The organism is Hymenobacter daeguensis (genome assembly GCF_054780555.1).
Map to the genome: position 1 here is coordinate 57,672 of NZ_BAAGWC010000016.1, position 47,274 is coordinate 104,945.

Sequence of the window (47,274 nt, forward strand, 5' to 3'; positions counted from 1 at the left end):
ACTCCGTCATCACCGCCCGCGACCGGGCCCGGGCCCAGCGCCGGGCCACCCGCCGCGCCGAGCGGGTGATTGCCGCCCCCGACCACAACCCCTCGCTGTTTTCCAACGGCACGCTGAGCGCCGTGCTGCGCGTAGAAGCCGATAAAGTGAGTTACGGCGCCATCAAGGGCAGTGATTTCCGCCTGGTGTCGCACCTGCTCGATGGCCAGGCCCGCCTCGACAACTGCACCGTGGATGCCCTGCAGGGCCACATCAGCCTGAGCGGCCGTATGCTCAGCACCGCCAACCGCGCCCACCACCCCACCCGCGTGCAGCTGCAGATGCAGGATGTGCAGCTGCCCGCCCTGTTTGCGGCCACGTCGGCCATGGGCCTCAACGTGCTGGGGGCCGACAACGTGCGCGGCAGCCTGCGCGGCGTGATGGACATCCGCACCGACCTCGACGCTACCTTTCTGCCGCGCCTGCCCCAAACCGTGGGCTACCTCAAAACCGATTTTCGCGACCTGGAGCTGCTGAACGTGGAAGTGCTGATGGAGGCCCTGAAATTCATGAAAGCCGACCGCACCAGCCACCTGTTCTTCGAGCCTTTCAGCAGCGAATTCGTGCTGAACCGTAACCAGTTATTAATTCCCAAGCTGCGCCTCAACAGCAACCTCAGCAACCTGGAGGTGAGCGGAACCTATGGCCTGGGGCCGGTGGGTGCCACCAACTTGTTTATCGGCCTCAAACCCCTGCAAGCCCTGTTCGGCAACAACGACAAGCGCGTCGAGCGCATCCAGAACGGCGAGCCGGTGAGCCATTCCTCCGGCAAGCTCACCTACGTAAACCTGCGCCGCGCCGCGCCCGGCGAAAAGTATAAGGTGCGGCTTTTTCAGAAAGAAGAGCAGCGCCAGGCCGAAGCCGGCCTGCGCCAGCAGATGCACAGCCTCTTTCTCACCCAGCGCCTCGATACCACGGTGCGGGTGCTGCGGTAAACGAATGTTGTGGGGAGCTGGCGCAACCTGCGCCCTACCGTGGCGCGTAAGCAGGGGAGTTGTCTCGTTTCACTTCCTCCACCCACACCCATGAAATCCACTTCCTTTCTGGCCGCCGCGCTGCTTGCGTTGGGCCTCAGCAGCACTGCTTTCGCCCAAACCACGCCGGCCAGTAACGCCCCGGCCGATAACAACACCAGCCCCACGGCCCCGTCTAACAACCAGCCCCGCGTGGGCACCATGATGGACGGCTCCAACATTGCCAACAACCGCGACCGGCTTTCGCCCGGCACCGGCACGCCGGCAGCCCCCGCCCGCACCGCCGCCGAGCGCCAGGCCCACCGCGACCAGAAAGCGGCCCGGAAGGCCGCGAAGGGCAAGATGAAATAAGCACTCGCCTCACGCTAAACAACGCGAAGGGCCTTACCGCGGCGGAACAAGTTGTTCCGCCGCGGTAAGGCCCTTCGCGTTGCGCAGCATGACGGAATCAGATAAGCGCCTGGAAAAAAGCGTCCGTGAAGTCCGGGGCGAAGTGCAGCACGTTGGGCAGGTGTGCGAATTCGGCCTCCTCGTGGGTGGTGGTGAGCACCACGGCCTTCATGCCGGCATTGCGGGCGGCTTCGGCCCCTTTGGGCACGTCTTCGAACACGATGCAGTCGGCGGGGGCGGTGCCGAGGGCTTCGGCGGCCTTGAGGAAGGTTTCGGGGTGGGGCTTGCTCAGCACCACGTCATCGGCGCTGACGATGGCCCGGAAGTAGTGCCGGATGCCCAGGTTATCGAGCACGAAATTGATGTTGAACGGGATGGCCGCCGAGCCGATGGCCATGGGAATGCCCGCCTGGTGGGCGCGCTCCAGAAACGCCGCCAGGCCGGGCAGCAGCGCCAGGTGCGGCAGAAACTCGGTCTGGTAGCGCTTCTCTTTTTCCAGCGAAAGCGCGTCCATCTCGGCCGGCGTGAAGCGCTCCGGGCCAAACATGCGGACCAGCACCTCCTGGTTTTTGCCGTACATCTGGGGCTTCACTTCTTCCCAGGTGAAGCTGCCGCCGAGGTCGTTGTTGAACAGGTATTGCCAGGCGCGGGTGTGGTATTCCATGTCGTGAATCATGGTCCCGTTCAGGTCGAAAATGAATGCTTTCATGCGGTGTTTGGGGGATTGGTTGGGAGTTATCTGTCATCCTGAGCGCAGCGAAGGACCTTCTCACGTCAGAACGATTTGCAGTAACTCCTACCTGCAAAGGTCGCAGTATTTCCGTCGGAGCAGGCGTGAGAAGGCCCTTCGCTGCGCTCAGGATGACAAATGTCCCTCGTAGTCAGCCTCCCGGTTACCAAAACAGCCGGAACGTGCTGCCCTCCCCTATTTCGCTTTCTACTTCGATGTGGCCGCCGTTGCCCTGCACGATGTGGTTGATGAGGTAGAGGCCCCGGTGCCCTCGGTGTGGGAGTGGAAGCGGCGGAATAGCTGGGCAGCAACCGAACAAATACGCCCTTGTTGGTATAAATGGCCTGGCCGCTTTGGGCAGCAACCACTGCATCGCGCTGGCACAGGATGAACTTGCCATCGGGGCTCCAGCATTCCACCAAAACCGCACGCGTGGAAGACGCCAGCTGAACCGCGCTGTCGCCGTTAGCTTTTACTTTCCATACCGCCCCGCCCCAGTCATATGCTATCCAGCCGGTGCGGCTCCAGTCCACGGCTTCGGAAGTTATTCCATCGACCAGCAGGGTGCGCTGGCCGCTGCGCAGGTCCAGCTTGTAGAGGCCGTAGCCGGGGTTCACGCGGGCGGGGTCGGGCAGGCTGGCCACCCCGGCGGCCTCGTCGGCATTCGTGGGGTTGTAACAGCCCGAGTACCAGATGCTGCCATCGGGAATGGAGTAGTCGTAGCCCGTTCAATTCGTCGAAGGCGGATTGACCGCGCACGGCAGCTCCGGCGTTTCGGCCGGGAGTGGCAATGATGCCTCCAGAGGCCCGCACCAACTAAAAAACGCCCCCGTCGCTGGGTAGCAACGGGGGCGTTTGGTTCTTACGCCGCTTGGCGCGCATGGCAGGCGGGGGCAAGCCCCGCCCCTACTAGTTCAGCTCGTCGCCGATGACGGCCACGGCTTCGGCCAGGGCGGGGTCTTTGCGCAGGGGCTTGAGGAAGCGGGCGAGGCGCTTGGCGGCCGTGGAGTCCGAAGCCGGCTTGGCATCGGCGGCCAGGGCCGATACGTCGAGGCTGGCCAGGGCATTCTGGGCGGCGGTCTGCTGCTTGTTGAGGGCGCGGGCCTGCACCTGCTGGGCGCGGTAGGCGGCCAGGTTCAGCGAGAGGTTGGTGTCTTTGCGGCGCTCGGTGGCGCGCTGCGTGGCCTCGGCAATGAGCTTGAAGCCGGGGCTGGCGGCCACGCGGGCGGCGCTGTTGGCCTTCAGCTTGTCGAGGCTGGCGGGCAGGGTGTTGGCGGGCGTGTAGGTGGCCGGCGCAATCTCATCCCAGGGCAGCGGGTACTCCGACTCCTGCTCGCCCTTGGCGTAGGAGGTCAGCGCATCGGGCAGGGTAATGTCGGGCGTCACGCCCTTAAACTGCGTCGAGCCCCCGCTGATGCGGTAGAACTTCTGGATGGTGAGCTTGAGCGAGCCCAGCGGCTTGAGGGCGTTGGCCTGTGCGTTCACGGCGTTGTCGAGGTCGAACACCTGCTGCACCGTGCCCTTGCCGTAGGTGGTGCTGCCCATCACAATGGCGCGGTGGTAGTCCTGCATGGCGGCGGCCAGAATCTCGGAGGCCGAGGCGCTGTACTTGTTCACGAGCACCACCAGCGGGCCGCTGTACTGCACGGCGGGGTCGGTATCGGCCACGGGCTGGGCCGCGCCCCGGCTGGTTTTCACCTGCACCATGGGGCCGCTGGGCACGAAGAGGCCGCCCATGTCCACGGCGTCGCGCAGCGAGCCGCCGCCGTTGTAGCGCAGGTCGAGCACCACGCCGGCCACGTTTTCCTTCGAGAGCTTGGCCAGCTCCGCCTTCACGTCGGCGGCGCTGCTGCGCCCCCCCTTCCCGCCAAAGTCGGCGTAGAAGCCGGGCAGGTGCAGGTAGCCGTAGGTGCGCCCGCCCTGCTTGATGAGGGCCGACTGCGCGTAGGTGTCCTCAATCACCACCACGTCGCGGATAATCGGAATCACCACCGTGGCGCCATCGGGCTTGCGCACCGTGAGGCGCACCTCCGTGCCCTTCGGCCCCCGGATGAGCTTCACGGCTTTGTCGAAGCGCATGCCTTCCACGCTCACGGGCTCGGCCGCGCCCTGGGCCACGCGCAGAATGATGTCGCCCACCTTCAGCTCGCCCTGCCGGAACGAGGCCGAGCCGGCCACGATGTCCACCACTTTCAGCTTGCCTTCGTCTTCCTGCAGCTGCGCGCCCGTGCCCTCCAGCCGGCCGCTCATGGCAATGTCGAAGTTGTCGCGGGCAATGGGCGCGAGGTAGTCGGTGTGGGGGTCGTAGGTGTTGGCAATGGCGTTGGCGAAGGCCGCCAGCCGGTCATTGGCATCGGTCTGAATGAGGTCGGCGAAGTAGTCGTCGTAGTATTTCAGCACGCTCTTGCGGGCTTCGGCCTCCATCTCGGCGGGAGTCCGCACCTTGTCGGACGTAGTGGCCGGCGAGGCACCCACCTTGGTGGCGGCCAGCGGCTTGTCCTTCTTCTTTGCCTCGTCGTCCATCATTTCCGACAGGCGGGCCAGGGTCTGGTACTTCAGCATCTTGCGCCACTGGTCGCGCTGCTCGGCGGTGTTGGCGGCGTAGGTAGCCTTGGCGGGGTCGGTTTCCCAGCTTTCCTGCACCGTAAAGTCGAAGGGCTTGGCCAGAATCTCGCGGTAGAGCTTCTGAATCTCCAGCGTGCGCCTGGTGAGCAGCGCGCTGGTCACGTCCAGAAACTCGTGGGTGCCGCCGCGCAGCTCGTCGTCAATCTGCGTTTTGAAGGGACTGAGCTGGGCCACTTCCTGGGCCAGCAGCAGCTGCTTGTTCACGTCGATGCGCTTGAGGTAGGTGTCGTACACGCGCTGCGAAAACTGGTCGTCGAGCTTTTCGGGCTGGTAGTGCGCCTGCGTCAGGCCCTGGAGCATCACGCCGAGCACCACCTGGTCGCGCGGGGGCGTGCCCTGGTACACCGAGTAAGAGGCCAGCCCCAGCAGGGCCAGCACCGAAGTGGAATAGATACCGAGCTTAAATCGGGGGAATTGCATGAAGGAAGAGGCTAATTGAGAAGGAAGACCGGCCGCGTCGGCGGGCCGGACGGTAAAGATGCCGCATCCTTAACCAGAATCGCACCAGTATTTGCTCCCATAGTCGAAAAAGAACCGACCAGGGTTGCGAAAATGCCGCTATACCAGTACCCAACCGGGGCAGCGACGCATCCTTGCGCCTCGTCGCTGCACTCAAAAGCGCAGCGTCAGCTGCCGGCCCGCCGTGGCCTGCTCGTTATCGAGGTTGGAAAGCGTGATGCCCAGCAGCCGCACGCCCTTTTCCAGCGGAAACAGCCCCTCCACCAGCTCCCGGCCAATGCGCTCCAGCACCGGCTGGCTGGGCACCACGCCCACCCCGCTGCGGCTGCGGGTAATCTGCTGGAAGTCGGCAAACTTCACTTTCAGCGTCACGGTGCGGCCCCGGATGCCGCTGCGCTCACAGTACTCCCACACGTCCTCAAGCAGCGGCTGCAAGCCCGCCAGCAGCTCGGGAAACGTCGTTAAATCCTGCGCAAAGGTATTTTCCGAGCCCATGGACTTGCGCAGGCGGTCGGCCACCACGGGGCGGTGGTCCTCGGCCCGGGCAATGGCGTAGTAGTAGCGCCCGGCCTTGCCGAAGTGCTGGTGCAGCAGCTCCACCGGCTGCGTTCGCAAGTCGGCCCCGGTGAAGATGCCCAGCTGGTTCATCCGCGCCGCCGTGACCGGCCCCACGCCGTGGAACTGCCCCACCAGCAGCGCCTCCACAAAGCCCGGCCCCTGCTCGGGCCGCACCACAAACTGCCCGTTGGGCTTGCGGTAGTCCGACGCCAGCTTGGCCAGAAACTTATTGTAGGAAATGCCCGCCGAGGCCGTCAGGCCGGTTTCTTCCAGAATCCGGGCCCGGATTTCCCGCGCTATCTGGGTGGCCGAAGCCATGCCCTTCAGGTTTTCGGTCACGTCCAGGTAGGCCTCGTCCAGCGACACTGGTTCAATCAGTGGCGTATACTCCGCAAAAATGGCCCGAATCTGGCGCGACACCTCCTTGTACACCGCAAAGCGCGGCGGCACAAACAGCAGCTCCGGGCACTTGCGCAGCGCCGTAGCCGAGGGCATGGCCGAGCGCACGCCGTATTGCCGGGCCTCGTAGCTGGCCGCCGCCACCACGCCCCGGCCCTGGGCGCTGCCCACCGCCAGCGGCCGGCCGCGCAGCTCGGGGTGGTCGCGCTGCTCCACCGAAGCATAAAATGCATCCATGTCGAGGTGGATGATTTTGCGAATACTGCCGTCAGTCACCAGGTTGCTTGTTGTTCCAATCAAAGATAAAAGCCACATCCCGGCAAGCCAGAATCCGCTTGTTTGAAACATTCGCAAAAAATTATATCAACACTTGCCTTTTTATTCATAATTCTTTTGCGTACTTTTGAGGCATCAAACAATGTGGGGTGGCGGAATTGGCAGACGCGCTAGCCTATCTCGCTAGTAAAATTAGAGGTTCGAGTCCTCTCTCTACAGCACAAGTCCCGGTTGCATCTGCAACCGGGACTTTTTGCCTTATTGCCCTGGAACAAACGCAAGTCACCGTTTCTTAACTATTGATTACATGCATGTTGCCCATAACACCACGCAATAGCGCATGGGCTACCGCGTGGCAACGGCTTCCGCACTCCGCGTTGCTTCGACTGCATTCGCCCGGAAATACCTTTCTCTAACCCTGCGGTTGACGCAAGTTGCTCGGGGGGGGGTAAGCTGGTCACTCAACAACTATTACCGCAAACGCTCATTACGGAATAATCCTACTTTCGACTCATGCCCGCTGAAACAGGACGAGATGCCGGCGGTTTTGCAGGGACAGCGGCACTCTTTACAACCTAAAGAGTGGATTATGCGGTTTGCAGGCAATCAGGCCCTATTTTACGTTTTGCATGAACGAGCAGAGACCGGAAATGAAGCATTGGGGAATATCTCCCCAAACGTTTGCATCAAACACCCGCAAACGTTTGGGGAATTTCGCCCAAAACCCTTACTGGTTATAATTTACGCCATGAAATCAGCAACCCTTCTGCTGCTCGCCGCACTGCTTCGTGCCGCGCCTGCTCCCGCCCAACAACCTTCCGACGCAGCCACCGCCAAAAAAGCAGCCGACGATGCCTACCATCAGCGCCAGGAATACCTGCTGCACAACGACTGGGCTTACCTGGACCGCTACGCCGCCGCCAACCAGCGCCTGCCAGCGCCCCGGCCCGGCCGTCCCCGCGTGGTCATCATCGGCAATTCCATCACCGAGGGCTGGGTGAAGGAGGATTCGGCTTTTTTCCGGGGCAAAACCTACGAGTATGTGGGCCGGGGCATCAGCGGCCAGACCACCGGCAAAACCCTGGTGCGCTTCCGCGCCGACGTCATTGCCCTGCATCCGGCGGCCGTCGTCATTCTGGTCGGCACCAACGACATTGCCGAAAACAGCGGGCCCTACAACCCGCAAACCACGATGAACAACATCATGAGCATGTGCGAGCTGGCGCAGGCCCACGGCATTCGGGTGATAGTGGGCTCGGTGGCCCCGTCGGTTGATTTCTGGTGGCGCAAGGGCCTGCATCCGGCCCCCAAAATCCTGGCCCTCAACCAGCAGCTCCGGGCTTACGCCGACCGGCAGCACTTCGTGTATTACGACATGCACACGGCGCTCAAAGACGAGCAGAACGGCCTGAAAAAAGCCTACGGCGAAGACGGCGTCCACCCCAACCTCGCCGGCTATAAGGTGATGGAGCCGCTGCTCAACCAGGCCGTGGCTGCGGCGCTAAGGAAAAAGTAGCCTTGTTCATTTTAACGCAAAAAAGCCCGCGTCGCTACACGGCGCGGGCTTTTTTGCGCGCTGCGGGTTTCTTCTTTTTCGCCTTGGGCCGGGCCTTGCGGCGGGGCGGCAGCCGTTCGCGCTCGGCCTTGCGCTCGGCCCGCATCAGCAGGCGCTCGGGGAGGCGGGCTATCAGGCGCTCGCGCACATACTGCGCCAGCGCCGACAGCGGCACCAGCTGCGTGGTGCGCAGAAAATGGCTGATTTCGCGGCTCCGCAAGGTGCTGACGCCGGTGAGGCCCCGCGCCAGCAGAAACTGCTTCACTTCCTCCACAAAAATCAGCCGGGCCAATGAGGCCATGGCCACGGCAGCATTGTAGCTGGCGGCGCGGTGCAAGCGCAGCCCCCCGGCCGTAGCCACCTGAATGCCGACCCACGCGGGCAGCAGCGGCAGCAGCTTGGCCAGGTGCTTTTCGGTGACGATGAAGGTGACGAAATCATAGACCTCGCCGTAGCAGCGCAGCTGGTTGGCCACGCGCTGCAGGGTGTCGCCGTCGCCTTTCACCTCGTAGCCGTGCATGAAGTGCTCGGTGATGTGCACCACATCGGCCCGCGTGGTGCCGGTGGGCAGCTCATCAATACGCACGCCGCCCGAGAGCAAGGGGTAGAGCAGGGCGCGGATTTCCGGGTCGTTCATGGCAACCTCAAAGGTAACCTGGCGGCCACCGATGCCCAGCCATTAGGCCGGCACCGCCCGTTGCTGGCAGCTGCGCAGCCACGCCTCCGCTTCGGACACCTGCTGGAAAATCTGCAGCTCCAGCCCGCCCACCTGCGAGCCGCGAAAGTTGACCGTGATGGTGTCGGACAAGGAATCGGCCTGCACGACGTGCGCCACGTAGCGCAGCCCCATGGTCATGGCCTGCGGCACCCACACCCGCTCCAGCCATTCAATCGAATCGAACCAGGGGCCGCGCAGGGCCACGTTGTCGTTGAGCAGGTAGGCGCAGCGCACCCCGGCCAGCTGGCGCAGGTAGTTATCGGCGCCGCGCAGGGCCTCGTCCATGTCCACGAAGCCGCGCCAGGTGGCCCGGAGCCAGCCGTTGGCTTCGTCGAAGGAGAGCACGCAGCGACTGCCATCGGTATCGGGTAGAGAGCTGATTTGCATACTGGAATCGGTAAGTAGAAAAAGCTGCTTTCGGCGCAGTGGGGCACCTTCAGGAGAAAGCAAAAGTAAAATAACCAGCCAATAGCCGGCCCCACGCTTTATACTGATTATACCAGCTAAACTACTTACGTACTTAGCCGCACCAGCAACCGACGCTGGCCCCGGCAACCATCTTTCCCGTCCCCTGGCCCGCACTCGGGGCGCAGGTGCCGGGGGTAGCGGCGGACAATTGCCGGCCTTGCTACGGTTCGCTAAGTGCGTCAAAACCTTCGCAATTGCTTAACCACTGCTTCTTCGGGGGGTTATACCTGCGTGGTTATTTTGCCGGCTGTGCTGTACCTTGCCCCGTTCCCATGCCGTCCCGCGCACGGCCGGCCACGCTCCGAAACCAGCGGCCGCCCGGCCCGGTTATCGGGCATTCACGGGGGCGCTTTCCTGGTTCGGTCGCTTCATCTTTTCTCCCTGCATGTCCCGAAAAAAGGTTCTGTTTCTCATCGGCTCGCCCAACCAAACCACGCAGATGCACCAGATTGCGCAGCTGCTGGAAGACGAGTTCGAGCCCTACTTCAGCCAGCTTTACTACGACGGCTGGCAGCGCCCCTTCTACAAGTTCCTGCTCTGGACCCGGGGGTTGGACAAGACCATTGTCACCGGCAAAATCAAGGAGAAAGCCGATAAGTACCTGGCCGAGCACAACCTGAAAAACGATTTCGAGGCGCGCGTCTTCCACAACACCTACGACCTCATCGTGTGCTGCTCCGACGTGGTGGTGCCCTGGCCGCTGATGCGGACCACCAAAACCGTGTTTGTGCAGGAGGGCATGACCGACCCGCTCAACATCTGGGCCCGGCTGGTGAAGCGCTTTACGCGCTACCCCATTCTGGCCATCGGCACGGCGCTCAACGGCATGAACAACTGCTGCGACATCTACTGCGTGGCCTCGCAGGGCTACGCCGAGCACTTCGCCCGCGTGGGCGTGGATGCCGACAAGCTGCAGGTGACGGGCATTCCCAACTTCGACAACATTGAGCAGGTGCGGCACAACGACTTCCCGCACCACGGCTACGTGCTGGTGGCCACCTCCGACCTGCGCGAAACCTTCACGCCTGAAAACCGGCCCAAGTTCATCCGGGAGTGCGTGCGCATTGCCAATGGCCGGCCGCTGGCCTTCAAGCTGCACCCCAACGAAACCCTGCCCCGCGCCGTGGACGAAATCCGGGCCAACGCCCCGGCCGATACCCTGATTTTCACCGAAGGCAACACCGACCACATGATTGCCAACTGCGTGGAGCTCATCACCCAATACTCCACTGTGGTGTACGTGGGCCTGGCGCTGGGCAAGCCCGTGCACTCCTATTTCGATGTGGACGACCTCCGGCGCAAGCTGCCGTGGCAAAACGGCGGCACCTCGGCCCGGCGCATTGCGGCCATCTGCCGGGGCTACAGCCGGTTTGAGGGGAGCGGCCCTGCTTTCCTCAGGCAGTACGACCCGGAATCCTTTGCCCGGGCCGAGCCGGCGGGCAGCTCGCTGGCCGTGCACTAGGCTATTTTTTTGTAGTTAGCAGTGAGGCAGATACCAATTATTTCCGGGTATTTTCTCACTTTTCAAGAGTATTCCGCATCGTTTCCCGACTACCGGATATTGCCAACCCAACCCCATGGTCGCACCCAGGATTCTAACCGTTGTGCAAGCCCGCATGGGCTCTTCGCGCCTGCCGGGCAAAGTGCTCATGCCGCTGGCGGGCCAGCCCCTCCTCGTTCGGATGGTGGAGCGGGTGCAGCGCGCCCGCCTGGCCGGCACCGTGGTCGTGGCCACCACCACCGACCCCGCCGATGATGCCATTGCGGAGCTGTGCGCTGCCCACGGCCTGAACTGCTTTCGCGGCGATGCCCTCGATTTGCTGGACCGCCACTACCAGGCCGCCCGCCACTACGGGGCCGACGTGGTGCTGAAAATCCCCTCCGACTGCCCGCTCATCGACCCGGCTGTTATTGACGAAGTGGTGGGCTTTTACCTGGACTTCGCCGAGCGCTACGATTTCGTGAGCAACCTGCACCCCGCCACCTTCCCCGATGGCAACGACGTGGAGGTGATGCCCTTCGCGATGCTGGAAACGGCCTGGCGCGAAGCCCGGCGGCCGCTGGAGCGCGAGCACACCACCCCGTTCTTCTGGGAAAATCCGGCCCGCTTCCACCTCGGCAACGTGACCTGGGACGCTAGGCAGGACTTTTCGATGAGCCACCGCTGGACCATCGACTACCCCGAAGACTATTCCTTCATCAGCGCCGTTTATGACGCGCTCTATCCCGCTAAGCCCGGTTTTGGGCTGAGTGACATCCTGGAATTGCTGGCCCGGCGCCCCGACATTGCCCGGCTCAACGCCCACCTGGCGGGCGTGAACTGGTACCGCAACCACCTCGACGAGCTCAAGACCGTGGACTTGTCGCAAACCAAACAGCTTCGCCCTTCTCCCTCTTCTTTATGACCGATTCCAAACGTCAAGAGCTGTCCGACCGCGCCCTGAAAGTGCGCGAGCACATCGTGCGCCTCAGCACCGACGGCGGCTGCTTCACCGGCGCCTCGCTGAGCTGCGCCGACCTGCTGGTGTACCTCTACAGCGACCTGCTGAACGTGCGGCCCGACAACCTGCAGGACCCCACCCGCGACTACCTGTTTCTGAGCAAAGGCCACGACGTGCCCGCCCTCTACGGCACTTTCGTGGAGCTGGGCTTTATCGACAAAGCCCGCCTCGACCAGCACCTGAGCACCGACGACCACATCTACTGGCACCCCAACCGCAACGTGCCGGGCGTGGAGTTCCACTCGGGCTCGCTCGGCCACCTGCCCAGCGTGGCCCTGGGCGTGGCCATGGACTGCAAGCTGCGCGGCCAGGACAACAAGGTCATCGTCATCACCGGCGACGGCGAGCTGAACGAGGGCACCGTGTGGGAAAGCCTGCTGGTGGCCAGCGCCCACAAAGTCAACAACCTGACGCTGGTGGTCGACCGCAACCACTTCCAGGCCAACGTGGCCACCGAAGACCTGATTCCGCTGGAGCCGCTGGCGCCCAAGTTCGAAGCCTTCGGCTGCGAAGTGCGGCGCATCGACGGTCACGACTTCACGCAGCTGGAAGAAGCGTTTTCGGCCCTCCCCTTCTCCGCTACCAAGCCTTCCGTCATCATCTGCGACACGGTGCGCGGCCGCGGCCTGCCCAGCATCGAAGCCCGGGCCGACCGGTGGTTCTGCAACTTCTCGGCCGAGGAGGTGGAGGAGCTGCTGCGCGAGCTGCACAGCCAGGTTGCTACCACGCTCACCAGCGAAACGCTGACGGTACGGTAGAAGTAGCGCGGACTTTTAGTCCGCGAGTAAACAATTCATTCGCGGACTAAAAGTCCGCGCTACCCTATGAACTACGAAGAACTAATTAAGCAAACCGCCCTTGCCGATGAGCGCATCGTGGTGATGACGGCCGAAAACCGCGCCCTTATCCGCAACCTGCCGGCCGTGCTCGGCCCGCGCTTCATCGATACCGGCATCACCGAGCAAACGCTCATTGGCGCTGCCGCCGGGCTGGCCCTGCGCGGGCGCGTGCCGATTCTGCACGCGCTGGCCACCTTTCTCACGCTGCGGGCCTTCGAGTTTATCCGCACCGACGTGGGCATCGGCCAGCTGCCGGTGAAGCTGAGCGGCTTCGTGCCCGGCTTCCTCTCCGATGGCAACGGCCCCACCCACCAGGCCATTGAGGACGTGAGCCTGATGCGCGGCATCCCCGGCATGACGGTGTTCGCGCCGGCCGATGAGCAGGATATGCTGGCCATGCTGCCCGCCATCTGGGCCTCGCCCTTCCCGGCCTACCTGCGCGTCAACACCCGCCCCGCCACCTACGAGCACGCGCCGTTTGAAATGGGCAAGGCTGAAATCGTGGCCGAAGGCACCGACATTACCATCCTCACCTACGGGATGCTGTTCGAGCAGACGCTGGTGGCCCGTGAGCTGCTGCAGGCTCAGGGCAAGTCCGTGGGACTCATTAACCTGCGCAGCCTCAAGCCCATCGACGAGGAAGCCCTGCTGGCCGTGGTGCGGAGCGGCGGCCTGCTGGTAACCGTAGAAGACCATTTCATCACCGGCGGCCTCTATTCTATTCTGGCCGAAATCCTGCTGCGCCACCAGCTTACGGCCCGCGTGCTGCCGCTGGCGCTGGAGGAGCGTTGGTACCGCCCCGGCCGCCTGAGCGCGGTGCTCGAATACGAAGGCTTCACCGGCCACCACATTGCCCGCCGCATCACCGAGTATCTGGGCGAGTCGGGCGCGGCCATTGCCGAAGGCCCGGCCGTGCTCGAAAACGAGTTTGCGGAGTAGAGACGCGACACTTCGCGTCTCGGCGTTGAACGACCGGGACCGTCCCGTAACGCGCAGACTAAACAACATCAGCAACGACGAGACGCGAAGTGTCGCGTCTCTACAGTCAACTTTCTCATCATGCCCAACACCGTTTCTTCCAACGAGAATTACCCCGACATCACGAAGTCGGACGAGTTGTACGCCCGCGCCCAGCGCATCATGACGCCCGTGACGCAGACCCTGGCCAAAGGCCCCGGCCAGTACACCAAAGGCGTGAGCCCGAAGTACGTGAAGCGCGCCAAGGGCTCCCACATCTGGGACGTGGACGGCAACGAGTACATTGATTTCCAGATGGGTATCGGCCCGATTTCGCTGGGCTACGCTTACCCGAAAGTGGACGACGCCATTCGGGCCCAGCTCGAAGACGGCATCACCTTCTCGATGATGCACGAGCTGGAAGTGGAGCTGTCGGAGCTGATTCACGAAATCATTCCCAACGCCGAAAGCATTCGCATCAGTAAAACCGGCGCTGATGTGTGCTCGGCGGCCGTGCGCGTGTCGCGGGCTTTCACGGGGCGCAACAAGGTGCTGTGCTGCGGCTACCACGGCTGGCACGACTGGTACATCGGCACCACCAGCCGCGACAAGGGCATCCCGCAGGAAAGCAAGGACCTGGTGGCCGCCTTCGAGTACAACAACCTCGACTCGCTGAAGGCCCTGCTCGACGACGACGTGGCCTGCGTGATTCTGGAGCCGTTCATTTTCGATGCACCGAAGGACAATTTCCTGCACGAAGTGGCCCGGCTGTGCAAGGAGAACGGCACGCTGCTGATTTTCGACGAGATGTGGACCGGCTTCCGCGTGGCCGTGGGCGGCGCGCAGGAGTATTTCGGCATCACGCCCGATTTGGCGGTGTATTCCAAGGCGTTTGCCAATGGCATGCCCATCGCGCTGCTCACCGGCCGGCGCGACGTGATGGAGCTGTTTGAGCAGGATGTCTTCTTCTTCACCACCTTCGGCGGCGAAGCATTGAGCCTGGCAGCCGCCATGGCCACCATCACGGAGATGCGCGAGCAGAACGTGCCCGCCCGCCTCGCCGAGCAGGGCAAAAAGCTCAAGGACGGCTATAATGAAATCGCCACCGAGCTGGGCCTAAGTGCCTACACCAAGTGCTACGGCTACGACTGCCGCACCATCGTGACCTTCGACGCCTCGGCCGGCAGCCCGATGGAAATCAAGGCGTTCATGCAGCAGGAGTTGTTCAAGCGCGGCATCATGTGGGGCGGCTTCCACAACATGTGCTTCTCGCATTCGGATGAGGACGTGGCCTACACCCTCTCGGCCTACCGCGAGGTGCTGCCGCTGCTCCAGGAAGCCATTGAAGCCGGCGACATTGCCTCGCGCCTATTGGGCGAGCCGGTGGAAGCCGTGTTCCGCAAAGTGACGAATGCCGCGCCGGTTAAAGCCAAGTAAACCCCATGGATTTATTCGATTTAACGGGCAAAACGGCCATCGTCACCGGCGCGTGCGGGCTCATCGGCCGCAAGCACTGCGAAGCACTGGCTCAGGCCGGAGCCAACGTAGTCGTGGCCGACCTCAACGCCGAAGCCTGCGCCAGCGTGGCCGCCGGGCTGCCCGGCGGCCCGCACCTGCCGGTTTCGGTGAACGTAACCAGCCCGGAATCGCTGGCGGCGGCCCGCGACCAGATTCTGGTCCGCTTCGGGCACATCGACGTGCTGGTGAACAATGCCGCTATCAACGACATGTTCGAGAACCCCGCGCTGGCGGCCGATTTGAGCAAGTTTGAGAACTTCCCGCTGGCCACCTTTCAGCAGGTGCTGGAGGTGAACGTGACGGGCGTGTTTCTGGCGGCGCAGGTATTTGGCACGCCCATGGCGCAGCAGGGCCGCGGCAGCATCATCAACGTGGCCAGCACCTACGGCCTTGTGGGCCCCGACCAGAGCATCTACCGCAACGAAGCCGGCGAGCAAACCTTTTATAAATCACCCTCCTACCCCATGACCAAGGGCGCGGTAGTGAACTTCACCCGCTATCTGGCCGCCTACTGGGGCGCGGCCGGGGTGCGCGTAAATACCCTCTCGCCCGGCGGCGTGGAAAACAGCCAGGACGCATTTTTTGTGAAGCAGTACAGCGCCAAAACGCCGCTCGGCCGCATGGCCAATGCTACTGACTACCAGGGTGCGGTGGTGTTTCTGGCCTCCGACGCCTCGGCCTACATGACCGGGGCCAACCTCGTGATTGACGGCGGCTGGACGGCCATTTAACTCTTGCAGCGCATGCTTTAGCCTGCGCTTATCACCCACAACCGGCACAAGCTGAAGCATGTGCTACAACCCAACCCTTCGCCTTATGCAAGCTGTTGAAATTCGTAAAAACCGATTCATTGGCGCGGGCCACCCGGCCTACATTATTGCCGAAATCGGCATCAACCACAACGGCTCGCTCGACCTGGCCAAGCAGCTCATTTCCGAGGCTGCCAAGGCCGGCTGCGATGCCGTGAAATTCCAGAAGCGCACGCCCGAGCTGTGCGTGCCCAAAGACCAGTGGGAAAAACAGCGCGACACCCCCTGGGGCCGCATGAGCTACATCGACTACAAGCGCAAAACCGAGTTCGGCCAGGCCGAATACACGGCCATCGACGACTACTGCCGCGCGCTGGGCATCGACTGGTTTGCCTCGTGCTGGGACGAGCCGTCGGTCGATTTCATGGAGCAGTTTGAGCCCGTGATGTATAAAATGGCTTCGGCCTCCCTCACCGACAAGCCGCTGCTCGACCGCGTGCGCGCCACCGGCCGCCCGCTGATGCTGAGCACCGGCATGAGCACGCTCGATGAAATCACGCAGGCCGTGAAATGGGTGGGGCTGGACAAGCTCATGATTGCGCACTCCACTTCCTCCTACCCCTGCCCGCCGCAGGAGCTGAACCTGCGCATGGTGCCCGCCCTGCAAGCCATGTTCCCGACTACGCCCATCGGCTACTCCGGCCACGAAACCGGCCTGGCCACTACCGTGGCCGCCGTCACGCTGGGCGCCTGCTTCGTGGAGCGCCATTTCACGCTCGACCGGGCCATGTGGGGCTCCGACCACGCCGCTAGCGTGGAGCCCGGCGGCATGGCCAAGCTCGTGCGCGACATCCGCGACGTGGAGGAAGGCCTCGGCGATGGCGTGAAGCGCGTGTACGACTCCGAGCTGGAGCCCCGCCGCCGCCTGCGCCGCGAGCTGACGCCGAACCAGGAGTAGCCCGTTTGGGTTGACCTGACGTTAGAATCGTTTGTCATCCTGAGCGCAGCGAAGGACCTTATCACGTAGGAACAATTTGTTCAAGCGCGATAAGGTCCTTCGCTGCGCTCAGGATGGCGGATAAAATACCCTTCACCCAACGCCATGCATCACGTCGAACTCATCACCACGGCCATTCTGCTCGTTTGGGTGGCCATTGTGATTACGCTGGAGCGCGTCATTCCGTACCGCAAGGGGCTGCCTTTTTTCCGCGAAGGCTTCTGGACCGACCTGGTGCTCTACACCTTCGTGCAGAGCTACGCCCTGAAAATCATCATTTTCGACTACGTCATTCAGCCGCTCGACCAGCATTTCGGCTTCTCGAAGCTGCAGGTTGTGACAGGCTGGCCCATCTGGGTGCAGGTGCTGTTTTTCGTGGTGACGCACGATTTCTACATCTACTGGTTTCACCGGTTTCAACACAGCAGCCCGTTTTTCTGGCGCACCCACGAGGCGCACCACTCCGGCAAGCAGGTAGACTGGCTGGCGGGCTCCCGCTCCCACGCCGTCGAGATTCTGATTAACCAGACCATTGAGTTTGCGCCCATTGTCCTGCTCGGGGCCGACCCCATGGTGGTGCCCATCAAGGCCTGCATCGATGCCGTGTGGGGCATCTGGATTCACTGCAACATCGACGTGCGCTCGGGCCGGCTGCAATACTTCATCAACGGCCCCGAGATGCACCTCTGGCACCACGCCGACCACGAGGAAGTATTCTACGCCAACTTCTCCACCAAATTCGCTTTCTGGGACTGGCTGTTCGGCACCGCCTACCTGCCCGCCGGCCGCAAGCCGCTGAAATGGGGCCTGCCTTATGTTTTCCCGAAGGACTATTTCAGCCAGCACGTTTTTTCCGTGGCCCGCTTCGATGAGGAGCAGCTGGCGCGGCGCTCTCCCCTTTTCCGGGCCTACCACGGCATTCGGATGCGGCTGCTGACAAAGCTGACCAACCGCGTGCCGGCCCTGCGCCCACTGCACGGCTGGCCCGTGCCCGAACCGTACTCCGACACCATTCCCGCCCAACGGCCCGGCGGTAACTTTGACGCAACAACCGCCGCCCCAGCGGCCGCCGAATCTTCCGTTTCATCCACCGCTGCTGCCCTGCCCCGTTGATTAACCCCTGGATTTCCCTGTTTCTGGCCTCCTTCATGGAAGTGTGCTGGACGTATAGCCTGAAGGCGCTCAACATGCAGCGCATCAAAGAAATAGCCTGGCTGCACACTTACTCCCAGCCGGCCACGCTGCTGCCGGTGCTCCCACTGCTGGGCTACGTCGCATTCGGGCTGGCCAACGTTATTTTTCTCTCGCAGGCCATGCGCTCCATCCCCACCGCCACGGCCTATTCGGCCTGGATGGCGCTGGCCGTGGTCGGCATCAAGCTCGTGGATACGTTTTATCTGAAGCAGGGCCTCACCTGGCAAAGCATCTTCTTCACCACCCTGATTATTGTGGGCGTGTTGGGTTTGCGGCGGGTTGACGGGGTTTCGGCGCACTAACGCCGTGGGTCGTATGCCTAGCGCACGGCCACGCGGTAGCTCAGGGCCAGGCGAAAAGCCAGGCCTTTTTCAATGCGCGGATTGAGCGGCGTCGGGGCCTTTCCCAGCCCGATGTAGTCGATGGTGGCCGGCCACCGGTCATCCCGGGCCGCTACGTCGAGGCGGCGCGTTGCGGCATAGGCGGCCGTGGCCCGCAACGCCCAGTGGGCACTGAGGTACCGTTCGGCAAACAAGCCGTAATGGCCCTGCTGGTATTGGAAATACTGGTCCTGCTCCCGCAGCCGATAGGCGGTGTTGATGCCAATCAGATTGAAGCCGAAATTGGTGCGCGGCCCGGCCGAATAGCTGACGGTGAACGTAGTAGGCAAATCGCCAAACACCCGCCAGCACCGCCCCAGCTGCCAGTCCAGCCCCAGCAGCACCACGTACTGCGGGCCATAAAACTGCTGCCGGTACCCCACCGTAAAGCGGTAGCTGAACCGGGGATTGACGCGGTACGCCACCCGCGCCACGCCGCCCCAGGTCAGGTCGGCGCCCCGCACCTCGCGCAGGTCGGAGTTCAATGCGGGCAGCGCGAGGACGGTTAGCTCCAGCCTGGGCGAGAGGCGGTGGCGGTAGCCCAGCACCGGCGAAAAGCCGTACACATTGCTCACCGCAAACCCCGGCCGGTCGCCGCTGAAATGAAGCGCTTCCAGATTAGCACCGGCCAGCAGGCTGCGGCTGCTATCGGCATTGAGGGCAATGGGCACTATCAGGCTGGCCCGATACACATCGGCCCGGAAAGTATGCTCGCCCCCGTTGTTCAGCTTCAGCGGCAGAACCTCGTAGCTCAGGCCAATGCCTTCGGCATAGCCTTGTGCATGGCTTTTCTGTGGGTTTAGCCCGGCGACGAGCAGCGCCAGTAGCAGAAGCGGAAACCAGCGGCAACCGAAAGAAATCATGGGCAGGAACCAAAAGGCAGAGTCCAAAGAACGGGCGCACCAGTCAATGAACCTGTATAGGAAGTCTGATTTGCCTACACGTCTGTCATCCTGAGCGCAGCGCGAAGGACCTCATCACGTCAGAATAGGCGTTGTTCTGACGTGATGAGGTCCTTCGCTGCGCTCAGGATGACAACGATTTTGAGTTTCTAAACAGCTTCAATAATTCAGCCTGTGGCTACACGGCTGTACTTCGTGCTCATCGCAAAGCCAGCTTAAGCTCCGTTTTCTATCGGCCACCTCAAACAAAAGGGCCGCCCGCTTTCACGGACGGCCCTTTTCCAATAAAAACCAGTGGGCTAGCTACCGGCGACGGCTGTGGCCACCTCCGTTATACCCGCCACCGCCGTGGTAGCCCCTGTCGCCATGGTAGCCTCCGCCATAGCCCCCCCGGTAGTAGGGCCGGGCCGGCACTATCACCGCCGGGCGCGGATTGTAGTAGTACGGACGAGCGTAGTACGGACGGGCCGGCGGGTAGTAGCCGCCGCCATAGCCGTAGTCATAGCCGGGGCCTACCGAGGCCACGCAACCAGTCAAGAGCATCAGGCAGATGCCGAGCGCAAAAATCAGAGGTTTCGTTTTCATGATATATCCAGGCGGCCGAAGCGCGTCGATTTACAGGTGATTGTTCTTATACGCATCTAAACAAATTGCGGACCAGAATTAGTGCCTGCTGACGTACGCGCACGCCTCACAAAACCGCTGTTGGCACTACGGTTTCGCCATTGATAATCCGGGCTTTGCCGGGCAGGGTTTTGTGGCGCTCCTTGCCGAGGGCGGCGCTGGGCTCGGGCACCCAGTGGTGGCGGCCGCCGGCGCGCTCGTCCTCAAACTCGGTGGGCGCGGTGCCGGCTTCGGTGCGCTCCTTCCAGGTGAGGTGCTCGGTGCCGGAGTCGGTGCGCTCCATGGTGATGCACTGCTCGACGGGGCAGACCAGCGAGCAGAGGTTGCAGCCCACGCAGTTTTCCTCGATGATTTCGGGCACGCGGGTGCCAGCGTTCAGCTTAATGGCCTGGTGGGCGCCGTCTTCGCAGGCCGTGTAGCACAGCTGGCAGCCGATGCACTTGTCCTCGTTGATATTGGCCGTCACCTTGTACTTCATGTTCAGGTCTTCCCAGTGCAGCACGTTGGGCAGGGCCTTGCCCACCATGTCGTAGATGGTGTTGAAGCCTTTCTCCACCATGTACTGCTCCAGGCCCGAGGTCATTTCGCGGATGATGCCGAAGCCGAAGTGCATGGCGGCCGTGCACACTTGCACCGAACTGGCACCCAGCAGGATGTGCTCTACGGCGTCGCGCCAGTTCTCGATGCCACCGATGCCTGAGATGGGTAGCTTGATGTCGGGGTGCTGGGCGCAGTTTTTCACCATGTTCAGGGCAATGGGCTTCACGGCCGGGCCGCAGTAGCCGCCGTTGGTGCCCTTGCCGTCCACAATCGGGTAGGGCGCGAACTGGTCCAAGTCAACCCCCACGATGCTCTGAATCGTGTTGATGAGCGAGATGGCATCGGCCCCGCCGCGCCGGGCGGCCAGGGCGGGCTCGGTGATGTCGGAGATGTTGGGCGTGAGCTTCACGATGACGGGCTTGGTAGCCACTTCCATCACCCACTCCACGATGGTTTGCAGCACCTTGGGCTCCTGGCCCACGGCCGAGCCCATGCCGCGCTCGCACATGCCGTGCGGGCAGCCGAAGTTCAGCTCGAAGCCGTCGGCCCCCGCATCCTGGCACTGGCGCACAATGTCGTGCCACTCCTGCCGGCTCTGCACCATGAGCGAGGCAATGACGGCGTGGTTAGGGAAGCGCTTTTTCACCTCTTCAATCTCGCGCAGGTTGTGCGAGAGCGGGCGGTCCGAAATCAGCTCGATGTTGTTGAAGCCGACCATGCGCTTGTCGCGGTAGTTCACGCCGCCGTAGCGGCTCGACACGTTCACGACGGGCACGCCCAGCGTCTTCCAAACCGCCCCGCCCCAGCCGGCGTCGAAGGCTTTCATAATCTGGTAGCCGGAGTTGGTGGGCGGCGCTGACGCCAGCCAGAACGGATTCGGCGATTTGATGCCGGCGAAATTGATGGATAAATCAGGCATAATGTAGCGCGGACTTTTAGTCCGCGATTGAATACGAAATGAGAAAAGTGGGCTCAACCCGCGGACTGAAAGTCCGCGCTACTTGCTCAAATAAGCGTGAATACCGCGTGCCGTCAGCTTAGCTTCAGCTGCTGCGTTCACTACTTCCGCGCCGCCGTTCCAGGCATCGCCCGAGGCGAAATACTGCGGGTTCGTTGTCTGCCCGGTGTGGGCGTTGGCAATGATGCGGCCCTTGCCGTCCAGCTTCAGGCCCGGAATCAGGCCTAGGAATTCCGTCTGCTTGGCCTGGCCGGTGGCTTTAATCACCATATCGCAGGCTTCAACAAACTCGGAGCCGGCAATTTCCTGCACGCGCCCGTCCTTGGTTTCAGTGCGGATGAATTTAACGCCCGATACATAGCCGTTGCCGGTAATTTCCACCGGGGCCACGTTGAACAAGCCCTTCACCCCTACCCCTTTGGCCAGGTCGTACTCGAACTCGTAGGCGCCCATTTCCTCCTTGGCCCGGCGATAGGCAAGAATCACATTATCCGCGCCCAGACGCGAAGACTCCGAAGCGGCATCCATCGCAGTGTTGCCGCCACCCAGCACAATCACCTTGCGCCCTACGGCTACTTTGTGCTGATGCTGGCGTAGTTCGGCGATGAATTCCACCGCGCCGGTGCAATTGATTTTGTCCTCGCCGGGCAGGCCTAATTCGCTGGTTTTGCCAAGGCCAATTCCGAGGAAAATAGCGTCGTATTTGTCTTCCAGCTTCTCTAATTCTTCGCGCGAAGAAATAGCCGAATTAAAATGCACGTTGTAACCGAATTGCGCCTGCAGATAGTCCATTTCGGCCAACGTTTCTTCGTTGGTGATTTTGTACGGGGCCACGCCATAAACCGTCAAACCCGAAGGCTGGGCTTTGGCCTCAAATACATCGACACTGTAGCCTAGCGAGCGCAACTCGCAAGCCGCCGAGATGCCGGCTGGTCCCGCCCCAATTACGGCCACTATCTTGCCGTTATCCGCGCCGGGCCCGAACAGCTTTTCACCGCTCTTAATCACCTTGGTCGTGGCGAAGCTTTGCAAGCGCCCTATTTCAATCGGCTTCACTTCCTGCAGGTTATACACGCAGGCACCTTCGCACAACACTTCCGTCGGGCACACTTTGCCGCAGGCATTTCCGAAGTAATTAGCTTCGTAAATAGTCCGCGCCGCGCCGGTATCGTTGCCGGAATTTATCTGGCGGATGAACTGCGGAATATCAATTCCCGACGGGCACGCTTTTATACACGGCGCATCGAAGCAAAAAAGGCAGCGGGAGCTTTCGTAAAGCGCCTCGGTGCGGTTCATCACCGGCTTCAATTGCGCGAAGTTTTCCGCGAATTGCTGCTCGGTGGTAGGTGTAGAAAATTCAGCCATTGGGGCAGGTTAATTCAGAATTAGTAGTGAATAAAAAAACGGCCATGCTGCGACTGTGCTTAGCATGACCGTTTTTACGTCAGCCAAGCGCCTACAACTCTACCAGTTTCTCGTAGGTTTCGGGGCGGCGGTCGCGGAAGAACTGCCAGGTATTGCGCACTTCCTCAATCATATCGAGGTCGAATTCAGCAATCAGCAATTCGTCTTTGTATTCGTCGGCCTGCGCGATAATCTGGCCGCGCGGGTCCACGAAATAGCTGGTGCCGTAGAAGCGGCCCAGGTTCCAGGGCTTCTCCTCGCCGACGCGGTTGATACAGCCCATGAAGTAGCCGTTGGCGGCCGCGTGCGCGGGCTGCTCCAGCTTCCAGAGGTACTGCGAGAGGCCGGCCACGGTAGCCGAGGGGTTGTACACGATTTCGGCGCCGTTCAGGCCCAGGATGCGGGCACCGTCCGGAAAGTGGCGGTCGTAGCAAATGTACACGCCCACTTTGGCGTACTTGGTCTGGAACACGGGGTAGCCCATGTTGCCGGGCTTGAAGAAGAACTTCTCCCAGAAGCCGGTGGTGTGCGGGATGTGGTTTTTGCGGTACTTGCCGAGGTAGGTGCCGTCGGCGTCAATCACGGCGGCGGTGTTGTAGAGGAAACCGGCCGACTCGCGCTCGTACACGGGCACAATCATCACCATATTGTATTTCTTGGCGTATTCGGCCATGCGGTCAGTGGTCGGGCCGGGCACGGCTTCGGCCGAGGCGTACCAGGCTTTGTCCTGGCCGGGGCAGAAATACGGGGTGTTGAAGATTTCCTGCAGGCAGAGAATCTGCACGCCTTGGCGGCCGGCTTCTTCGATGAGCGGAATGTGCTTGGCCTCCATGGCCTGCATGATTTCCTGGATGGTGCCTTCGCCTTCGGTCATGGGCAGGCTCATCTGGATGAGGCCGGATTTGATAATTCTGGGCATTGGAATGGTTAGGTGGGGTTGAGTTTTGATTTTAAGGCCGAGAACTTCATGCAGAGCGCAGCGAAGCATCTTGCCCGCCGCCACTAACTATGTCGTCTAAAAAATTTGGTTACTACTGCGGTAAAGATGCTTCGCTGCGCTCTGCATGACGTGCTCCATCTGCGCTCAAATGTTCGTTTTGCCGCGCTTGATGAACTGGCCGTAGCCTTTTGAAACCTTCGTTTCGCCGGCATCCACCGCTACCTGGCCGCGGAGCAGCACGGTTTCAATTTTGCCGGTCAACTCCCAGCCTTCGTAGGCCGAGTAGTCGCAGTTCATGTGGTGGGTGTCGGCCGAGATGGTGTGCTTCTTCTGCGGGTTAATGATAACCAAATCCGCGTCGGCGCCGATGCTGATGGTGCCTTTGCGGGGGAACATGCCGAAGATTTTGGCGGCGTTGGTTGAGGTCACTTCCACAAACTTCTGCGGGGTGATTTTACCGGTGTTCACGCCTTCCGAAAACAGCAGCTCCAGGCGGTGCTCGATGGCGGGGTGGCCGTTGGGGATTTTCGAGAAGTCGTCCTTGCCCATGAGCTTCTGCTCCCACATGAAGGGGCAATGGTCGGTGCCCACCACGTTCACGAGGCCCTGGTTGATGCCGGCCCACAGCGTGGCCTGGTCCTTCTTCTCACGCAGCGGGGGCGACATCACCCACTTTGCGCCGTTGGCTTCGTCCTCGTAAAGCGAGGCGTCGAGCACGAGGTACTGAATGCAGGTTTCGACCAGCACGCGCTGGTTGCGCTCGGTGGCGCGGCGCACCTGGTTGAGGGCGCCCTCGCAGGTGAGGTGCACGATGTAGGCATTTACGCCCGTGTAATTGGCGATGTCGGCGAAGCGGCCCGAGGCTTCGGCCTCCGTTACTTCGGGCTGCGAGAGGTAGTGGTAGAGCGGGGTGAGCTTGCCCTGCGCCCGGTGCTGGGCGATGAGCGTGTCAATCATGTCGCCGTTGGTGGCGTGGGCCGTCACGAGGCCGCCGTGCTTTTTCACTTCCTGCATCAGGCCCACCATCTGGGCATCGTCAATCATGAGCGCGCCCTTGTAGGCCATGAAGGTTTTGAAAGACGTGATGCCCTCGACAATCATGTCCTTGATTTCCTCCTTGGTGCTCGGGTTGAAATCCGTCACGGCCATGTGGAAGCTGTAGTCGCCCACGGCGTTGCCGGTGGCGCGGCCACTCCACTCCTCAAAGGCCGAACGCAGCGAGTTGCCCTGCTTTTGCAGGATGAAGTCGATAACGGTGGTGGTGCCGCCGTGCAGGGCAGCGCGGGTGCCGGTTTCGTAGGTGTCAGACGAAAACGTACCCATAAAGGGCATTTCGAGGTGCACATGCGGGTCGATACCGCCGGGCATCACCATTTTGCCGGTGCAGTCAATCAACTCCGCCCCCTCGGCCGACAAATTGCGGCCAATGGAAACGATGGTTTCGCCTTCAATCAGGATATCGCAGACGGCGTCCGAATCGGCGGTGACGACGCGGCCGTTTTTGAGGAGGATGGACATGTTCTGGCGGGAAACCTCACCCCCGGCCCCTCTCCCGCGGAGAGGGGAGCCACGGAGGCCCGGGAATTTGGCTTTTGATTTATTGCAATCGTAAAAAGGCGTCAGGCTCCCCTCTCCGCGGGAGAGGGGCCGGGGGTGAGGTTTGCGGGACCGGGCCGTTAGTGCACGTGCTTATCGGCGATGCTGATGGCCTCCGAAATGATGGCCAGCCCCTCATCAATCTCCTCCTTATTAATGGTCAGCGGCGGGCAGATGAAAATGTAGTTCCAGCGCACGAAGGTGTACATGCCCAGCTCGCGGATTTTGGCGGCCACCTGGTTCATGATGTCCATCTGGGCGGGGGTGGCGTTCCAAGGGGCCATGGGCTCCTTGGTGTCGCGGTTCTTCACCAGCTCGATGCAGCCGAAGAGGCCAGTGTTGCGCCAGTCGCCGATGCTGGGGTGGTGGCGCATGAGTTGGGCCACTTGCTCGTCCATGTACTTGCCCATTTCCACGGTGTTTTCGAGCAGGTTGTCCGTCTCGTAAATATCGAGCACGGCCACGGCGGCGGCGCAGGAAACCGGGTGGGCCGAGTACGTGAGGCCCAACGGCAGCGGCTTGTCGTCGAAGGATTTGGCGATTTTCTCGTCCACCATCACCGCGCCCAGGGGTAAGTAGCCGGCGGTGATGCCCTTGGCCATGCACATGATGTCGATTTTGACGTTGTGGTGGTCGGAGCCGAACCACTTGCCGGTGCGGCCGAAGCCCGACATCACCTCATCGGCGATGAGCAGGATGCCGTGCTTGTCGCAGATTTCGCGTACCCGCGTCCAGTAGCCGGGCGGGTACTTAATGCAGCCCGACGTGCCCGACTCGCCTTCCATGATGATGGCGGCCACGCTGCCGGGGTTCTCGTAGCCGATGATGCGCTCCATGGCATCGGCGGCGCGCTGGGCGCACTGCTCGGGCGTTTCGGAGTGCCAGGGGCAGCGGTAGAAATAGGGGTTCTCGACGTGCACCGTGCCGGGCATGGCCTGGCTGTCGACGGCAAACTTGCGCGGGTCGCCGCCCACGCTCATGGCGCCGTAGCTGGCCCCGTGAAACGACTGGTACAGCGACACAATCTTGTGACGGCCGGTGTAGACCCGCGCCAGCTTGATGGCATTTTCGATGGCCTCGGCCCCGCCCAGCGTGAAAAACGCTTTGGTGAGGTTGGGCGCGGTGATTTCGGCCAGGCGCTTGCCGAGGTCGCCGCGGGCCTTGGTAATCATGCCGGGGTACACGTAGCTGAGCTCGCGCATCTGGGCAGTCACGGCTTCGGTCACGCGCTGGTCGCCGTGGCCGATGTTCACGTTCATGAGTTGGGCCGAGAAGTCGATGTAGCGCTTGCCGTCGCGGTCGTACACGTACACGCCTTCGGCGCGCTCGGCGTTGATGGGGTTCAGGCCCGTTTGCTTCGACCACGAGAAGAGGGTGTGGTCGATGTTGTCGTGCAGGATTTGGTCTTTGTCGGTGGCGAAGGTGGTTTCCATGAATTGGGAGTGACGTTGAATCCGTCTGTCATCCTGAGCGTAGCGAAGGACCTTATCACGTCCACCTCGCCTGCCCGCTTAATTATTTTACTGCAAACTATTCGACTGTCCTTAGGTCCTTCGCAAGCTCAGGATGACAGTTCCTGCCCTACGACATCCAGTTTACCCGCGACTCGGGGTTCCACTTCGTCGTGGTCTTTTTCAGCTGCGTCCAGAATTCGATGGAGCTTTTGCCGGTGATGTCGCAGGCGCCGAATTTCGAGTCGTTCCAGCCGCCGAAGGAGAAGGGCTCGCGGGGCACGGGCACGCCGATGTTCACGCCAATCATGCCGGCGTTGGCGTGGTCCATCACGTAACGGGCGCTGCTGCCGCTGCTGGTGAAAACGGCGGCGGCGTTGCCGTAGGGGTTAGCGTTTTCGATGGCTAGGGCTTCGTCCAGCGTGTTGGTGCGCATGATGGCGAGCACCGGGCCGAACACTTCTTCCTGGGCGATGCGCATGTCGGGCGTCACGTAGTCGATGACGGTGGCGCCCACGTAGTAGCCGTCTTCGTGGCCGGGCACTACGGCGTTGCGGCCGTCGAGCAGCACTTTGGCACCGGCGGCTTCGGCTTCGGTGATGTGCTTTTCGATGCGCTCCTTGGCGGCTTTGCTGATGACCGAGCCGAGGTTCTGGCCGGCCACAATCTTTTTAGCTTCTTCCACAATTTTGGCTACGATGCCATCCACGGCACCTACTCCTACCATGGTGGAGCCGGCCATGCATCGCTGGCCCGCGCAGCCGCTCATGCTGGCGGCCACGTTCGAGGCCGTCATGTCGGGGTGGGCGTCGGGCAGCACCATCAGGTGGTTTTTGGCCCCGCCCAGGGCCACGCAGCGCTTCAGGTTGCTGGTGGCGCGGATGTACACCACTTTAGCAATGGCAGTGGAGCCGACGAAGCTCACGGCCTGGATGTCGGGGTGGTCGCAGATGGCTTCCACGATTTCCTTGTCGCCGTTCACCACGTTCAGCACGCCGTCGGGCAGGCCGGCTTCTTTCAGCAGCTCGGCGATGCGCACGGCGCTCAGGGGCACCTGCTCCGAGGGCTTCAGAATCATGGTGTTGCCCAGCACGAGGGCGTTCGGGATGGTCCAGTGCGGCACCATGTTGGGGAAGTTGAACGGGGCGATGCTGGCCACTACGCCCAGCGGCTTGCGCTCGGCGCGGGCTTCCACGCCCTTGCTCACTTCCAGAAACTCGCCTTGGATGAGTTGCGGCATGGAGCAGGCAAACTCGGTCAGCTCGATGGCTTTTTCAACTTCGGCGCGGGCCTCGTCCATCGTTTTGCCGTTCTCCTCGCGCACCAGCTCGGCCAGCGCTTTCATGTCGCGCTCCAGCAGGGTTTTATAGCGGTAAAAAATCTGGACCCGCTCCTTGATGGGCGTGGCCGACCAAGCCGGGAAGGCTGCTTTGGCGGCCTGCACGGCGGCGTCGAGGTCGGCGGCTTTGCTCAGCGGCAGCGTGGAAATCAACTGCCCATTCAGCGGGCTAAACACGTCCATCGTGGACGCAGAGGCATTTTCTACTGGCTGGCCGGCAACGTAGTTGCGAAGGGCCGGATACTTCAAAGTTTGGACTTCCATGTTACCGTAATGTTAAGCGGGGTGCAAGCTAAGGGTTTTGCGGGATATGAAACAGCTTCCCCAATCGTTTCCGGCAAAAATATTTTATTCCGGCCGGCTTCTCCCCTGTTTTTGTGCCACTTGCCGGAGGCAATGTAAGAAAGGGCAGCAAGACAACCATAGATTGCCTTGCTGCCCTTTCTTATTTTATGGTGTCGGCCGGCCCTGGCCCGGCGCTGGATGACGTTGCTTCGGCGGCGCTGATACCCGGGGCAAACTACCCACCTCACCCCCAAGGCCTAACCGAACCGGAGCCCCGATTCGCAGCGGCGTTACTTTACCTCTTCGCCGTCCTTGTCAATCACGAAGCGGCGGCCGTGCTGCATCACGCGGGCCTTGCCATCGGCAAAATCGGCGGCCAGCTGGTAGCGGCCAAAAGGCTTGGTGCCCCGACTGGGGTCGTCGAGGTAGGCGGGATTGATAAAGGTGTAGCCGTCGCGCAGCCTCACCCGGGCCAACCCGCCCGAAAATGCGTAGGCTTCCTTGAAAATTACGGGCTTCTCGGGCTCTTCAGCGCCTTTGATGTAGTGCCAGCCCCGGTGGTCGAGCACGGCGGCATAGCCCTCGGCAAAGTCGAGGGCGTTGTAGTAATAGTGGTCGAACTCCTGCCCGTCCTCGTCGATGAAAGTGTAGGTATCGCCCACCCGGGCCCGCGCAAAGCCTTCGGAATAAGGATTCAGCGCGTCGTAAGCGGGTGCAATCACGTCGTGGCCTTGCTCGTCTACCAGGCCGTAGGCACCGTCTTTGGCCACCACGGCCTGACCCGCCCGAAACGGACTGGCTTCGGTGTATTGGGCCTTGATAACGGGCTCGCCGCTGGCATTAGCGTAGCCCCAGCGGCCATTTTCCTGGTAGGGCACGGGCGCTACGCGGCCGCCGTGGCCCAAGCCCCATACGCCCAGGGCCAGCACGGCCGCGCCGGCCACAGCCAGGGCCGCTTTCGGCTGGGCGCGGCCCCACTCCCCTGCCCGCCGCAGCTGGGGCAGCAGTCGGGCACCGAATGCCGCCCCGCGCTTCTGCCACTCGCCCCACTGCTTTTGCGCGGCAGCGGCAAAGCTGCCCGCAGCCACAGGACCGGCGGCTATAGAACCAGCCGAGACTTTCGCAGCGAGAGCGGCGGAGGCCGCATCGGGCCGTGGAGAAGCGGCCGGGTTGGTTGGATTAGACGACGGCGCAGCCGTAGCGGCAGCGGGAGCCGCCGTGTCTGCTGCCGCAGTTGCAGCCGGCGCTGTTGCCGTTGGGGGCGCGGGTGGGCTGACCGGGCGGGCGGGCGGGGGCGCTGCCTGGGCGGGCGGCGGGCTGGCAGCGGCCGTTTTATTCAGTTGCTCAATCAGCTGGCCCAGCTGCTGAATTTTGGCATCCAGCTCCTGGTTGCGGGCGGCCAGCTCGGCGCGGGAGGCCTGCATCTCGGCTTCGAGGGCGGCTTTCTCGCGGGTTTCGGCGCCAAGGCGGGAAACCAGGGCGGTGGCTTCGGCGGCAACGGGCGGGGCCTGGGCCAGCTCGGCGCGCAGTTGGGCGATGTTGCGCTCACGCTCGGCCTCGCGGGCTTCCAGGGCCGAAAGCTGGGTGTGCAGGTCGGCCTGCATTTGCTGGCGGAGCTGTTCGAGCTGCTCCTTTTCCTCGCTGCGGGCGCTGAGGGCAGCCGCGTAGCCGTAGGGCGGGTCGTCGTCGGGCACGTCGCTGGCCCCCAGCCAGCCCCAGAGGGCCCGCGCTTTCTGCCCCAGAAAGGTGCTGGCGGCGGCCACCGCAGGGCCAGCCGCCACCGAAGCCGCAGTGGCCGCCGGGCGCGGCGCATCCGGGACCGGAGCAGCGGGCGCGGCAGCGGCGAATTCCGCCCATTCGGCGGCCCACTCGGCAATGTCCTGCGGCGTGAGGTCGATTTCGGGCGTGGCCAGCTGGCGCAGGCGGCGCGGCAGGTCGGCGGGCTGGCCCAGGAGCTGAAAACCGGCGGGCGCGTCGCTGAGCGCGGCTTCCACATCGGGGTCGAAATCCGCGGGAGCCCTGAACATCACCATGCCCGTGATGAAGCTCAGATTGGCCTGGGCGGTGCTGAAGCGGGGGCGCAGCCAGGCTTCCAGCGCCGGTTTCTGGGTTCGAAACTGCTCGAAGGGGTTGTCAAAATCCTCAGTGCCGGGCAGGGCCGCCCCGTTTAGCAGCCAGGAGCCATAGCCCAGGGCCGGAATGCTGAGGTGGCCGCCGTCGGGCACCAGCAGCAGCAGCGTGATGCTGTGCGGCCGCACCACCACGGCATCGAGCGGGGCGGCCCCGTCTTCCAGCACCAGATTGCCCAGCAGCAGCGTGGCGGGCCCGGCATCGGCCTGCAGCGCCGCCCGAATGGCGGCAAACTGCTGCGTGCGGCCGGCATCGGCAAATGGAGAGGCGAGAAAACAATGAACCATAGAAACAATACGCACCACTGGCGGCACGGCGGGGGCGGCAGCGCGGGCTTAATCTTTCCAGCGGCCGTGGCCTTTGCCCTTGCCGTGGTGCTTTTTGGCTTTTTTAAACTTGAAGAAGCCGCGGCCAGGGTCGGCCGGGCCAAACACCTGCTCCAGCACCGTGGGCGGGGCCTCGGCACGGCTGGCCGCGGCTACCGTGGGCACGCCCAGCGTGAGGGCCCCGCTGGCGGCCGTGCGCACGGCCACCGGCCGGCCGCGCAGGTCGCAGCCCTGGCCTTCGCGCAGCTCGGTGCGCTGGCCATCGGCCGATACCACGAAGCCGTCTTTGGTGACGGTGGCGCCGGTGGGCAGGTGGGCATCGCGGGTCATGGGGCGGGGCTGGCCGTTGCGCACCACCTGCATCTGGCCATTCAGGCGGCGAAACCCGTCGTTGGCGGGCGGGCGCTGGGCGTGGGCCGGCGCAGCCAGCAGCAATAGCCAGCCGGTAGCCATCACAAGCCCGGGGTGACGCAGAAACATGGCAGCAGAAAACGGGATAAGTGAGGCCGCGAGCATCGGAGACGGCGGCGGGCCTTATACGTCGAATTCGGCGGCAGGCTGCCTTTGTTCGTAAATGGCCGGCACGCAAGCGGGCCAAGCCGCCGGAATCGTGCCATCTACAGTAACTTAGCGCACCGGCGCTGGCCACGATTTTCGGGGCAGACCAGCGCATCCCGCAATAGCCGGACGCGCCGTGCCGCAGGGCCAGCGGGCGGCTACGCCCGGCTAGCTGAACTTCTCTTCGCGGCCCCGCGGCTGCAGCAGCTTGGCAATCAGGCCCGTCCAGCCGGTTTGGTGGCTGGCCCCGAGGCCGTGGCCGTTGTCGCCGTGGAAGTACTCGTGGAACCACAGGTAGTCGCGGAAGTGGGGGTCGGTCTGCAGCTGCTTGTCGTCGCCGAAGCAGGCGCGGCGGCCGGTTTCGGGGTCGCGCAGAAAGAGCCGGGTCAGGCGGGCGGTGAGTGCATCGGCTACGTCGAGGAGCGTCACGGTCTGGCCGGAGTTGGTGGGGTATTCCACCCTGAAATCGTCGCCGTAGTAATGATGAAAGCGCTGCAGCGACTCGACGAGCAGGAAGTTGACGGGCATCCAGACGGGGCCGCGCCAGTTGCTGTTGCCGCCGAAGAGGCTGGTTTGCGACTCGGCCGGCTCGTAGTTGACCGTGAACTGGGTTTCGGTGCCCCGAAAGACGAACGGGTGGGCCAGGTGGTAGCGCGAGAGGCTGCGCACGCCGTAGGGCGACAGGAATTCGGCCTCGTCCAGCATTCTGGCCAGCAGGCGCTTCACGCGGTGGCCGCGCAGCAGCGAGAGCAGGTGGCGGGCGCCCTTGCCGGGCTCCTGCCAGCGCGAAACCAGCGAAGCCAGAACAGGCCGGTTATCCAGAAACCAGTTCATGCGCTCCAGAAACTTGGGCGCGCTGGTCAGCGTGTCCTCGTCAATCACCTCCACGGCAAACAGCGGAATCAAGCCCACCAGGCTCCTGACCTTCAGCAGCTCGTGGCCCCGGTCGGGCGTGTTCAGGGCGTCGTAGTAGAACTCGTCTTCGGTGTCCCAGAGGTCCATGTGCTCGTTGGCCACGTTGGTCATGGCCTCGGCGATGTAGAGGAAATGCTCGAAGAACTTGCTGGCCAGGTCCTGGTACACGGGGTTAGTCTGGCTGAGCTGCAGGGCAATGCGCATCATGTTGAGCGCGTACATGGCCACCCAGGCGGTGCCATCGGCCTGCTCCAGGTAGCCGCCGTAGGGCAGCGGCGCCGAGCGGTCGAACACCCCGATGTTATCCAGCCCCAGAAAGCCGCCCTCAAAAATGTTGTGGCCGTCGCGGTCCTTGCGGTTCACCCACCAGGTGAAGTTCAGGAGCAGGCGGTGGAAAATGGTTTCCAGAAAAACCACGTCGCCGGCATCGCCCCGGGCCTTCTGGTCGATTTTGAACACGCGCCAGGCGGCGTAGGCGTGCACGGGCGGGTTCACGTCGGCCAGCTTCCACTCGTAGGCGGGCAGCTGGCCGTTGGGGTGCATGTACCAGTCGCGGCACAGCAGCAGCAGCTGGTTTTTAGCAAATTCCGCATCGAGCTGGGCCAGCGGCAGGCAGTGAAAAGCCAGGTCCCAGGCCGCGTACCAGGGGTACTCCCAGGTATCGGGCATCGAGATGATGTGCTGGTTGTTGAGGTGGTTCCAGCCGGTGCCGTTGCGGCCGTCGAGGCGTTCGGGCGGCGGGGGCGGCAGCGCGGGGTCGCCGACCAGCCAGCGCGGCACATCGTAATAATAGAACTGCTTGCTCCACAGCATGCCCGCAAAGGCCTGCCGCTGCACGTTGCGCGCATCGGCATCGGTCAGGTCGGCTTGCAGCACCTGGTAAAACTGGTCGGCCTCGGCCTGGCGCAGCTTCAGCAGGTGGTCGAAGTCGGCAAAGGGCGCTTCCTTGCCCGGCCGGGCCAGGCGCAGGCGCACTACATGGGTGCTTTCGGGGCCCACGGCCAGCTCGTAGTGGGCGGCGGCTTTGGTGCCGGTGCGGGCGGGGTTTACCGCGCCAGCCTGGCCGTGCAGCAGGTAGTCGTTGATGCCATCCTTGAAAAAGTGTTCATCAGAAGGCGCATTGTAGAGGCGGCCGTTGTTGGTGTTGTTGTCGCAGAACAGCAGGTTGGGCTCCTCGTCGCAATACAGCATCATGGCACCCAGGTCCTTATGCTCGGCGTAGAGCTGGTTGTCGTGCGTGGCGGTAATCTGGGGGCGGTAGTCGTCGTAGCCCCAGGCCCAGGTATTGCGGAACCAGAGCTGCGGCAGCAGGTGCAGCGTGGTATGGTCGGGGCCCCGGTTCACGATGGTGAGCTGAATGAGAATGTCCTCCGCATCGGCCTTGGCAAACTCCACGAACACGTCGAAGTAGCGGTTTTCGAGAAACATGGCCGTGTCCATGAGCTCGAATTCGGGGCGGCTGCGGTCGCGGCGGGCGTTTTCGGTCACCAGCCACTCGTAGGGGAAAGCGTGCTGCGGATACTTATAGAGCATCCGCTGGTAAGAGTGCGTGGGCGTGGCGTCGAGGTAGTAGTACACTTCCTTCACGTCCTCGCCGTGGTTGCCTTCGGGGTTGCTCAGGCCGAACAGCCGCTCCTTCAGAATGGCATCCTGTCCGTTCCAGAGGCCCAGGCCGAAGCAGATGGTCTGGTCTTCGTCGCAGAAGCCGGCCAAGGCCTCTTCGCCCCAGCGGTAGGCGCGGCAGCGGGCCTGGTCGTGGGTGGTAAAGTTCCAGGCGTCGCCGTTGGCGCTGTAGTCTTCGCGCACCGTGCCCCACTGGCGCTCTGCTACATACGGGCCAAATTTGCGCCAGGGCCGGGTGCCGGCATTGGCTTCGGCCAGTCGTTGGTGTTCGGGGGTCATGCGGTTTTGTCTGGATGATGAGCGGCTATAAAACAGGTTGTCATCCTGGGCGCAGCGAAAGACCTCATCACGCCCGAATGGTTTGCCGTACTTTCAAACAGCTCCGAGGTGATAAGGTCCTTCGCGGCGCTCAGGATGACAGACGATTTTTGCGGATTCTCATCCATTATCGGCAAAGCCGGGGTAGAGCGTCATGCCGCCATCCATAAAAATGGTTTGGCCGGTGATGTAGTCGGCCTCATCCGAGGCCAGCCAGGCGGCGAGGTTGCCGATGTCGGCCGGGTCGCCCACGCGGTTGTAGGGAATGAGGGTGAGCAGGGCTTTCTCCTCCTCGGGGGTGTCGCGGGCCGAGAGGTTGATGGGCGTGGCAATGGCCCCGGGCGCGATGCTGTTGACGCGGATTTTGTGCGGGGCCAGCTCCTGGGCGGTGCTCTTCATAAGCTGCATGATGCCGCCCTTGCTGGCCGCGTAGTTTACATGGCCGGCCCACGGAATCACTTCGTGCACCGAGCTCATGCAGATGAGCTTGCCCATGGCCCGCGAAATCTCGGGCTGCTCGCCGCGCCGGATAAACTCGCGGGCGCCCTCGCGCAGGCACAGAAACTGCCCGGTCAGGTTCACGTCAATCACCTTCTGCCACTGGGCCAGGGTCATGTCAACAAACTTGGCATCGACCTGCAGGCCGGCGTTGGCCACCACGATGTGCACGGTGCCAAACCGCTCGATGGTTTGCCGGAACATGGCCTGCACCTCGTCTTCCTTGCTCACGTCGGCCTTGATGGCCAGGGCCGTGCCGCCGGCCGCTTCGATGGTGGCCACGGTGGCCTTGGCGCCGTCTTCGTCGTGGCCGTAGTTGACTACCACGGACGCGCCGTGGGCGGCCAGTGCCACGGCCACGGCCACGCCGATGCCGGAGCTGGCCCCCGTGACGAGGGCAATTTGATTGGCGAGACGCCGGGGGTCGGGAGTGGGCATGCGGTATGGAATAAAGTGGATGGCTTCAGAACGCAATGCTACGCGCCAAGCCTGTGGATTGAATGAAGTACCCGAGCGTCGGGCCGGGGCACCATAGCCTTACGCACAGCTTTGGGCCGGGTTTGTTGGCCAGGGGCCGGCCGGGCTGCCGCCGGCGGGCGCACAGCCCGCGGCCAGCCATGCCCCAGCTGGCATGGCTCAGCCAGCAGCAGCCCGGAAACTACTTTTTAAAGCAAAGAGCGATAGCCCGTTCCGGAAAAATCAGGTTTTTCTAACGCCCCGCACGTTACGTTTGTGTTACCCGCCTCGTAGTCTGCCCACGTAGTGCCCTTTTATTTACTTCATCGCCGATAGTTCATGCGCGCCCGCTTACGCTCCTACCTCACCGCCTTTTTCCTGCTGACGGGCACCATCGGTCCCGTTTATGCGCAGGTGCCCACTGCCCCAGCGGCCGACACCACCCAAAAATATGCCAACCCCGGCGGCGTTTCGGCCCCCGGCAACAGGCCGTTTCTCAAAAGCAAGCTGTTCAGGGCCGTGGCCATTCCGGCGGTGCTCATCACCTACGGGGCCATCACGGCACAGGGCGACGCAGGCATCAACCGCGACGCGCGCACCTTCGTGCAGAAGCAGTTCCGGCCCGTCAACACGATGATTGACAACACGGTAATTTTCCTGCCCTACGTCGAGCTGGGCGCGGTGGCCCTGGCGGGCGTACAGTCGCGCAACGACCGCATCAACACCCTGCTCATCATTGCCAAGGGCGAGGCCATTATGCTGGCTTCCACGTTTGCCGTGAAGTACCTGGCCAACGAAACCCGGCCCAACGGCGCCGACAACCTCTCGTTTCCGTCGGGCCACACGGCGCAGGCGTTTCTGGCGGCCAGCATCGTGCACACCGAGTTCCGCGACAAAAGCCAGTGGTACGGCATTGGCGCCTACACCATTGCCACCAGCGTGGCCGCCCTGCGCATGATAAACGACAAGCACTGGCAGAGCGACGTGGTGGCCGGTGCGGGCTTCGGCATCCTTTCGGCTCACCTGGCTTATCTGAGCCACCGCAACCGCTGGGGCCGCAAAAGCATCGGCCGCGACATTGGCATGGCCCCGGCCTACTTCGGCAGCGGCGCAACGGGCGTGAGCCTCAGCTGGCGGCCTTCGAAATAGCCGCAAAACGACATTTTCCCTTTTCCGAAAACCCTGCCCCTTTCCGGGGCAGGGTTTTTTACTGCTCCGGCCGGCCACCGTCCCCTTTGCTGCTGAATGCGCGGAAAGTATCTACTTTTTCAGATAAAGCAACGTCTGCCGTGCAGGCTTGTCTTTTTCATTAGATTTTGTCTCCATCTTTACGAATCTGCTTTTCTATTCCTCAAAAACTACGCTGCCTTGAAAAGACGTGACTTTGTCGGACTCACCGGCCTCGCGACCGGTGCCCTCTTCCTCCCCAGCCTGCCGGGCTTTGGCGGCAGCCCCGTGGACCCCGCCCGCCTGCTGGAGCCGGGCGCCGATGCGGCCCAGAAAAAGCGCCTCGCCGATGCCGGCCTCAACGCCGCCAAGGCCGCCGGCGCTACCTACGCCGACGTGCGCATTGGCCGCTACCTCAACCAGGGCATTTTCACCCGCGAGAAGCAGGTGCAGAACATTGCCAGCACCGAGAGCTACGGCGTGGGCATCCGCGTCATCGCCAACGGCACCTGGGGCTTTGCCAGCACCAACAACGTGACCGAGGCCGGCATTGCCAAAGCCGCCCAGCTGGCCGTGCAGATTGCCAAGGCCAACTCGAAAGTGCAGAAGGAAAAGGTGCAGCTGGCTCCGCAAAAAGGCTACGGCGACGTGACCTGGAAGGCGCCCATTCAGCAGAATGCCTTCGAGGTGCCCATCAAGGACAAGGTGGATTTGCTGCTGGGCGTGAATGCGAAGGCACTGGATTTGGGCGTGTCGTTCATCAACTCGGTGCTGTTTCAGGTGAACGAGCAGAAGTATTTCGCCAGCACCGACGGCTCGTACATCGACCAGGACATTCACCGGATTTACCCCACGTTCGGCGTCACGGCCATCGACCGGGCCAGCGGCAAGTTCCGCTCGCGCCAGGCCATGAGCTCGCCCGTGGGCATGGGCTACGAGTACCTCACGCCCAAAGCCCAGGACAAAGTGGCCGGCCCAACGGGCTCCGACATCATCGGCTACAAACACAGCTACGACATGCTGGAGGACGTGGCCCTGGCGGCTAAGCAGGTGAAGCAGAAGCTCACCGCCAAATCGGTGACGCCCGGCAAATACGACCTTGTGCTCGACCCCCATCACCTCGGCCTCACCATTCACGAAAGCGTGGGCCACCCGCTGGAGTTGGACCGCGTGCTGGGCTACGAGGCCAACTACGCGGGCACCTCCTTCGCCACGCTGGAGTGGAAGGCCAGGAACATTCCCTACGGCTCGAAAGCCGTGAACATCGTGGCCGACAAAACCCAGCCGGGCACCCTGGGCGCGGTGGGCTACGACGACGAAGGCGTGAAAACCAAGCGCTGGGACCTCATCAGGGAGGGCCGGTTGGTGGACTATGAGAAAATCCGCGACCAGGCGCACGTGGTGGGCCAGAACGAGTCGGATGGCTGCTGCTACTCGCAAAGCTGGCAGGATGTGCAGTTCCAGCGCATGCCCAACGTGAGCCTGCAGCCCGGCAAAGCCAAGATGAGTGTTGATGAGCTGATTAAAGGCGTTGACAAGGGCATTTACATTGCCGGCAACGGCTCGTTCTCCATCGACCAGCAGCGCTACAATTTCCAGTTCGGCGGGCAGGTTTTTTACGCCATCGAGAAGGGCAAAATCACCGAAATGCTGGAAGACGTGGCTTACCAGGCCAATACCCAGGAGTTCTGGAACAGCTGCATCGCCTCGTGCGACGAGAGCGACTTCCGCTACTTCGGTGCTTTCAACGACGGCAAGGGCCAGCCCAGCCAGAGCTCGGCGGTGAGCCACGGCAGCAGCACCACGCGCTTCAACGGCGTGAACGTGATTAACACGGCCCGCAAAATCGGGTAGGAACGCGCCATGGCGCGTTCGGCGGCCGGGGCAGTGAAACGGCTCCTGCGATTTATTCAACGATTGAACGCGCCATGGCGCGTTCGGCGGCCGGGGCGGTGAAACGGCCCTGCGATTTATTCAACGATTGAACGCGCCGTGGCGCGTTCCTACAACTCTCTATTCAAATGGCCATTCTTTCCAAAGACGAAGCCCAGACCATTCTCAAAAAGGTCCTCAGCTTCAGCACCGCCGATGAGTGCGATGCCACGCTGAACGGCACCATTGGCGGCAACGTGCGCTCGGCCCGCAACTCCATCAGCACGGCCGGCGCCAACGACAACATTTCGCTGGCCGTGGAAAGCCGCTTCGGCAAGCGCAGCGGCGTGGCGACCTGCAACGAGTTCGACGACGCCACCCTGCGCCGCTGCGTGCAGCGGGCCGAGGAGATTGCGCGGCTCGCCCCCGAAAGCCCGGAGTACATGCCCCTGCTCGGCCCCCAGACCTACCTCGACGGCGGCCGCTCCTTCTCCCCCGCTACTGCCGCCATCGACCCCGATTACCGGGCCCGGCAAATCGGGGCCAGCATGGCGCTCTGCGACCAGAAGAAGCTCAGCTCCGCCGCGTTTCTGGACGACTCGGTGGGCTTCGTGGCCAAGCGCAACTCGAAGGGCCTGGAAGCCTACCAGCAGGTTTCGAACGTCACGTTTTCGGTGACGGTGCGCACGCCCGACGGCACCGGCTCGGGCTACGCCTCGGGCGACTACACCGACGCCACAAAGATGGACGCCGCCCGCTTCACCAAAATTGCCGCTGATAAAGCCGCGTCCTCGATGAAGGCGCGGGCCATTGAGCCGGGCAAGTACACCGTCATTCTGGAGCCCAACGCCCTGCTTTCCAACGTGGATACGTCGCTGCTGGGCGCGCTGATGTTTTCGCTCGACGCCCGCAATGCCGACGAGGGCCGCAGCTTCCTGAGCAAGAAAGGCGGCGGCAACAAGAAGGGTGAAAAGCTGTTCGATGAACGGGTTACCATCTATTCCGACCCGCTGAACCCGGAAATCAGCGACCTGACGTTCAGCGGCGACGGCCGGCCGCAGCAGCGCACCACCTGGATTGAAAAGGGCGTGGTGAAAAACCTGTACTCCTCGCGCTACTGGGCCCAGAAGACCGGTATCCCCGACCTGCCCCGCCCCAACGGCTGGATTATGGAAGGCGGCACCCAAAGCACGGCCGACCTCATCAAGGGCACGGCCAAGGGCATTCTGGTCACGCGCCTGTGGTACATCCGCCCCGTCGACCCGCAGACGCTGCTGTTTACCGGCCTGACGCGCGACGGCACGTTCTACATCGAAAACGGCGCTATCAAATTCCCCATCAAGAACTTCCGCTTCAACGAAAGCCCGGTCATCATGCTCAACAACCTGGAAGCCATAGGCAAGCCGGTACGCCTGAACGGCAACCTGGTGCCGCCGCTGAAAATCCGGGACTTCACCTTTACGAGCCTGTCGGACGCGGTGTAAGCTGTGGCGCAGACGCGGCAAGTCCGCGCGGTGGCAAACGGCTCAGCATTTCCTTCTCAATCCAAACGCGGACTCGCAGTGTCCACGCTACTCCTTCACCTTTCACTCTCTGCACCTTATGAAAAGACGCGACTTTGTCGGCCTCACCGGCCTTGCCACCGGGGCTTTGTTTCTGCCGAGCCTGCCGGGCTTCGGCCACACCCCCGTTGACCCCGCCCGCCTGCTGGAGCCGGGCGCCGATGTCATGGTGAAAAAGCGCATCGCCGACGCGGCGCTGAACGCGGCCAAGGCCGCCGGCGCCAGCTACGCCGACGTGCGCATCGGCCGCTCGCTCAACCAGTACGTGTTTACCCGCGAGAAGCAGGTGCAGAACATTGTGAGCACCGAGAGCTACGGCGTGGGCATTCGGGTGCTGGTGAACGGCTGCTGGGGCTTCGCCTCCACCAGCGTGGTGACGGAAGCCAGCGTGGCCGCCACCGCCCGCGTGGCCGCCGACATTGCCAAGGCCAACAAGCTGGTGCTCAAGGAGCCCGTGCAGCTGGCCGCTCAGCAGGGCTACGGCGAGGTGAGCTGGAAAACCCCCATCCAGCAAAGCGCTTTTGAGGTGCCCATCAAGCAGAAAGTGGATTTGCTGCTGGCCGCTAACGCCGCTGCCCTCGATGCAGGGGCTAACTACGTGAACTCGGGCCTGTTTCAGGTGAACGAGCAGAAGTATTTTGCCAGCACCGACGGCTCCTACATCGACCAGGACATTCACCGGCTGTGGCCCACGTTTTCGGCCACGGCGGTGGATACCAAGACCGGCAAGTTTCGCTCGCGCGAGTCGCTGAGCGCGCCGGTGGGCCTGGGCTACGAGTACCTCACGCCCAGCGTCGCCGAGCAGGTGCGCGGCCCGCAGGGCACCGACACCGTGGGCTATAAGCTGCGCTACGACATCCTGGCCGATGCGGCGCTGGCCGGCCGGCAGGCCAAAGCCAAGCTGACGATGAAATCCGTCACGCCCGGCAAGTACGACCTCGTGCTCGACCCCGGCCACCTGGGGCTGACCATTCACGAAAGCGTGGGCCACCCCACCGAGCTCGACCGCGTGCTGGGCTACGAGGCCAATTTTGCCGGCACCAGCTTCGCCACTTTGGAGTGGAAGGCCAAAAACCTGCCCTACGGCTCGAAGGCCGTGAACATTGTGGCCGACAAGCTGCAGCCGGGCTCGGTGGGCAACGTGGGCTACGACGACGAGGGCGTGAAAACCCGCGAGTGGGACCTCATCAAGGAAGGCAAGCTGGTGAACTACCAGAAAATCAGGGACCAGGCGCACATCGTGGGCCAGAAGGAGTCGGACGGCTGCGCCTACGCGCAAGGCTGGGAAGACGTGCAGTTCCAGCGCATGCCCAACGTGAGCCTGCGCCCCGGCACCGCCAAAATGAGCCCCGACGAGATGGTGAAAGGCGTGGAAAAGGGCATTTACATTGCCGGCGCCGGCTCGTTCAGCATCGACCAGCAGCGCTACAACTTCCAGTTTGGCGGGCAGCTGTTTTTCGCCATCGAGAAAGGCAAAATCACGGAGCCGCTGGAAGACGTGGCCTACCAGTCGAACACCCAGGAGTTCTGGGGTGCATGCCAGGGCTCGTGCGATGCCTCGGACTACCGCCTGTTCGGCACCTTCTTCGACGGCAAGGGCCAGCCGGCGCAGGTGTCGTCGGTGAGCCACGGCTCGGCCACCACGCGGTTCAACGGCGTGAATGTCATCAACACGGCGCGGAAGGTGTAGGAAATGTGGAAATACGATTGATGTGAAAAATGTGGAAATGGTAGCAGGAGTAGACTCAAACGCAAACGGGAACGGGAACGGTGCGAAACCTGATAATCCAGTCGTGAGGCTCTCCTTTGAGTTAGCGCTGGCAGTGCTGGCCTATGTAGAAGAACTAGAAGCCGCTCGTCGCTACGTCGTGGCTCGCCAGTTGCTACGTTGCGGCACTTCAATCGGAGCCAATGTGCGCGAAGCCCAGCACGCCGAAAGCCGCGCTGACTTTGTACACAAATGCAAAATCGCCGCCAAGGAGGCCGAGGAAACCGATTACTGGCTGCAGCTCTGCACCCATGCCCCTAATTACCCCACGCCGCACACATCCCTCAACGATACGCTGCTGAGTGTCCGCCGCCTATTAGCCCGCATCATCATATCCAGCAAAGCCAACACCGCCTGAATTTTCACCTTTTCCCATTCTGCAAATTTCCACATTTAAAAACATGGCTATCCTCTCCAAAGACGAAGCTCAGGCTTTACTCAAGAAAGTCCTCACTTACAGCACCGCCGACGAGTGCGAAGCCTCCCTGCGCGGCCGCACCACCGGCAACATCCGCTACGCCCGCAACAGCGTGAGCACGGCCGGCGCGCAGGACTCTGTGTCGCTGGCCGTGGAGTCGCGCTTCGGCAAGCGCAGCGGCATTGCCACCTGCAACGAGTTCGACGACGACACCCTGAAGCGCTGCGTGCAGCGGGCCGAGGAAATTGCCCGCCTCGCGCCCGAAAGCCCCGAGTACGTGCCGTTTATCGGCCCGCAGACGTACCTGAACCCGCCCTCCACGGCCACTACGCTGCTCACGGCCGCCACCCGCGCCCAGGCCGCCGCCGACAGCATGAACCTGTGCGCGGCCAAGAACCTCACCGCCGCCGGCTTCCTCGATGGCGGCACCCGCTTCGTGGCCAAGCGCAACTCCAGGGGCCTCGAAGCCTACCAGCAGTCCACCAATACCGACTTCTCGGTGACGGTGCGCACGGCCGATGGCAAAGGCTCCGGCTACGCCATTGCCGACGTGACGGACCCCGCCAGGCTCAACGCCAAAGGCCTCACCCAGCGCGCCGCCGACAAAGCCCTCAGCTCGGTGAATGCCAAGGCCATTGAGCCCGGCAAGTACACCGTGATTCTGGAGCCGGCCGCGCTGATGGACGGCGGCGATTTGTCGCTGCTGGGCGGGCTCATCTATGGCATGGGTGCCCGCGAGGCCGACGAAGGCCGCAGCTTCCTGAGCAAGAAAGGCGGCGGCAACCGCAAGGGCGAAAAGCTGTTCGATGAGCGGGTTACCATCTACTCCGACCCCATGAACGCCGAGGTGCCCGGCAATGCCTTCGACGGCGACGGCCTGCCCACCAAACGCCAGACCTGGATTGAGAAAGGCGTGGTGAAGGACCTGTTTTATACCCGCTTCTGGGCCGAGAAAAGCAAGGTGCCGGCCACGGCCTACCCCAACGGCTTCATCATGGCGGGCGGCACGCAAAGCACGGCCGAGCTCATCAAAAGCACAGCCAAGGGCATCCTCGTCACGCGCCTGTGGTACATCCGCGAGGTTGACCCGCAGACGCTGCTCTACACCGGCCTGACGCGCGACGGCACGTTCTACATCGAGAACGGCGTCATCAAATTCCCCATCAAGAACCTGCGCTTCAACGAAAGCCCCATCATCATGCTCAACAACATCGAGGCCATCGGCCGGCCCCAGCGCCTGGCCGGCTGCCTGGTGCCGCCGCTGAAAATCAGGGACTTTACGTTTACCAGCTTATCCGATGCGATTTAGCATTCGTCTGTCATCCTGAGTTGCCTGTTATCCTGAGCGCAGCGAAGGACCTTCTTACGTCTGAAGCTTTCTTGCCCTAACGTAAAAAGGTCCTTTGCTGCGCTCAGGATGACAGCTGGTGTTTACTTCTTCCCGCCAAATTGAAATGCCGCATATACCTGAAAAACGCGGTTTTGCAGGCGCGGGTCGTTGATGCCGGTCAGGTTTTTGGCGTCGTTGATGTCGTTGAGGCCCGCCACCAGCCGGCCGCCGAGGGAGAAATTGCTGGCCAGCCTGAGGCCCACGCCACCCACCACGCTGAAGTCGCCGCGCTTGAACTGGCTGGTGGCCGGGCGCGACTCGTTGCCGTAGGCCGGCATGCCGTCGGCGGTGAAGCCGACCTGGTATTTGCCCGACTGGCTGGCGCTGAGCAGCACGCCAAACTGCGGCCCGGCCTCCAGAAACACGGGCCCCACGGTGAGCTTGGCCAGGATGGGCACGGTGAGGTAGTGCAGTTGGCTGTCGTAGTCGGTGAAGGCCGATTTCAGGTTGCCGCCCTGCAGCGAGTACTGGATTTCGGGCTGGATGGAAAGCGGGCCGAGAAGGTCGGCCTGATAGAAAATCCCGACGTGGTAAAACGGCTTATACGAGGCGCTTGCGCCGTCCTGCCCGGTCATCTCGGCCACGTTCAGGCCACCTTTGATGCCGAACTGGGCCCGGGCCAGCGGCGTGAAGAACAAACTCAGGAAACCGATAAAAAGCAGCTTTTTCATAGCAGTGAATAGCAATAGGATGATGGAAATGGACGCACAATTTCTGCTGTTCCGGCAGTAGCTTCGGCCGCGGGCCGCCGGCCCCGGCGGGGGTTAATACCGCCTGGGCTGGGCAAAAGGTTGCGGGTTTGGTCGATAGATTTGGCCTGACTTGCGGCCAATCAGCCAACGCCGGAAGCAACGCAATTATTCCTGGTCCGACTATCGCGCGGAAGTCCGGTTTATTCTCTTCGTCTTTTACGCCTCCGTCCCTACTGCCGTGCCCGCTGCTCCTTTCACTTTCGTGCGCCTGAGCTACCATTCCGGCGACTGGGACGCGGTGGACGAGCGGATGCCCGCCAACCTGCTGCATTCGCTGGTGCAATACACCAAAGTACCCGTCGAGCCCAAGGAAAAAGTGGTGGCCCTGGACAGCCCGGAGCTGTTCAACTACCCCTTCTGCTACCTGAGCGGGCACCGGCTGGTGCAGTTTTCGGGCGCTGAAAAGCAGAACTTTATCCAGTACGTGCGCAACGGCGGCTTCGTGTTTGTGGACGACTGCAACCACGATATCGACGGGCTCTTTGCCCGTTCCTTCGAAGAGCAGATGCGGCAGTGCTTCGGCGCGGGGGCGCTCAGGAAAATCCCCAAAACCCACCCCATCTACTCCCAGTTTTTCACTTTCAAAGACGGCCCGCCCAACACCGGCTTCGAGCTCAACGGCTGGGGCGACGACCTGGTGCACGACTACCTGAAAGCCATCGAGATAAAGGGCCGCATTGGCGTGCTGTACTCCAACAAAGACTACGGCTGCGAATGGGACTACGACTTTCGCAACAAGCGCTTCCTGGCCGAAGACAATACCAAGTTTGGGGTGAATATTCTGCTTTATGCCCTGACGTGATTTCCAAAAAACGTCATACCGAACGCCGCCGGGGCATGACACAATCCGTTACTAATCAAAGTATTAATATCTAAAAAATAATTACTGCCAGACGCGAGATGCCTCGGCGGCGCCCGGCATGACGTTCTTATTTCCTCCCGACAATCCGAATGACCGAACAAGAAGTAAACACGCTGCTCGCCAGGCTGCCCGTGCTCAAGGCCGAAATCGCCAAGGTCATCGTGGGCCAGGCAACGGTGCTCGATGAAGTGCTGGTGGCCCTGCTGGCCGGCGGGCACGCCCTGCTCGAAGGCGTGCCCGGCCTGGCCAAAACGCTGCTGGTGCGCACCCTGGCCGCCGCAACGGATTTGCCCTTCCGCCGCATCCAGTTCACGCCCGACCTGATGCCGACGGACATTCTGGGCACCGAAGTGCTGGAGGAGGACCACGGCACCGGCCGGCGCTCGTTCGTCTTCAAGCCGGGGCCCATCTTCGCTAGTCTGGTGCTGGCCGATGAAATCAACCGCACGCCGCCCAAAACCCAGGCCGCCCTGCTCGAAGCCATGCAGGAAGGCCACGTCACCTACGCCGGGCAGGAGCACGCGCTGCCCCGGCCCTTCTTCCTGCTGGCCACCCAGAACCCGATTGAGCAAAGCGGCACCTATCCCCTGCCCGAGGCCCAGCTCGACCGGTTTCTGCTCTACGTACGCATCGGCTACCCTACCGAGCAGGAGGAGCTGGCGGTGCTGCGCGGCACCACCGGCACCGCCGGCCAAACCGTGCAGCCCGTGCTGGGCGGGGCCGACATCCGGGCGCTGCAGGCGCTGGTGCGGCAGGTGAGCCTGAGCCCGGATTTGATGGACTTCGTGAACCGGCTGGTGCGGGCCACGCGGCCGGCCACGTCGGAGGTGAAATTCATCAGGGACTACGGGCGCTGGGGCGCGGGGCCGCGGGCCGGGCAGGCGCTTATCCTTTGCGCCAAGGCGCGGGCGCTGCTGCACGGCCGCTTCGCCGCCACGCTGGAGGATGTCCGGACGCTGGCCCCGCCGGTACTGCGGCATCGGGTGCTGCTGAATTTCAACGCCGAAGCAGAAAACCTCACGCCCGATGATGCCGTGGCGGAATTGCTGAAAGCAGTGGCAGTGTAGCGCGGACTTTTAGTCCGCGAGTGTTATAATCCTGCTCAAATCGTTCGATTCGCGGACTGAAAGTTCGCGCTACAACTCATGCTCACCCCCGAACTCCTGCACGGCCTGAAAAACCTCTCGCTGGCCGCCCGGCAGGCGGCCGAGGGCTTCCTCAACGGCGCGCACGCCAGCCGGCGGCACGGCGCGGGCATGGAGTTCAGCCAGTACCGGCCCTACCAGCCCGGCGACGACCTGCGCCGCCTCGACTGGCGCCTGGCCGCCCGCTCGGACCGCTACTACCTGCGCGAGTCGGAAATCGACACCAGCCAGACGGTGCACCTGCTGCTGGATGCCAGCGCCAGCATGAACCACCGCGACGACAACGGCCTCACCAAGCTCGACTACGCCCGGCTGCTGCTGGCCGCGCTGGCCTATCTGGCCACCCGGCAGGGCGATGCCGTGGGCCTTACCGTGCTTAGCCCGGCCGGCTTGCAGCACCTGCCGCCCCGGGCCGATGCCCGCCAGCTGCCGCGCCTCTGCCACGCCCTGGAAACGGCCGCCGCCGCCGGCCGCTTTCCGGCCGCCGAAACGCTGGCTCCCCTCACGGCCCGCCGGCAGCGCTCCCTCACGGTTTGTGTGAGCGACCTATACGAAGATGGCACCGAAATCAACACCCTGCTTACCCGCCTGCGCGCTACCAGCGGCGACGTGCTGCTGCTGCACCTGATGGCCCACAACGAGCTGGCCTTCACCTACCAGGGCGCGGTTACGTTCCGGGATTTGGAAACGGGCCAGACGCTGCAAATCGACGCCGGCCAGCAACGGGCAGCCTATCAACTGAAGCTCCAGAGCTGGCTGCGCGAAACGGCCCAAACTGCCCGCCGCAGCAGCTTCGACTACCACCTGCTGGACACCTCGCACCCCCTGGACGGGGCCATGCGCGAGTTTATCAGGCGACGCAACCTCACCCTTTGACGCTCGTCCCGCATGGTTAGCTTCTTACATCCTGCTGCTTTCTGGGCCCTCACGGGCCTGCTGGTGCCGGTGGCCATTCATCTCTGGAACCGGCGGCCCGGCCGCGAGGTGGCCGTGGGCAGCCTGCGCTGGCTGGCCACCGGGGCCAACCGCCGCCTGCGCAGCCTGCAGCCGGAGCAGCTGTGGCTGCTACTGTTGCGGGCAGTGCTGCTGGCCCTGCTGGCCGGGGCGGTGGCCGGGCCGGTGTGGCGGCAGCGCCGGCCCGCCAGCCGG

The 47,274-nt window shown here is 62.8% G+C and carries 40 protein-coding genes and 1 tRNA gene (1 of these 41 cut by a window edge); 23 read left to right on the forward strand and 18 right to left on the reverse strand.

Annotated elements, in window-relative coordinates:
* Both ACYVHT_RS16510 and ACYVHT_RS16515 read left to right on the forward strand, forming a co-directional pair.
* A protein-coding gene (locus ACYVHT_RS16510; RefSeq protein WP_460554233.1) for an AsmA family protein crosses the window boundary here: on the forward strand, positions 1-974 show its 3' portion. It extends 2,359 nt beyond the left edge of the window; the window shows 974 of its 3,333 coding nt (coding positions 2,360-3,333); its start codon lies beyond the left edge, outside the window; its stop codon occupies positions 972-974.
* Positions 975-1,064: 90 nt separating this feature from the next.
* On the forward strand, positions 1,065-1,364 hold the full coding sequence (locus ACYVHT_RS16515; RefSeq protein ID WP_460554236.1) for a hypothetical protein: 300 nt from the start codon (positions 1,065-1,067) through the stop codon (positions 1,362-1,364).
* 97 nt (positions 1,365-1,461) lie between these two features.
* Here the strand turns inward: ACYVHT_RS16515 and ACYVHT_RS16520 are convergent, their stop codons facing one another.
* The 3 genes from ACYVHT_RS16520 to dinB form a co-directional block, all read right to left on the reverse strand.
* Positions 1,462-2,112: an HAD family hydrolase gene (locus ACYVHT_RS16520; protein ID WP_460554239.1), complete on the reverse strand. Its 651-nt coding sequence runs from the start codon at positions 2,110-2,112 to the stop codon at positions 1,462-1,464.
* Between the two features lie 930 nt (positions 2,113-3,042).
* The gene (locus ACYVHT_RS16525; protein ID WP_460554242.1) at positions 3,043-5,178 is read right to left on the reverse strand and encodes a carboxy terminal-processing peptidase; all 2,136 of its coding nucleotides are present in this window, start codon (positions 5,176-5,178) and stop codon (positions 3,043-3,045) included.
* A gap of 192 nt (positions 5,179-5,370) precedes the next feature.
* On the reverse strand, positions 5,371-6,474 hold the full coding sequence (gene dinB, locus ACYVHT_RS16530; RefSeq protein WP_460554244.1) for a DNA polymerase IV: 1,104 nt from the start codon (positions 6,472-6,474) through the stop codon (positions 5,371-5,373).
* Positions 6,475-6,593: 119 nt separating this feature from the next.
* Here dinB and ACYVHT_RS16535 point away from each other — a divergent pair.
* Both ACYVHT_RS16535 and ACYVHT_RS16540 read left to right on the forward strand, forming a co-directional pair.
* Positions 6,594-6,669 (forward strand) — tRNA-Asp (locus ACYVHT_RS16535).
* A 529-nt stretch (positions 6,670-7,198) separates the two neighbouring features.
* Positions 7,199-7,966: an SGNH/GDSL hydrolase family protein gene (locus ACYVHT_RS16540; RefSeq protein ID WP_460554247.1), complete on the forward strand. Its 768-nt coding sequence runs from the start codon at positions 7,199-7,201 to the stop codon at positions 7,964-7,966.
* A 34-nt stretch (positions 7,967-8,000) separates the two neighbouring features.
* Here ACYVHT_RS16540 and ACYVHT_RS16545 read toward each other — a convergent pair whose 3' ends face one another.
* Positions 8,001-8,642, reverse strand: coding sequence for a sce7726 family protein (locus ACYVHT_RS16545; RefSeq protein WP_460554250.1), 642 nt, complete (start codon positions 8,640-8,642; stop codon positions 8,001-8,003).
* Between the two features lie 42 nt (positions 8,643-8,684).
* The gene (locus tag ACYVHT_RS16550; protein ID WP_460554253.1) at positions 8,685-9,110 is read right to left on the reverse strand and encodes a hypothetical protein; all 426 of its coding nucleotides are present in this window, start codon (positions 9,108-9,110) and stop codon (positions 8,685-8,687) included.
* 466 nt (positions 9,111-9,576) lie between these two features.
* Here ACYVHT_RS16550 and ACYVHT_RS16555 point away from each other — a divergent pair, with 466 nt between their 5' ends.
* The 9 genes from ACYVHT_RS16555 (at position 9,577) to ACYVHT_RS16595 (ending at position 18,248) form a co-directional block, all read left to right on the forward strand.
* The gene (locus ACYVHT_RS16555; RefSeq protein ID WP_460554255.1) at positions 9,577-10,653 is read left to right on the forward strand and encodes a glycosyltransferase family protein; all 1,077 of its coding nucleotides are present in this window, start codon (positions 9,577-9,579) and stop codon (positions 10,651-10,653) included.
* A gap of 115 nt (positions 10,654-10,768) precedes the next feature.
* Positions 10,769-11,596, forward strand: a complete 828-nt coding sequence (locus tag ACYVHT_RS16560; protein WP_460554258.1) for a cytidylyltransferase domain-containing protein — start codon at positions 10,769-10,771, stop codon at positions 11,594-11,596.
* Positions 11,593-12,450: a transketolase gene (locus ACYVHT_RS16565; RefSeq protein WP_460554261.1), complete on the forward strand. Its 858-nt coding sequence runs from the start codon at positions 11,593-11,595 to the stop codon at positions 12,448-12,450. The genes ACYVHT_RS16560 and ACYVHT_RS16565 overlap by 4 nt, the downstream gene beginning before the upstream one ends.
* Before the next feature lie 66 nt (positions 12,451-12,516).
* Entirely contained in the window at positions 12,517-13,470 is a 954-nt protein-coding gene (locus tag ACYVHT_RS16570) for a transketolase family protein (RefSeq protein ID WP_460554264.1), read from the forward strand.
* 120 nt (positions 13,471-13,590) lie between these two features.
* Positions 13,591-14,925, forward strand: coding sequence for a PLP-dependent aminotransferase family protein (locus ACYVHT_RS16575; protein WP_460554267.1), 1,335 nt, complete (start codon positions 13,591-13,593; stop codon positions 14,923-14,925).
* Positions 14,926-14,930: 5 nt separating this feature from the next.
* Positions 14,931-15,737, forward strand: coding sequence for a Rossmann-fold NAD(P)-binding domain-containing protein (locus ACYVHT_RS16580; protein ID WP_460554270.1), 807 nt, complete (start codon positions 14,931-14,933; stop codon positions 15,735-15,737).
* 85 nt (positions 15,738-15,822) lie between these two features.
* Positions 15,823-16,713, forward strand: a complete 891-nt coding sequence (locus ACYVHT_RS16585; protein ID WP_460554273.1) for an N-acetylneuraminate synthase family protein — start codon at positions 15,823-15,825, stop codon at positions 16,711-16,713.
* Positions 16,714-16,857: 144 nt separating this feature from the next.
* Positions 16,858-17,865, forward strand: coding sequence for a sterol desaturase family protein (locus ACYVHT_RS16590; protein WP_460554276.1), 1,008 nt, complete (start codon positions 16,858-16,860; stop codon positions 17,863-17,865).
* A complete protein-coding gene (locus ACYVHT_RS16595) occupies positions 17,862-18,248 on the forward strand; it encodes a DMT family transporter (RefSeq protein ID WP_460554279.1) in 387 nt (128 codons plus the stop codon). Before ACYVHT_RS16590 ends, ACYVHT_RS16595 begins: the two co-directional genes overlap by 4 nt.
* Positions 18,249-18,265: 17 nt before the next feature.
* Here ACYVHT_RS16595 and ACYVHT_RS16600 read toward each other — a convergent pair whose 3' ends face one another.
* From ACYVHT_RS16600 to ACYVHT_RS16655, 12 genes are all read right to left on the reverse strand, one after another.
* On the reverse strand, positions 18,266-19,189 hold the full coding sequence (locus ACYVHT_RS16600; RefSeq protein ID WP_460554282.1) for a DUF6268 family outer membrane beta-barrel protein: 924 nt from the start codon (positions 19,187-19,189) through the stop codon (positions 18,266-18,268).
* A 342-nt stretch (positions 19,190-19,531) separates the two neighbouring features.
* The gene (locus ACYVHT_RS16605; protein ID WP_460554285.1) at positions 19,532-19,813 is read right to left on the reverse strand and encodes a hypothetical protein; all 282 of its coding nucleotides are present in this window, start codon (positions 19,811-19,813) and stop codon (positions 19,532-19,534) included.
* 106 nt (positions 19,814-19,919) lie between these two features.
* Entirely contained in the window at positions 19,920-21,311 is a 1,392-nt protein-coding gene (gene preA, locus ACYVHT_RS16610) for an NAD-dependent dihydropyrimidine dehydrogenase subunit PreA (RefSeq protein WP_460554287.1), read from the reverse strand.
* A gap of 78 nt (positions 21,312-21,389) precedes the next feature.
* Positions 21,390-22,715: an FAD-dependent oxidoreductase gene (locus ACYVHT_RS16615; protein ID WP_460554290.1), complete on the reverse strand. Its 1,326-nt coding sequence runs from the start codon at positions 22,713-22,715 to the stop codon at positions 21,390-21,392.
* A gap of 91 nt (positions 22,716-22,806) precedes the next feature.
* A complete protein-coding gene (locus tag ACYVHT_RS16620) occupies positions 22,807-23,673 on the reverse strand; it encodes a carbon-nitrogen hydrolase family protein (RefSeq protein WP_460554293.1) in 867 nt (288 codons plus the stop codon).
* Between the two features lie 165 nt (positions 23,674-23,838).
* Positions 23,839-25,212: a dihydropyrimidinase gene (gene hydA / locus ACYVHT_RS16625; RefSeq protein WP_460554296.1), complete on the reverse strand. Its 1,374-nt coding sequence runs from the start codon at positions 25,210-25,212 to the stop codon at positions 23,839-23,841.
* 158 nt (positions 25,213-25,370) lie between these two features.
* The gene (locus ACYVHT_RS16630; RefSeq protein ID WP_460554299.1) at positions 25,371-26,723 is read right to left on the reverse strand and encodes a PLP-dependent aminotransferase family protein; all 1,353 of its coding nucleotides are present in this window, start codon (positions 26,721-26,723) and stop codon (positions 25,371-25,373) included.
* A gap of 148 nt (positions 26,724-26,871) precedes the next feature.
* On the reverse strand, positions 26,872-28,344 hold the full coding sequence (locus ACYVHT_RS16635; RefSeq protein WP_460554302.1) for a CoA-acylating methylmalonate-semialdehyde dehydrogenase: 1,473 nt from the start codon (positions 28,342-28,344) through the stop codon (positions 26,872-26,874).
* Positions 28,345-28,655: 311 nt separating this feature from the next.
* On the reverse strand, positions 28,656-30,782 hold the full coding sequence (locus ACYVHT_RS16640) for a WG repeat-containing protein (protein WP_460554305.1): 2,127 nt from the start codon (positions 30,780-30,782) through the stop codon (positions 28,656-28,658).
* A gap of 48 nt (positions 30,783-30,830) precedes the next feature.
* Entirely contained in the window at positions 30,831-31,301 is a 471-nt protein-coding gene (locus ACYVHT_RS16645; protein WP_460554308.1) for a DUF6799 domain-containing protein, read from the reverse strand.
* Positions 31,302-31,547: 246 nt separating this feature from the next.
* A complete protein-coding gene (locus tag ACYVHT_RS16650) occupies positions 31,548-34,196 on the reverse strand; it encodes a glucosidase family protein (protein WP_460554311.1) in 2,649 nt (882 codons plus the stop codon).
* 159 nt (positions 34,197-34,355) lie between these two features.
* Positions 34,356-35,171 carry an SDR family oxidoreductase gene (locus ACYVHT_RS16655; RefSeq protein ID WP_460554314.1) on the reverse strand — a complete coding sequence of 272 codons (816 nt, stop codon included), beginning with the start codon at positions 35,169-35,171 and terminating at the stop codon, positions 34,356-34,358.
* 357 nt (positions 35,172-35,528) lie between these two features.
* Between ACYVHT_RS16655 and ACYVHT_RS16660 the strand changes: the two genes are divergently transcribed.
* The 6 genes from ACYVHT_RS16660 (at position 35,529) to ACYVHT_RS16685 (ending at position 43,285) form a co-directional block, all read left to right on the forward strand.
* Complete coding sequence (locus tag ACYVHT_RS16660; protein WP_460554317.1) at positions 35,529-36,338, forward strand: phosphatase PAP2 family protein; 810 nt, start codon at positions 35,529-35,531, stop codon at positions 36,336-36,338.
* 219 nt (positions 36,339-36,557) lie between these two features.
* Positions 36,558-38,210, forward strand: coding sequence for a TldD/PmbA family protein (locus tag ACYVHT_RS16665; protein ID WP_460554320.1), 1,653 nt, complete (start codon positions 36,558-36,560; stop codon positions 38,208-38,210).
* A gap of 167 nt (positions 38,211-38,377) precedes the next feature.
* On the forward strand, positions 38,378-39,712 hold the full coding sequence (locus ACYVHT_RS16670) for a TldD/PmbA family protein (protein WP_460554323.1): 1,335 nt from the start codon (positions 38,378-38,380) through the stop codon (positions 39,710-39,712).
* 118 nt (positions 39,713-39,830) lie between these two features.
* Positions 39,831-41,480 carry a TldD/PmbA family protein gene (locus ACYVHT_RS16675; protein WP_460554326.1) on the forward strand — a complete coding sequence of 550 codons (1,650 nt, stop codon included), beginning with the start codon at positions 39,831-39,833 and terminating at the stop codon, positions 41,478-41,480.
* Positions 41,481-41,583: 103 nt separating this feature from the next.
* The gene (locus ACYVHT_RS16680) at positions 41,584-41,916 is read left to right on the forward strand and encodes a four helix bundle protein (RefSeq protein ID WP_460554329.1); all 333 of its coding nucleotides are present in this window, start codon (positions 41,584-41,586) and stop codon (positions 41,914-41,916) included.
* Positions 41,917-41,959: 43 nt separating this feature from the next.
* Entirely contained in the window at positions 41,960-43,285 is a 1,326-nt protein-coding gene (locus ACYVHT_RS16685; RefSeq protein ID WP_460554332.1) for a TldD/PmbA family protein, read from the forward strand.
* Positions 43,286-43,407: 122 nt separating this feature from the next.
* On the opposite strand, the gene ACYVHT_RS16690 is transcribed toward ACYVHT_RS16685, so the two are convergent.
* Complete coding sequence (locus ACYVHT_RS16690) at positions 43,408-44,037, reverse strand: porin family protein (protein ID WP_460554335.1); 630 nt, start codon at positions 44,035-44,037, stop codon at positions 43,408-43,410.
* A 259-nt stretch (positions 44,038-44,296) separates the two neighbouring features.
* Between ACYVHT_RS16690 and ACYVHT_RS16695 the strand changes: the two genes are divergently transcribed.
* The 4 genes from ACYVHT_RS16695 to ACYVHT_RS16710 form a co-directional block, all read left to right on the forward strand.
* A complete protein-coding gene (locus ACYVHT_RS16695) occupies positions 44,297-44,920 on the forward strand; it encodes a DUF4159 domain-containing protein (protein WP_460554338.1) in 624 nt (207 codons plus the stop codon).
* A 149-nt stretch (positions 44,921-45,069) separates the two neighbouring features.
* Entirely contained in the window at positions 45,070-46,047 is a 978-nt protein-coding gene (locus tag ACYVHT_RS16700; protein WP_460554341.1) for an AAA family ATPase, read from the forward strand.
* Between the two features lie 78 nt (positions 46,048-46,125).
* On the forward strand, positions 46,126-47,001 hold the full coding sequence (locus tag ACYVHT_RS16705) for a DUF58 domain-containing protein (RefSeq protein ID WP_460554344.1): 876 nt from the start codon (positions 46,126-46,128) through the stop codon (positions 46,999-47,001).
* Between the two features lie 12 nt (positions 47,002-47,013).
* Positions 47,014-47,274: BatA domain-containing protein (locus tag ACYVHT_RS16710; RefSeq protein WP_460554347.1), on the forward strand; the 261-nt coding region annotated here is incomplete at its 3' end.

Bases quoted from the DNA above. Each gene is read 5' to 3' on its own strand.
- ACYVHT_RS16515 (WP_460554236.1), top strand. From the start codon at position 1,065: ATGAAATCCACTTCCTTTCTGGCCGCCGCGCTGCTTGCGTTGGGCCTC.
- ACYVHT_RS16520 (WP_460554239.1), bottom strand. From the start codon at position 2,112: ATGAAAGCATTCATTTTCGACCTGAACGGGACCATGATTCACGACATG.
- ACYVHT_RS16525 (WP_460554242.1), bottom strand. From the start codon at position 5,178: ATGCAATTCCCCCGATTTAAGCTCGGTATCTATTCCACTTCGGTGCTG.
- ACYVHT_RS16540 (WP_460554247.1), top strand. From the start codon at position 7,199: ATGAAATCAGCAACCCTTCTGCTGCTCGCCGCACTGCTTCGTGCCGCG.
- ACYVHT_RS16545 (WP_460554250.1), bottom strand. From the start codon at position 8,642: ATGAACGACCCGGAAATCCGCGCCCTGCTCTACCCCTTGCTCTCGGGC.
- ACYVHT_RS16550 (WP_460554253.1), bottom strand. From the start codon at position 9,110: ATGCAAATCAGCTCTCTACCCGATACCGATGGCAGTCGCTGCGTGCTC.
- ACYVHT_RS16555 (WP_460554255.1), top strand. From the start codon at position 9,577: ATGTCCCGAAAAAAGGTTCTGTTTCTCATCGGCTCGCCCAACCAAACC.
- ACYVHT_RS16560 (WP_460554258.1), top strand. From the start codon at position 10,769: ATGGTCGCACCCAGGATTCTAACCGTTGTGCAAGCCCGCATGGGCTCT.
- ACYVHT_RS16565 (WP_460554261.1), top strand. From the start codon at position 11,593: ATGACCGATTCCAAACGTCAAGAGCTGTCCGACCGCGCCCTGAAAGTG.
- ACYVHT_RS16570 (WP_460554264.1), top strand. From the start codon at position 12,517: ATGAACTACGAAGAACTAATTAAGCAAACCGCCCTTGCCGATGAGCGC.
- ACYVHT_RS16575 (WP_460554267.1), top strand. From the start codon at position 13,591: ATGCCCAACACCGTTTCTTCCAACGAGAATTACCCCGACATCACGAAG.
- ACYVHT_RS16580 (WP_460554270.1), top strand. From the start codon at position 14,931: ATGGATTTATTCGATTTAACGGGCAAAACGGCCATCGTCACCGGCGCG.
- ACYVHT_RS16585 (WP_460554273.1), top strand. From the start codon at position 15,823: ATGCAAGCTGTTGAAATTCGTAAAAACCGATTCATTGGCGCGGGCCAC.
- ACYVHT_RS16590 (WP_460554276.1), top strand. From the start codon at position 16,858: ATGCATCACGTCGAACTCATCACCACGGCCATTCTGCTCGTTTGGGTG.
- ACYVHT_RS16600 (WP_460554282.1), bottom strand. From the start codon at position 19,189: ATGATTTCTTTCGGTTGCCGCTGGTTTCCGCTTCTGCTACTGGCGCTG.
- ACYVHT_RS16605 (WP_460554285.1), bottom strand. From the start codon at position 19,813: ATGAAAACGAAACCTCTGATTTTTGCGCTCGGCATCTGCCTGATGCTC.
- preA (WP_460554287.1), bottom strand. From the start codon at position 21,311: ATGCCTGATTTATCCATCAATTTCGCCGGCATCAAATCGCCGAATCCG.
- ACYVHT_RS16615 (WP_460554290.1), bottom strand. From the start codon at position 22,715: ATGGCTGAATTTTCTACACCTACCACCGAGCAGCAATTCGCGGAAAAC.
- ACYVHT_RS16620 (WP_460554293.1), bottom strand. From the start codon at position 23,673: ATGCCCAGAATTATCAAATCCGGCCTCATCCAGATGAGCCTGCCCATG.
- hydA (WP_460554296.1), bottom strand. From the start codon at position 25,212: ATGTCCATCCTCCTCAAAAACGGCCGCGTCGTCACCGCCGATTCGGAC.
- ACYVHT_RS16630 (WP_460554299.1), bottom strand. From the start codon at position 26,723: ATGGAAACCACCTTCGCCACCGACAAAGACCAAATCCTGCACGACAAC.
- ACYVHT_RS16635 (WP_460554302.1), bottom strand. From the start codon at position 28,344: ATGGAAGTCCAAACTTTGAAGTATCCGGCCCTTCGCAACTACGTTGCC.
- ACYVHT_RS16640 (WP_460554305.1), bottom strand. From the start codon at position 30,782: ATGGTTCATTGTTTTCTCGCCTCTCCATTTGCCGATGCCGGCCGCACG.
- ACYVHT_RS16645 (WP_460554308.1), bottom strand. From the start codon at position 31,301: ATGTTTCTGCGTCACCCCGGGCTTGTGATGGCTACCGGCTGGCTATTG.
- ACYVHT_RS16650 (WP_460554311.1), bottom strand. From the start codon at position 34,196: ATGACCCCCGAACACCAACGACTGGCCGAAGCCAATGCCGGCACCCGG.
- ACYVHT_RS16655 (WP_460554314.1), bottom strand. From the start codon at position 35,171: ATGCCCACTCCCGACCCCCGGCGTCTCGCCAATCAAATTGCCCTCGTC.
- ACYVHT_RS16660 (WP_460554317.1), top strand. From the start codon at position 35,529: ATGCGCGCCCGCTTACGCTCCTACCTCACCGCCTTTTTCCTGCTGACG.
- ACYVHT_RS16670 (WP_460554323.1), top strand. From the start codon at position 38,378: ATGGCCATTCTTTCCAAAGACGAAGCCCAGACCATTCTCAAAAAGGTC.
- ACYVHT_RS16675 (WP_460554326.1), top strand. From the start codon at position 39,831: ATGAAAAGACGCGACTTTGTCGGCCTCACCGGCCTTGCCACCGGGGCT.
- ACYVHT_RS16685 (WP_460554332.1), top strand. From the start codon at position 41,960: ATGGCTATCCTCTCCAAAGACGAAGCTCAGGCTTTACTCAAGAAAGTC.
- ACYVHT_RS16690 (WP_460554335.1), bottom strand. From the start codon at position 44,037: ATGAAAAAGCTGCTTTTTATCGGTTTCCTGAGTTTGTTCTTCACGCCG.
- ACYVHT_RS16700 (WP_460554341.1), top strand. From the start codon at position 45,070: ATGACCGAACAAGAAGTAAACACGCTGCTCGCCAGGCTGCCCGTGCTC.
- ACYVHT_RS16705 (WP_460554344.1), top strand. From the start codon at position 46,126: ATGCTCACCCCCGAACTCCTGCACGGCCTGAAAAACCTCTCGCTGGCC.